This is a genomic window from Pseudomonas sp. PA-6-3C (assembly GCF_021605825.1).
Classification (GTDB): Bacteria; Pseudomonadota; Gammaproteobacteria; order Pseudomonadales; family Pseudomonadaceae; genus Aquipseudomonas; species Aquipseudomonas edaphica.
Genome location: NZ_WKDV01000040.1, coordinates 1 through 55880, shown reverse-complemented (window position 1 = coordinate 55880; position 55880 = coordinate 1). Strand labels below are relative to the sequence as shown.

General features: G+C 61.8%; 54 protein-coding genes and 1 pseudogene (1 of these 55 running past the window's edge). 22 read left to right on the top strand and 33 right to left on the bottom strand.

Annotation, left to right across the window (positions count from 1 at the left end):
* From GIW48_RS23235 to GIW48_RS23215, 5 genes are all read left to right on the top strand, one after another.
* Window positions 1–991: the 3' portion of a rhodanese-related sulfurtransferase gene (locus GIW48_RS23235; RefSeq protein ID WP_236461738.1), read on the top strand. Its footprint begins 593 nt before the window's first position; only the last 991 of its 1584 coding nucleotides appear in the window; its start codon lies off the left edge, out of view; its stop codon occupies window positions 989–991.
* A 99-nt stretch (window positions 992–1090) separates the two neighbouring features.
* Entirely contained in the window at window positions 1091–2065 is a 975-nt protein-coding gene (locus tag GIW48_RS23230) for an ABC transporter substrate-binding protein (protein WP_236461735.1), read from the top strand.
* A gap of 14 nt (window positions 2066–2079) precedes the next feature.
* Window positions 2080–3420: an LLM class flavin-dependent oxidoreductase gene (locus tag GIW48_RS23225; protein ID WP_236461732.1), complete on the top strand. Its 1341-nt coding sequence runs from the start codon at window positions 2080–2082 to the stop codon at window positions 3418–3420.
* Window positions 3417–4673: an acyl-CoA dehydrogenase family protein gene (locus tag GIW48_RS23220; RefSeq protein ID WP_236461728.1), complete on the top strand. Its 1257-nt coding sequence runs from the start codon at window positions 3417–3419 to the stop codon at window positions 4671–4673. The genes GIW48_RS23225 and GIW48_RS23220 overlap by 4 nt, the downstream gene beginning before the upstream one ends.
* A gap of 13 nt (window positions 4674–4686) precedes the next feature.
* Window positions 4687–5634 (top strand): D-isomer specific 2-hydroxyacid dehydrogenase family protein, encoded by a 948-nt coding sequence (locus GIW48_RS23215; RefSeq protein ID WP_138454135.1) that lies wholly within the window; start codon window positions 4687–4689, stop codon window positions 5632–5634.
* 56 nt (window positions 5635–5690) lie between these two features.
* Here the strand turns inward: GIW48_RS23215 and GIW48_RS23210 are convergent, their stop codons facing one another.
* The 5 genes from GIW48_RS23210 to GIW48_RS23190 all read right to left on the bottom strand — a co-directional run bounded on the left by GIW48_RS23210 (window position 5691) and on the right by GIW48_RS23190 (window position 10765).
* On the bottom strand, window positions 5691–6572 hold the full coding sequence (locus GIW48_RS23210) for a LysR family transcriptional regulator (RefSeq protein WP_176991948.1): 882 nt from the start codon (window positions 6570–6572) through the stop codon (window positions 5691–5693).
* A gap of 116 nt (window positions 6573–6688) precedes the next feature.
* Complete coding sequence (gene ycaC, locus GIW48_RS23205) at window positions 6689–7306, bottom strand: isochorismate family cysteine hydrolase YcaC (RefSeq protein WP_017137757.1); 618 nt, start codon at window positions 7304–7306, stop codon at window positions 6689–6691.
* A gap of 28 nt (window positions 7307–7334) precedes the next feature.
* Window positions 7335–9173, bottom strand: coding sequence for an amidohydrolase (locus GIW48_RS23200; protein WP_056857894.1), 1839 nt, complete (start codon window positions 9171–9173; stop codon window positions 7335–7337).
* The gene (locus tag GIW48_RS23195) at window positions 9170–9760 is read right to left on the bottom strand and encodes an antibiotic biosynthesis monooxygenase (RefSeq protein WP_236461726.1); all 591 of its coding nucleotides are present in this window, start codon (window positions 9758–9760) and stop codon (window positions 9170–9172) included. The genes GIW48_RS23200 and GIW48_RS23195 overlap by 4 nt, the downstream gene beginning before the upstream one ends.
* Before the next feature lie 96 nt (window positions 9761–9856).
* Entirely contained in the window at window positions 9857–10765 is a 909-nt protein-coding gene (locus tag GIW48_RS23190) for a LysR substrate-binding domain-containing protein (RefSeq protein WP_017137754.1), read from the bottom strand.
* A 204-nt stretch (window positions 10766–10969) separates the two neighbouring features.
* Between GIW48_RS23190 and GIW48_RS23185 the strand changes: the two genes are divergently transcribed.
* A complete protein-coding gene (locus GIW48_RS23185) occupies window positions 10970–11368 on the top strand; it encodes a helix-turn-helix domain-containing protein (protein ID WP_017137753.1) in 399 nt (132 codons plus the stop codon).
* A 57-nt stretch (window positions 11369–11425) separates the two neighbouring features.
* Window positions 11426–14188: an ATP-binding protein gene (locus GIW48_RS23180; RefSeq protein ID WP_236461723.1), complete on the top strand. Its 2763-nt coding sequence runs from the start codon at window positions 11426–11428 to the stop codon at window positions 14186–14188.
* Here the strand turns inward: GIW48_RS23180 and GIW48_RS23175 are convergent.
* Both GIW48_RS23175 and GIW48_RS23170 read right to left on the bottom strand, forming a co-directional pair.
* Window positions 14135–15580, bottom strand: a complete 1446-nt coding sequence (locus tag GIW48_RS23175; RefSeq protein ID WP_236461720.1) for a winged helix-turn-helix domain-containing protein — start codon at window positions 15578–15580, stop codon at window positions 14135–14137. The genes GIW48_RS23180 and GIW48_RS23175 overlap by 54 nt on opposite strands.
* A 147-nt stretch (window positions 15581–15727) precedes the next feature.
* Complete coding sequence (locus GIW48_RS23170) at window positions 15728–16678, bottom strand: GlxA family transcriptional regulator (protein WP_017137750.1); 951 nt, start codon at window positions 16676–16678, stop codon at window positions 15728–15730.
* Window positions 16679–16858: 180 nt separating this feature from the next.
* On the opposite strand from GIW48_RS23170, the gene GIW48_RS23165 reads away from it, so the two are divergent.
* Together GIW48_RS23165 and GIW48_RS23160 are read left to right on the top strand one after the other, a co-directional pair.
* Window positions 16859–17581, top strand: a complete 723-nt coding sequence (locus GIW48_RS23165) for a pirin family protein (protein ID WP_177032249.1) — start codon at window positions 16859–16861, stop codon at window positions 17579–17581.
* Window positions 17582–17726: 145 nt separating this feature from the next.
* The gene (locus tag GIW48_RS23160) at window positions 17727–18074 is read left to right on the top strand and encodes a hypothetical protein (protein WP_099547763.1); all 348 of its coding nucleotides are present in this window, start codon (window positions 17727–17729) and stop codon (window positions 18072–18074) included.
* Window positions 18075–18368: 294 nt separating this feature from the next.
* Here GIW48_RS23160 and GIW48_RS23155 read toward each other — a convergent pair whose 3' ends face one another.
* Entirely contained in the window at window positions 18369–19367 is a 999-nt protein-coding gene (locus tag GIW48_RS23155) for a quinone oxidoreductase family protein (protein ID WP_170038579.1), read from the bottom strand.
* Between the two features lie 102 nt (window positions 19368–19469).
* On the opposite strand from GIW48_RS23155, the gene GIW48_RS23150 reads away from it, so the two are divergent.
* A complete protein-coding gene (locus GIW48_RS23150) occupies window positions 19470–20333 on the top strand; it encodes a LysR family transcriptional regulator (protein ID WP_236462465.1) in 864 nt (287 codons plus the stop codon).
* A gap of 1 nt (window position 20334) precedes the next feature.
* Here GIW48_RS23150 and GIW48_RS23145 read toward each other — a convergent pair whose 3' ends face one another.
* On the bottom strand, window positions 20335–21291 hold the full coding sequence (locus GIW48_RS23145) for a GlxA family transcriptional regulator (protein WP_176991951.1): 957 nt from the start codon (window positions 21289–21291) through the stop codon (window positions 20335–20337).
* A gap of 106 nt (window positions 21292–21397) precedes the next feature.
* On the opposite strand from GIW48_RS23145, the gene GIW48_RS23140 reads away from it, so the two are divergent.
* Window positions 21398–21940 (top strand): acyl-CoA thioesterase, encoded by a 543-nt coding sequence (locus GIW48_RS23140; RefSeq protein WP_099547759.1) that lies wholly within the window; start codon window positions 21398–21400, stop codon window positions 21938–21940.
* Between the two features lie 352 nt (window positions 21941–22292).
* Here GIW48_RS23140 and GIW48_RS23135 read toward each other — a convergent pair whose 3' ends face one another.
* The 4 genes from GIW48_RS23135 to GIW48_RS23120 form a co-directional block, all read right to left on the bottom strand.
* Window positions 22293–23081, bottom strand: a complete 789-nt coding sequence (locus tag GIW48_RS23135; RefSeq protein ID WP_236462462.1) for an ABC transporter ATP-binding protein — start codon at window positions 23079–23081, stop codon at window positions 22293–22295.
* On the bottom strand, window positions 23075–24064 hold the full coding sequence (locus GIW48_RS23130) for an ABC transporter permease (protein WP_236462459.1): 990 nt from the start codon (window positions 24062–24064) through the stop codon (window positions 23075–23077). Before GIW48_RS23130 ends, GIW48_RS23135 begins: the two co-directional genes overlap by 7 nt.
* Window positions 24051–25109 (bottom strand): ABC transporter substrate-binding protein, encoded by a 1059-nt coding sequence (locus GIW48_RS23125; RefSeq protein WP_170038589.1) that lies wholly within the window; start codon window positions 25107–25109, stop codon window positions 24051–24053. Before GIW48_RS23125 ends, GIW48_RS23130 begins: the two co-directional genes overlap by 14 nt.
* Window positions 25110–25260: 151 nt before the next feature.
* The gene (locus GIW48_RS23120; RefSeq protein ID WP_236462456.1) at window positions 25261–26580 is read right to left on the bottom strand and encodes an LLM class flavin-dependent oxidoreductase; all 1320 of its coding nucleotides are present in this window, start codon (window positions 26578–26580) and stop codon (window positions 25261–25263) included.
* A 345-nt stretch (window positions 26581–26925) separates the two neighbouring features.
* On the opposite strand from GIW48_RS23120, the gene tal reads away from it, so the two are divergent.
* Both tal and GIW48_RS23110 read left to right on the top strand, forming a co-directional pair.
* Window positions 26926–27849 (top strand): transaldolase, encoded by a 924-nt coding sequence (gene tal, locus GIW48_RS23115; RefSeq protein ID WP_236462453.1) that lies wholly within the window; start codon window positions 26926–26928, stop codon window positions 27847–27849.
* A gap of 528 nt (window positions 27850–28377) precedes the next feature.
* Window positions 28378–28626 (top strand): hypothetical protein, encoded by a 249-nt coding sequence (locus GIW48_RS23110; RefSeq protein ID WP_138454274.1) that lies wholly within the window; start codon window positions 28378–28380, stop codon window positions 28624–28626.
* Window positions 28627–28686: 60 nt separating this feature from the next.
* Here GIW48_RS23110 and GIW48_RS23105 read toward each other — a convergent pair whose 3' ends face one another.
* From GIW48_RS23105 to GIW48_RS23080, 6 genes are all read right to left on the bottom strand, one after another.
* Window positions 28687–29055 (bottom strand): lysozyme inhibitor LprI family protein, encoded by a 369-nt coding sequence (locus GIW48_RS23105; RefSeq protein ID WP_236462450.1) that lies wholly within the window; start codon window positions 29053–29055, stop codon window positions 28687–28689.
* A gap of 99 nt (window positions 29056–29154) precedes the next feature.
* Window positions 29155–29715, bottom strand: a complete 561-nt coding sequence (locus GIW48_RS23100; protein ID WP_236462446.1) for a hypothetical protein — start codon at window positions 29713–29715, stop codon at window positions 29155–29157.
* The gene (locus GIW48_RS23095) at window positions 29712–30158 is read right to left on the bottom strand and encodes a hypothetical protein (RefSeq protein ID WP_138453531.1); all 447 of its coding nucleotides are present in this window, start codon (window positions 30156–30158) and stop codon (window positions 29712–29714) included. Before GIW48_RS23095 ends, GIW48_RS23100 begins: the two co-directional genes overlap by 4 nt.
* A 42-nt stretch (window positions 30159–30200) precedes the next feature.
* Complete coding sequence (locus GIW48_RS23090; RefSeq protein ID WP_138453532.1) at window positions 30201–31388, bottom strand: sugar transporter; 1188 nt, start codon at window positions 31386–31388, stop codon at window positions 30201–30203.
* Between the two features lie 111 nt (window positions 31389–31499).
* Window positions 31500–31862: a hypothetical protein gene (locus GIW48_RS23085; protein WP_017137735.1), complete on the bottom strand. Its 363-nt coding sequence runs from the start codon at window positions 31860–31862 to the stop codon at window positions 31500–31502.
* 86 nt (window positions 31863–31948) lie between these two features.
* On the bottom strand, window positions 31949–32947 hold the full coding sequence (locus GIW48_RS23080) for a bile acid:sodium symporter family protein (protein WP_099547751.1): 999 nt from the start codon (window positions 32945–32947) through the stop codon (window positions 31949–31951).
* A gap of 85 nt (window positions 32948–33032) precedes the next feature.
* Between GIW48_RS23080 and GIW48_RS23075 the strand changes: the two genes are divergently transcribed.
* On the top strand, window positions 33033–33821 hold the full coding sequence (locus GIW48_RS23075; RefSeq protein WP_017137733.1) for an AraC family transcriptional regulator: 789 nt from the start codon (window positions 33033–33035) through the stop codon (window positions 33819–33821).
* Between the two features lie 127 nt (window positions 33822–33948).
* Here the strand turns inward: GIW48_RS23075 and GIW48_RS23070 are convergent, their stop codons facing one another.
* A complete protein-coding gene (locus GIW48_RS23070; protein WP_236462443.1) occupies window positions 33949–34962 on the bottom strand; it encodes an ABC transporter substrate-binding protein in 1014 nt (337 codons plus the stop codon).
* Between the two features lie 165 nt (window positions 34963–35127).
* Between GIW48_RS23070 and GIW48_RS23065 the strand changes: the two genes are divergently transcribed.
* On the top strand, window positions 35128–35556 hold the full coding sequence (locus GIW48_RS23065) for a hypothetical protein (protein WP_017137731.1): 429 nt from the start codon (window positions 35128–35130) through the stop codon (window positions 35554–35556).
* Between the two features lie 134 nt (window positions 35557–35690).
* Here the strand turns inward: GIW48_RS23065 and GIW48_RS23060 are convergent, their stop codons facing one another.
* Genes GIW48_RS23060 through GIW48_RS23035 form a run of 6 tightly spaced genes read right to left on the bottom strand, consistent with a single transcriptional unit; the run spans window position 35691 to window position 41631 of the window.
* A complete protein-coding gene (locus tag GIW48_RS23060) occupies window positions 35691–37433 on the bottom strand; it encodes an ABC transporter substrate-binding protein (RefSeq protein WP_017137730.1) in 1743 nt (580 codons plus the stop codon).
* Between the two features lie 48 nt (window positions 37434–37481).
* Entirely contained in the window at window positions 37482–37754 is a 273-nt protein-coding gene (locus GIW48_RS23055) for a DUF2160 domain-containing protein (RefSeq protein WP_026013758.1), read from the bottom strand.
* An 11-nt stretch (window positions 37755–37765) separates the two neighbouring features.
* Window positions 37766–38566: a carbohydrate ABC transporter permease gene (locus GIW48_RS23050; RefSeq protein ID WP_003174634.1), complete on the bottom strand. Its 801-nt coding sequence runs from the start codon at window positions 38564–38566 to the stop codon at window positions 37766–37768.
* A gap of 10 nt (window positions 38567–38576) precedes the next feature.
* Window positions 38577–39443 (bottom strand): carbohydrate ABC transporter permease, encoded by an 867-nt coding sequence (locus tag GIW48_RS23045; RefSeq protein WP_017137728.1) that lies wholly within the window; start codon window positions 39441–39443, stop codon window positions 38577–38579.
* Window positions 39440–40537, bottom strand: a complete 1098-nt coding sequence (locus tag GIW48_RS23040; protein ID WP_138451761.1) for an ABC transporter ATP-binding protein — start codon at window positions 40535–40537, stop codon at window positions 39440–39442. Before GIW48_RS23040 ends, GIW48_RS23045 begins: the two co-directional genes overlap by 4 nt.
* Complete coding sequence (locus tag GIW48_RS23035; RefSeq protein ID WP_017137726.1) at window positions 40537–41631, bottom strand: ABC transporter ATP-binding protein; 1095 nt, start codon at window positions 41629–41631, stop codon at window positions 40537–40539. Before GIW48_RS23035 ends, GIW48_RS23040 begins: the two co-directional genes overlap by 1 nt.
* Before the next feature lie 289 nt (window positions 41632–41920).
* Here GIW48_RS23035 and GIW48_RS23030 point away from each other — a divergent pair, with 289 nt between their 5' ends.
* Window positions 41921–43738 (top strand): sigma-54-dependent Fis family transcriptional regulator, encoded by a 1818-nt coding sequence (locus GIW48_RS23030; RefSeq protein ID WP_236462910.1) that lies wholly within the window; start codon window positions 41921–41923, stop codon window positions 43736–43738.
* A gap of 1 nt (window position 43739) precedes the next feature.
* On the opposite strand, the gene GIW48_RS23025 is transcribed toward GIW48_RS23030, so the two are convergent.
* The 3 genes from GIW48_RS23025 to GIW48_RS23015 all read right to left on the bottom strand — a co-directional run bounded on the left by GIW48_RS23025 (window position 43740) and on the right by GIW48_RS23015 (window position 47647).
* Window positions 43740–44672 carry a FecR family protein gene (locus tag GIW48_RS23025; RefSeq protein ID WP_236462908.1) on the bottom strand — a complete coding sequence of 311 codons (933 nt, stop codon included), beginning with the start codon at window positions 44670–44672 and terminating at the stop codon, window positions 43740–43742.
* Window positions 44669–45211: a sigma-70 family RNA polymerase sigma factor gene (locus GIW48_RS23020; protein ID WP_017137723.1), complete on the bottom strand. Its 543-nt coding sequence runs from the start codon at window positions 45209–45211 to the stop codon at window positions 44669–44671. The genes GIW48_RS23025 and GIW48_RS23020 overlap by 4 nt, the downstream gene beginning before the upstream one ends.
* Window positions 45212–45532: 321 nt before the next feature.
* Window positions 45533–47647 (bottom strand): TonB-dependent receptor family protein, encoded by a 2115-nt coding sequence (locus GIW48_RS23015; protein WP_099547745.1) that lies wholly within the window; start codon window positions 47645–47647, stop codon window positions 45533–45535.
* Between the two features lie 242 nt (window positions 47648–47889).
* Here GIW48_RS23015 and GIW48_RS23010 point away from each other — a divergent pair, with 242 nt between their 5' ends.
* From GIW48_RS23010 to GIW48_RS23000, 3 genes are all read left to right on the top strand, one after another.
* The gene (locus GIW48_RS23010; RefSeq protein WP_177032274.1) at window positions 47890–48048 is read left to right on the top strand and encodes a hypothetical protein; all 159 of its coding nucleotides are present in this window, start codon (window positions 47890–47892) and stop codon (window positions 48046–48048) included.
* Between the two features lie 5 nt (window positions 48049–48053).
* The gene (locus GIW48_RS23005; protein ID WP_138454368.1) at window positions 48054–48680 is read left to right on the top strand and encodes a helix-turn-helix domain-containing protein; all 627 of its coding nucleotides are present in this window, start codon (window positions 48054–48056) and stop codon (window positions 48678–48680) included.
* Between the two features lie 62 nt (window positions 48681–48742).
* A complete protein-coding gene (locus GIW48_RS23000) occupies window positions 48743–49252 on the top strand; it encodes a hypothetical protein (RefSeq protein WP_236461285.1) in 510 nt (169 codons plus the stop codon).
* A gap of 240 nt (window positions 49253–49492) precedes the next feature.
* On the opposite strand, the gene GIW48_RS22995 is transcribed toward GIW48_RS23000, so the two are convergent.
* Window positions 49493–49792, bottom strand: a complete 300-nt coding sequence (locus tag GIW48_RS22995; RefSeq protein ID WP_169987194.1) for a hypothetical protein — start codon at window positions 49790–49792, stop codon at window positions 49493–49495.
* A gap of 117 nt (window positions 49793–49909) precedes the next feature.
* On the bottom strand, window positions 49910–50650 hold the full coding sequence (locus tag GIW48_RS22990) for a hypothetical protein (protein WP_138453772.1): 741 nt from the start codon (window positions 50648–50650) through the stop codon (window positions 49910–49912).
* 427 nt (window positions 50651–51077) lie between these two features.
* Here GIW48_RS22990 and GIW48_RS22985 point away from each other — a divergent pair, with 427 nt between their 5' ends.
* The 3 genes from GIW48_RS22985 to GIW48_RS22975 are packed head-to-tail and all read left to right on the top strand — an operon-like array spanning window position 51078 to window position 55127.
* Window positions 51078–51536: a (2Fe-2S)-binding protein gene (locus tag GIW48_RS22985; RefSeq protein WP_017137716.1), complete on the top strand. Its 459-nt coding sequence runs from the start codon at window positions 51078–51080 to the stop codon at window positions 51534–51536.
* On the top strand, window positions 51536–53773 hold the full coding sequence (locus tag GIW48_RS22980; RefSeq protein WP_017137715.1) for a xanthine dehydrogenase family protein molybdopterin-binding subunit: 2238 nt from the start codon (window positions 51536–51538) through the stop codon (window positions 53771–53773). Before GIW48_RS22985 ends, GIW48_RS22980 begins: the two co-directional genes overlap by 1 nt.
* A 16-nt stretch (window positions 53774–53789) precedes the next feature.
* Entirely contained in the window at window positions 53790–55127 is a 1338-nt protein-coding gene (locus tag GIW48_RS22975) for a c-type cytochrome (protein ID WP_236461286.1), read from the top strand.
* Window positions 55128–55273: 146 nt separating this feature from the next.
* Here GIW48_RS22975 and GIW48_RS22970 read toward each other — a convergent pair whose 3' ends face one another.
* Window positions 55274–55636 carry a hypothetical protein gene (locus tag GIW48_RS22970; protein ID WP_236461288.1) on the bottom strand — a complete coding sequence of 121 codons (363 nt, stop codon included), beginning with the start codon at window positions 55634–55636 and terminating at the stop codon, window positions 55274–55276.
* Between the two features lie 2 nt (window positions 55637–55638).
* Window positions 55639–55880, bottom strand: a pseudogene (locus GIW48_RS22965) (hypothetical protein); the annotation flags it as partial.

Below are 55880 nucleotides of genomic sequence, written 5' to 3'. Positions count from 1 at the left end.
TATCGGCACGCAGTCGCTGATCAACTCAGGCATCGCCAACCCGGTGTCGGCACTGCGTAACGGCACTATCGGCTGGACCCTGGCCGGGCAGAAACTCGCCCATGGCCAAGCGCGCCGCTTTGCGCCGACATCGGAAGAACACCGTCAAATCGCCGCCGCAGACGCACGCCGCGTCGCCGACAAAGCACGCGTCGGCCGCGCCACACTTAACGACCTGCAACGCTGGCAGCAGGAGCCGACCCGCACCACCTACCTGTTCGATGTGCGCACGCCGGAGGAATTCGAAGCCGGCCATCTGCCGGGCGCGCGCTCCACACCCGGCGGCCAGCTGGTGCAGGAAACCGACCATGTGGCCAGCGTGCGCGGAGCGCGCCTGGTGCTGGCCGATGACGACGGCGTGCGGGCGAACATGTCCGCCTCATGGCTCGCGCAATTGGGCTGGGAGGTGTACGTGCTGGACGACCTGCAAGCGGCGAACTTCAGCGAACAAGGCGCCTGGGTAGCGCCGGTCCCGGCACCCTTGCAGGCCGAACTGATCAGCCCCCACACCCTTGCCGAGTGGCTGCCCCATGGCGACACGGCGGTGCTGGATTTCACCCCCAGCGCCAACTACGTCAAACGCCATATCCCCGGTGCCTTCTGGGTCTTGCGTGCGCAATTGGCCAACGCCCTGGCCAAGGTGACGCCTGCCGAACGTTATGTGCTGACCTGCGGCACCAGCCAACTGGCGCGCCTGGCGGTCGCCGAAGTCGAAGCCATCACCGGCAAGCCGGTATTCCTGCTGCAAGGGGGCACGCTTAACTGGATCGCCGAGAAGCTACCGCTGGAAGAAGGCGAAACCCATCTCGCGTCACCGCGTATCGACCGCTATCGCCGCCCGTACGAAGGCACCGACAGCCCGAAGGAAGCCATGCAGGCGTATCTGGACTGGGAATTCGGCCTGGTCGACCAGCTGGCGCGCGATGGCACCCACGGTTTCTACGTGATCTGAACCACCTTCACGCCTGCCCCACACCGGGGCAGGCCGCACCGACCCCTTGCCAGGCGGAGGTAACCCACACTTTTTCAATTTGCCTGGGATTTATCCATCATGGTCTTTAGCACGCCCTTCAAACACCTGCTGCTGAGCAGCGCCCTGGCCCTCGGCCTGATCAGCACTGCACACGCCGCCGATCTGCAACCGCTACGCGTGGCCAACCAGAAATCCACGATAAAGGCATTGCTGGAAGCCTCGGGCGAAACCAACAACGTGCCCTATCAAATCCAGTGGTCGGAGTTCCCTTCCGCCTCGCCGCTGGGCGAAGCCCTGAACGCGGGCGCCGTCGATATTGGCGCCCTCGGCGACGCGCCGTATGTGTTCGCCTTGGGCGCCGGTGCCGCGCTCAAGGTGGTCAGCATCATCCACGCCGAAGGGCGCAACACCACCGCCCTGGTGGTGCCCAAGGACTCGCCGATCAAGACGGCCGCCGACCTCAGGGGCAAAAAAATTGTCACCGGACGCGGCTCCATCGGGCACTACCTGGCGATCCGGGCCTTGGCCAGCGCAGGCCTGACGAGCAAGGATGTGCAATTCATTTTCCTGCTGCCCGCTGAATCCCGGCTGGTACTCGATAACGGCACCGTTGATGCCTGGGCCACTTGGGATCCCTACACCACGGTGGTCACCTCACAAAGCCACGCCCGCGTCCTGGTCAGCGGCAAACAGTTGTTGAGCAACCACCTGTATTTCGCCGCCACCAGCCAGGCCATCGCCAACAAACGCCCGCAACTGGATGACTTCGTGGCCCGCGTCGACCGTGCCTACGCCTGGGCCAACACACACCCGGATGAATACGCCGCTGCCCAAGCCAAAATTACCGGCCTGCCCTTGGCGGTGCACCTGGAGGTGGCCAAAGACACGCAACTGAACCCCGTGGTGATTGACGACAGCGTGATCAAGGGCTTGCAAGCCACCGCCGACACCTATCAGCAAGAAGGCCTGTTGCCCAAGCGCATCGACGTATCCCTGGGTTTCGACACCAGCTTTAACGCCGAACGTTTTCCCACTTCCCAAGCATCGCGCTAAGCAAGGAGCCGCACATGAGCACGCCACGTCATCTGAAACTGGGCGCTATGGTCCACGGTGTCGGTCACGGCTGGGGCGAATGGCGCCATCCGCAGGCGCAACCGAATGCCAGTACCAACTTTGGCTTCTACAAACAGCAGGCCGAGTTGGCCGAAAGCGCCAAGTTCGACTTCGTGTTTATCGCCGACAGCCTGCACATTCACGCCAAATCCAGCCCGCACTACCTCAACCGTTTCGAGCCGCTGACCCTTCTCTCGGCCCTTGCCGCGTTGACCACCCACATCGGCCTGGTCGCCACCGTGACCGTCAGCTACACCGAGCCCTACCAGGTGGCGCGCCAGTTCGCCTCTTTGGACCATATCAGCGGCGGCCGCGCCGGCTGGAACGTGGTCACCTCCTGGCTGAGCGGCACCGCCGACAACTTCGGCAAAGCCGAGCACCCGCCCCACGCCGTGCGCTACCGCATCGCCAAGGAACACTTGAACGTGGTCAAGGGCCTGTGGGATTCCTGGGAAGACGACGCCTTTGCCTACAACAAGCAGAGCGGCGAATTTTTCACCCCCGACAAGCTGCACGCGCTGAACCACAAGGGCGAGTTTTTCTCGGTCAAAGGCCCGCTGAACATCGCCCGCTCGCGTCAGGGCCAGCCGGTGATTTTCCAGGCGGGCACCTCTGAAGATGGGCGCAACTTTGCCGCTGAGCATTCCGATGCGATTTTTGTGCATGTTGAGACGCTCGAAGAAGCCAAGGCTTACTCGGCTGATTTGAAACGCCGCGCCAAGGGTTTTGGCCGTGATGCGGGCAGCCTGTCGATTTTGCCGGGCATTCGTCCGATTGTCGGGCGCGATGCCGCCGAGGTGGAAAGCCGCTATCAGCAGGCCGTGGATCTGGTCACCGTCGAAGATGCGATTGTGGCGCTGGGCCGCCCCTTCAACGACCACAACTTCAGCCAATACCCATTGGACGAACCCTTCCCGGAGCTTGGCGACCTGGGCAGCAACAGCCAGAAAGGCGGTTCTGACCGTATCAAGCAACTGGCCAGGGACGAAGGCCTGACCCTGCGCGAAGTGGCCTTGCGTTTTTCGCGGCCCAAGCGCGAGTTTGTCGGTACTCCGGAGCAGGTTGCCGATTCCATCCAAAACTGGTTCGAGTCCGGCGCCAGCGACGGCTTCATCATCAACTCGGTACTGCCCGATGGCTTGCAGTACTTCACCGAACTGGTGGTGCCGGTGCTGCAACAACGCGGGCTGTTTCGCAGCGAATACAGCGGCCAGACCTTGCGCGACAACCTGGGGCTGGAGGTGCCGACCAATCGGTACAGCGAAGTTGAAGTGCAACAGGAAGCGCTGGCATGAGTGAACCTCTCAACCGACTAGCCAAGGTGGGAGCTGGCTTGTCTGCGATAGCGGTCTGCGGGCCTGCATTGCGGGTGGCTGATACACCGCCTTCGCAGGCAAGCCAGCTCCCACACGGGCCGGCGCAATTCGACGCCCTGCTCGAACACCTCAGCGCCGAGCTGGCCAGCAGCGCGCACCTGTATGACGAAAGCGGCGCCTTCCCCCACGCCAACTTCACGCGGCTGCATGAACATGGCCTGGTCGCCCTCACCGTGCCCAAGGCCCTGGGTGGGGGTGGCGCAAGCTTGGCGCAGGCGCGCAAGGCCATCAGCGCGATTGCCAGGGGCGAGCCGTCTACCGCGCTGATTCTGGTGATGCAGTACCTGCAACACACACGCCTGCAAGACAGCAAAACCTGGCCGCAGCACCTGCGCGTGCAGGTCGCCGAAGACGCCGTGCGCAACGGTGCATTGATCAATGCGCTGCGCGTCGAACCTGACCTGGGCACCCCGGCCCGTGGCGGGCTGCCGGCGACCACGGCGGTGCGCACCGCCGACGGCTGGCGCATCAGCGGCCGCAAGATTTACTCCACCGGCAGCCACGGCCTGAGCTGGTTCAGCGTGTGGGCGCGCAGTGATGATGCCGACCCGCTGGTGGGCGCCTGGCTGGTGCCGAAAAACAGCCCCGGCGTGAGCATCATCGACACCTGGGACCATCTGGGCATGCGCGCCACCTGCAGCCACGAAGTGGTGCTCGATAATGTCCTGGTGCCGCTGGACCATGCCGTCAGCGTCAGCCCCTGGAGCGCACCGCAACCTGAGCTGGATGGCGAGGGGTTCCTGTGGATGTCGGTGCTGCTGTCGTCGGTGTACGACGCCGTGGCCCAGGCGGCGCGGGACTGGCTGGTGAACTGGCTGGAGCAGCGCAAGCCGTCCAACCTCGGCGCCGCGCTGTCGAGCCTGCCGCGTTTTCAGGAAACCGTCGGCCATATCGACACCCTGCTGTTTGCCAACCGCAGCCTGCTCGAGGCCGCCGCCCAGGGCCACACGCCAGCCGCCAATGCGGCGCAGCTTAAATACCTGGTGACCGGCAATGCGATCCGCGCCGTGGAGCTGGCCATCGAAGCCTCGGGCAACCCTGGCCTGTCGCGCCATAGCCCGCTGCAACGGCATTACCGCGACGTGCTGTGCAGCCGCGTGCATACGCCGCAGAACGACGCGGTGCTGCAAGGTGTGGGTAAAGCGGTGTTCGCTCAACGTGCGCAACAATGAATAAGGAACGCTCATGAGTCAGGTGATTATCGCCAGCCAGCTGGACGAAGATTACAACCAGGTATTGCGCGAACGCCTTGCCTCGATCCACCCCCATGCCCAGGTGATCGGCGTGCCGGCCGGTGTACCCAGCGACCTGCCGCCCCAGGCCAATATCCTGCTGCTGCGCCCTATCAATGTGCGCGGCTACACCGCGCCCGATACTCCGCCGCCGGGCTGGCCGTATGGCGCGCAGTGGGTACACCTGGTGTCGTCGGGCATCGATTTCTACCCGCAGTGGCTGTTCAACGGCCCGCCGGTGACCACCTCACGGGGCAGTGCGGCCGATAACCTTGCCGAGTTCGCCCTGGCGGCGATCTTTGCGGCGGCCAAGCATTTGCCGGCTATCTGGGTGAAGGATGCCCAGTGGACATTCACCGCGCTGCGCCCGCTCAAGGGCAGCACATTGGGCATTCTCGGCTTTGGTGCGATCGGCAAGAGCCTGGCGCAAAAAGCCCAGGCCTTGGGGATCAACGTGGTTGCGCTGCGCCAGAGCCAGGCACCCTTTGAGGTGGACCATGTTGAGGCCGCCAAGGACATCCACGACCTGTTTGCCCGCGCCGACCACCTGGTGCTGGCGGCGCCGCTCACCGAGGCCACGCGGCATATTGTCGACCGTGATGTGCTCGGCAGCGCCAAGCCGGGATTGCACCTGATCAATATTGCGCGCGGTGGTTTGCTGGATCAGGAGGCCCTGCTGGAAGCCCTGGATAACGGTCAGATCGGCCTGGCCTCGCTGGATGTGACCGAGCCTGAGCCACTGCCGCAGGGCCACCCGTTGTACAGCCATGCGCGGGTGCGGTTGTCGCCGCATACCTCGGCGATTTCGACCAACAGCCAGCAGGAGATTGCCGACACGTTCCTGGCGAATCTGCAGCGGTATGTGCAAGGTTCAACGTTGGCCAATCTTGTCGCCCCTTGAATATGTGTGGGAGCCAGCTCCCACATAAGCCAGTCTTCACAATAGATGCGTGTGGGTCAGCAACCGCTGGCCAGGCGTTCGCGCAAAAACTCCACCAGCGCCTGCACTGGCCGCGAACTTTGCCGGTGCTGCGGGTACACCGCCGACAGGGTCAGGGCTTCGGGGGCGAAGTCGTCCAGCAGGGTTACCAAGCGCCCGTCTTTCAACGCCTCGGCAACAATAAAAGTCGGCAGGTAGGTCACGCCCAACCCGGCGATCGCAGTGTCGCGCAGCAACTCGCCATTGTTTACGCGCATGCGTCCACTGACGCTGAGCGCCTGCAACTTGCCTTTGAAGCGCCATTGCACTTGGCGGCCATGGCCGTAGGGCAGGCAGTCGTGGTCGGCCAGGTCTTCAGGCCTGAGCGGCGTACCCTTGGCGGCGAGGTAGTCAGGGCTGGCGCAATACACTCGCTGCACACTGGCGATGCGCCGGGCAATCAGGGTTGAGTCTTCCAGCGTGCCGATGCGCAAGACCAGGTCGTAGCCCTCGCCGATCAGGTCCACCGGGCGATCACTCAAGTCAACTTCCACCGACACCTGCGGGTGGCGTTGCAGGAACTGCGGCAACAGGCAGCCCAGATGGGCCATGGCAAACGACAACGGCGCGCTGAGCCGAATCGTGCCCCGCGGTTCGCTGTTCTGGCCGGCGATGCCCTGCTCCACTTGCTCGACTTCACCGAGCAGGCGCAAAGCGGATTCGTAATAACTCTGGCCCAGTGGCGTGACGTCCAGCCGACGCGTGGAGCGGTTGAGCAGGCGCACGCCGAGGCGGTCTTCCAACTGGATAAGGCGGCGGCTGACGAACTGCTTGGACAGGCCGAGTTGCTCGGCGGCGGCGGTGAAGCTGCCGGACTCCATGACCTGGCAAAACAGGCGCATGTCTTCGAAGGGGTTCATTGTCGCTTCTCGGTGGACATTTGGCTGGTTTATAGCCTGTCAGCCGCTACGACACAATCAAATGCAGGAGGGGCTTGCCCCCTCCTACAGGGTTAATCTACCCCTTCAAACGCAGCTTACTTGGCCGTAAACGCCGAGTAGCTGTTCATCAGGTTACGGTAGTTCGGAATGCGCGGCGACAGCAGGTTGGCCAGGCCTTCCATGTCGTTGCGCCAGTCAACTTGCAGTTCACAGGCGACAGAGAACCAGTTCACCAATTGTGCGCCGGCGGCCGTCATGCGTGCCCAAGCGGCTTGTTGCACGGTTTCGTTGAAGGTACCCGAGGCGTCGGTCACCACGAACACCTCAAAGCCTTCAGCGAGGGCGCACAGGGTCGGGAACGCGACGCACACATCCGTTACCACGCCGGCAATGATGATCTGCTTGCGGCCGGTGGCCTTGACGGCCTTGACGAAATCTTCGTTGTCCCACGCGTTGATCTGGCCAGGGCGGGCGATGTAAGGCGCGTCCGGGAACAGCGCCTTGAGTTCCGGAACCAACGGACCGTTAGGGCCACTTTCAAAACTGGTGGTGAGGATGGTCGGCAGGTTGAAGAACTTGGCCACGTCGGCCAGGGCCAACACGTTGTTCTTGAACTCGTTCGGAGAGAAGTCTTGCACCAGGGAAATCAGGCCGGTCTGGTGATCGACCAGCAATACAACGGCGTCATCTTTGTTCAAGCGCTTGTAAGTCATGGGTGAACTCCTTTGGGTGTTTTTAAAATCAGAAGGCAAAGCACGAGCAACCAAACGCGCCCCAGAAACCCTGGAAATCGCTGACCGGTACGCTGGAGAGCCGCGCTTTTTCATGGCCGTGGGCATGCACGCCGCACGGTCCGCTGCAGTGGTGTACTTGCGCTTGCACCGGTGAACCTGGGCGCCAGTGCCCCGGCACCTTGACCACCGGCGACCAGTCCGGCAGCACCGGTACTTGGGGCGGGGCGAAATCTTCGAAGTCGCCGGCGCCGTACACCACCTTGCCGCCGACCACGGTCAGTACCGACTCGATCCATTTGATGGCTTCTTCATCGACGCTGAAGAAGTCCGCCGAGAGTGCCGCCACATCCGCCAACTGGCCGACCTTGATCTGGCCCTTCTTGCCCTGCTCCGAGGAGAACCAGGCGCTGCCGTGGGTGAACAACTCCAGCGCGGTGAGGCGCGGCAGGCCTTCGGCGTGCAGCTCCAGGCCGCCGACGGTGCGGCCGCTGACCATCCAGTACAGCGAAGTCCAGGGGTTGTAGCTCGAGACCCGCGTGGCGTCGGTGCCCGCCCCTACCGGCACGCCTTCGGCCAGCATGCGCTTGATCGGTGGCGTGGCTTCGGCGGCCTTGGCGCCGTAGCGCTCGACAAAATATTCGCCCTGGAACGCCATGCGGTCCTGGATCGCGATACCACCGCCCAAGGCCCGGACGCGCTCGATGTTTTTCGGCGTAATGGTTTCGGCGTGGTCGAAGAACCACGGCAGACCATTGAACGGAATGTCGCGGTTGACCTTCTCGAACACATCGAGCATGCGCGAGATGGATTCGTCGTACGTGGCGTGCAACCGGAACGGCCAGCGCTGCTCAACCAAATGGCGCACCACCGGTTCCAGTTCCTGCTCCATGGTCAACGGCAGGTCGGGGCGTGGCTCAAGGAAATCTTCGAAGTCCGCCGCCGAAAACACCAGCATCTCGCCTGCGCCGTTGTGGCGCAGGTAATCGTCGCCCTGGTGCAGGGTGACGCTGCCGGTCCAGTGCTTGAAGTCGCTGAGTTCTTCCTTGGGCTTTTGGGTGAACAGGTTGTAGGCGATGCGCACCGTCAGCTGTTGGTCCTTGGCCAGTTGTTCAATGACCGCGTAGTCATCGGGGTAGTTCTGGAAACCACCGCCGGCGTCGATGGCGCTGGTGAGGCCCAGGCGATTGAGTTCACGCATGAACTGGCGGGTCGAATTGACCTGGTATTCGAGCGGCAGTTTCGGGCCCTTGGCCAGGGTTGCATACAAGATCATCGCGTTGGGACGCGCCACCAGCATGCCGGTGGGGTTGCCGTTGCTGTCGCGCACAATCTCGCCGCCCGGCGGGTTCGGCGTGTCCTTGGTGTAACCGGCTACGCGCAGGGCGGCGCGGTTGAGCAAGGCACGGTCATACAGGTGCAGCACGAACACCGGCGTATCTGGCGCGGCCTGGTTCAACTCTTCCAGGGTCGGCATGCGTTTTTCGGCGAACTGGAATTCGTTCCAGCCCCCCACCACACGCACCCATTGCGGCGTCGGCGTGCGATCGGCTTGATCCTTGAGCATGCGCAACGCATCGGCCAGTGACGGCACGCCTTCCCAGCGCAGTTCAAGGTTGTAGTTCAGCCCGCCACGGATCAGGTGCAAGTGCGAGTCGTTAAGGCCGGGGATCACGGTGCGGCCCTTGAGGTCGATGACCTGGGTGCCGCTGCCGCGCAGGGCCATGGCCTCGCCGTCGGTGCCGACCGCGACAAAGCGGCCCTGGTGGATTGCGACCGCAGTGGCCCGTGGGTTTTCGCGGTCCACGGTGTGGAACTGGCCATTGAACAGAATCAGATCGGCGTTCATAGGGTGTCCTTTACAGAGGCTTCAAGCCAGGGAGCGAACAGGCGGGTGGCGGCCGGCATCAGCAGGTAAACCACCAGCAACACAATGGTCAGGGTCACCAAAAAAGTGGAAACCACATAGTTGGACAGGAACGGGTGCAGACGCAGGATCGGCCCCCAGATAAACGGCAGCAGCAGGGTTTGCGGCAGAATCACGCACAGGCTGACCACCGCCTGCTTCCAGCGCGGCGGTTTGGCGGCGCTGTCGGCCAGTGGCGCGAACCAGAACTCATTAGCCGCACCAATTTCGGTCTTGTCGCCGTCGGCCAGCATCGGCGCCGCTTCAACGATCAGCGCCAGGCGTTCGGGGGAGTCGAGCCAGCGTTGCAGCGCGTCGGTGGAGCGATAGCGCAAGACGCAGGTAAACAGTGCTTGCCCACCCTGCTTGCCGCGCACCACATCCACACCGAGGTGGCCGGGGCGCTCGCCGGCGATGCGTACGATGCGCCGCAACCAGGCCTCGTAATCGGCTTCACGGCCGGCCTTGATCAGGTGTTTGACGACCAGGGTGACGACTTCGTCGGGGCTGGTTTCAGGTGTCGGGTCCATACGGTGTGATTCCCCCTGGAGAGCTAAGCGATGGGGGGAGTCTGGCGGGGAACGGGGGGCAGGAATTGGATGTTTGTGCTGTTTCGCCTGGCGCGCTCACGCCACACGCGCCATATGCTCACTGATGCGCGAGCGCAACCAGCGCTCCGCCGGGTCGTTGTCATGCACGCCGCTCCAGACCATCGAGAGCTCCGAGGCTTCAATCGCGAACGGCGGGTCCTCGGCGCGCAGCACCGTGCCTTCGGTCAAGGCACAGGCGGCGTAGTCGGGCACTGTCGCGATGATTTGCGTGCCCGCCAACAGTGCGCGCAAGCCGCTGAACTGGGGTACCGCCAGCACCACCCTGCGCGCCCGGCCGATGCGCGCCAGGTCAAGGTCGATATTGCCGCTCAAGTCCCCCGAGAACGACACCATCGCGTGGGGCCGCGTGCAGTAGTCATCCAGTGTCAACGGCGCCGCGCCGTCGTCGCCGCGCAGCACCTTGCAGGGAATGTCCCGCAGCTTCTTGCGCTTGGCATTGGCCGGCAGTTCGGTGGTGTAGCTGACGCCCACGGAAATCTCGCCACTGGCCAGCAACGAAGACATCAACAGGTAATTGGCGCGGCGTACCACCACGATGATCCCCGGTGCCTCTTCGCGCAGCTGGCTGAGCAACGGCGGGAACAGACCGAACTCGGCATCATCGGACAGGCCGATTCGAAACACCGCGCAGCTGGTGGAAGGGTCGAAATCCTTGGCGCGGCTGACCGCGCCTGAAATGGTGTCCATCGCAGGTTGCAGCTCCTTGAGTATCGCCACCGCCCGTGGCGTGGGCTCCATGCCGCGCCCGTTGCGCAGCAGCAATGGGTCGTCGAACAAGTCGCGCAGGCGCCCGAGCGCGGCACTCACGGCCGGCTGGCCCATGAAAAGCTTTTCGGCGACCCGGGTCAGGTTCTTCTCGAACATCAGCGCCTCGAAAATCACCAACAGGTTCATGTCGACGCGGCGCAGGTCGTTGCGGTTCATGGCGGTATCCAAACGGTTATCAGGCCGTCAGGTAAGCATGCCGGACAGATCGCAGATTGCATGCCTGTGCTGTCTTTTCCGGGCGCGCACCTGGCGAAATTAACAACGATTAACTCGCCAGCCAGACGGCCCGGCGCCAAAAATACAGCGGTCTACACTGCATCCATTCACCGGGAACGCTCCCATCGACTACGGATATTTGTCATGGCCCGACTTGATGACTGTGCCCCTCGCCTTGGCGTCACCGGTGGCTTGTGCCCCCGGCGCGAGCGAGTTGCCAAGCAACTGATCCTCGCCAACCTCGGCGAAAGCCTGGCAATTGCCGACTTGGCCCAGGCCTGTGCGCTGTCGCGCAGCCATTTTTCCCGTGCGTTCAAGTGCACCACCGGGCTGTCGCCCCAGGAGTGGATTCGCCAACAACGCATTCAGCGGGCCAAGGAACTGATCACCGGATCGTCCCTGAGCCTGACCCAGATCAGCGTCGAATGCGGCTTCTGCGACCAGGCGCACTTCTGCCATATGTTCACGCGCAGCGAGGGCGTGAACCCGATGACCTGGCGAAGTCACCACATCCGTCAAAAATCACAGGTGATTGCAGCCTAGTGGTCTGCACCGGCCTGGAATATGCTGGCCAAACTCTTTTCCTGAACAGGGGCCACTATGCGTGACCTCAACGACCAGGCCGTGCATTTCGGTCCCTACCGTGTCCACCCGCGCCAGCGCCTGGTGCTGGAGGCTGGCCGCCCCTTGCGCCTGAGCCGACGCGCGCTAGAAATCTTGCTGATTTTGCTGGAGCACGCCGGCAATGTGGTGAGCAAGCAGGAACTGATCACGCGGGTATGGCCCAAAACGGTGGTCGAAGACGGCAACCTGCGTGTGCATATGGCCGCGTTGCGCAAGGCCCTGGGCGATGGCCAGGCCGGGCAGCGCTATATCGTCACCGTCGCCCAGCGCGGCTACAGCTTTGTCGCCCCCCTGAGCATTGAACCGATGACGACAGCCATCGACGGTATTCCCCACAACCAGGGCCATAACCTGCCGCTGCGCCGTACGCGGATGATTGGCCGCCAAGTGTTGATCGACGCACTGGTGCAGCAACTGCCGCAGCAACGTTTCATCACCCTGACCGGCGCGGGCGGTATCGGCAAGACCACCGTGGCGCTGCGTGTGGCGGAATTATTGATCGGCCATTACCGCGACGGCATTCACCTGCTGGATTTGGCGCCGCTCAGCGCGCCGTCAATGATCCTGCCCAACCTGGCCGCCCTGCTCCATCTCGCACCCACCGAACATGACCCGCTGCTGACCTTGGCCCGAAGCCTGCACGCGCGGCAGTTGCTGCTGGTGATCGACAACTGCGAACACCTGCTGGACGACATCGCGCTGATCAGCGAAACCTTACTGCGTCACCTGCCACACCTGCACATTTTGGCCACCAGCCGCGAAGCCCTGCGCGCCGAGGGCGAGTACGTGCAACGCCTGGAGCCGCTGGCCTGCCCACCCGCCACCGGGAACCGTGCCCAGGCCCTCGGCTACCCGGCCTTGCAACTGCTGATCGAGCGTGCCATGTCGCACCAGGACAGTTTTGAGCTCAGCGAGGCGCAACTGCCCCTGGCGATCGAGATCTGCAAGCGCCTGGACGGCATTCCCCTGGCAATCGAATTGGTCGCCACGCAGATCGAGCGCTTCGGCTTGCCGGGTTTGCTGGTGCAGATGGAGGACAATCTGCGCCTGCTCAACCGTGGCCTGCGCAGCGACCTGCCCCGCCAGCAAACCTTGCGCGCCACGCTGGATTGGAGTTTTAACCTGCTCACCGCGTGCGAACAGATCTGCCTGCGCCGCCTCGCGGTGTTTCGCGGCGGGTTCAGCCTGGCAAGCGCGGCGGCGGTGATCGCCGGGGAGCAGATCGCACCGGCCGAAGTGCTGGGTTCGATCACCCAACTGGTGGCCAAGTCGCTGCTTAACGTCGAGGCCGGCGATGATGACATGGTCTATCGTCTGCTGGATGTCACCCGCAGCTATGCCCTGGAAAAGCTCGACCACGCAGCTGAACTCGACAGCACACGCGAACGCCATGCGGCGCGCTGTCTGGCGCTGATGGACCAGGCGCGGGAAGACTGGGAATTCACTGCCACCGAGCTGTGGATCAACCGTTATGCGCCGTTGCGCGAGGACATTCGCGCCGCCCTCGACTGGGGCTTGGGCGAACACGGCGCGCACCTGCTGGGCATTCGCCTGACGGTCAGCGCCATGCCCTTGTGGCAGGAGTTGTCGCTGCTGCGCGAACATGGGCTGTACGTAGACCAGGCCCTGGCGCTGATGCCGCAATCGGGCGCGCCCTGCACGCAGTTGACCATGCAACTGCAACTGGCCCTGGGCAGCCTGTCCTATCACGCCTTGGGCGGCGCACCGCAGACCATCGCCGCGTTTGTGGCGGCCCGGCGCCTGGCGCAAGCGCTCCAAGACAATGGGGGCCAGTTGCGAGCCGTCTCCGGGCACATGGCGGTCAACCTGTGTGCCGGCCGCTACCGTGAGGCGCTGGAGCAGAGCATGCAGTTCGACCGCCTCGACCCACGCACCGATCCGCTGCTGGATTTGAGTGCCCAGCGCTTACGGGTACTGGCCCAGCATTTCGCGGGCAACCAGGTCCTGGCCCTGCACAATGCCGAACAAGTACTACAGCGCATGGCCCACAGCGGCCATCTCAACCGTTTCACCCATGGCTTTGGCGTGCAATACGACCAAAGTGTGGCGTCGCTGACGGTGCTCGCGCGCATCCTGTGGCTGCGCGGGTTTCCAGAGCGGGCCGCACGAATGGCAAACCAGGCGCTGGAGCTGGCGTTGCAGATCAACCACGGCACCTCTATCTGCTACACCCTGGCCCTGGCCAGCGTACCGATTGCCCACTACAACGGTGGCAGCGGCGCGGCGCACGCGCTGCTGGCGCTGTTGCTGGAGCACTCACAGAAACATTCGGTGCAGTTGTTTCATACCTGGGTGCGGCATTACGAGGGCACCGCACCCCATGCGACATTGCAAGGCCTGGGCCTGGTTCAGGACATACTGGTGACCTTCAATGCCGCGCAGGTAGATGACACGGTATTTGAGCGCGCCAGAAACGGCGCGGCCGGTTGGTGCACGGCCGAGATTCTCAGGGTGCGCGCCGAGGCCCTGCCCGACCTGCGCGCGCGCGAATCGCTGCTGCTGGAGGCATTGGGCTTGGCGCACGAGCAAGGCGCACTGGCCTGGCAGTTGCGCTGCGCGACCTCACTGGCTTGCCTGTGGCAAAGCCAGGGCCGTGTGCGGGCAGCACGTGAGCTGTTGAATTCGGTCTACGGGCAATTTACCGAAGGCTATGCCACCCAGGATCTAGTCCGCGTGCGCAGCCTGCTCGACCAGTTGCAGGACAAACGGCCGGCCTGAAAATGGCCCCAGATAATGCCCATAGCCCTGCTGCAAACGCGCCACCTGCAACGGGTCACGCAGCTGCGCCAGGGCGTAGCTGCGCACACTGTTGAGCAGCCGATAGCGCCGCGGGCCGGGGCCGGGCTCGACCACCAGGGAAGACATCGCGACCAGGCGTGCCAGCAGGTAAGCCAGGTCGGCGTGCGCAAGTTCAGTGCCGGCCACCAGTTCGGTCAAGGCCGGCAACGTCACCGCGCTTTTGAACAGCGCCAATTGCAGGAACAGCCAACGCTGCGGCAGGCTCAGGCGTTGATACGTCCAATCCAGCGCCGCCGTCAGCGACTGATGGCGCTCGACCGCCGTGCGTCGGCCACGCCTTAACACTTGCACGCCGTTGTGTAACTGCTTTTGCAACCCGCGTATTCCCAGGGCTTCAACCTGGGCCGCCGCCAGTTCCAGCGCCAGCGGGATGCCGTCCAGACGCCGGCAGATATCGCACAACGGCGCCAGGTCCTCAGACCGCAGTACAAATCCCTGCTGACCGGCACGCACCCGCGCCACAAACAATTGCAGGGCCGGATACAGCATGGCCTGCTCGACACCACCCCGGTCAGCCGATGTCGGCAGCGCCAGCCGTGGCACGTGGTGCACCCATTCGCCGGGCACCTGCAAGGTTTCGCGGCTGGTCAGCAGCACGCTCACCTGAGGCGCCCTGGCTTGCAGTGTATGCACCAGATGACGGCAGGCGCCCAGCAACAAATCGGCATTATCGAGCACCAGCAACAGTTGCCGGGCGGCCAATTGCTCGCACAGTGCATGGGCGCCGACACAGGGTTGGAGGTGCAGGGTTTCGCTCAGGTAGTCCAGCAACCGGTTCGGCGCCTGCACAGTTGCCAGGTCCAGCCACCACACGCCATCGCGATAACGCGGCAACACCCGTTCGGCCAGCGCCAGTGCCAGGGTGCTCTTGCCGATGCCGGCGCAGCCGGTGAGCATCATCAGCCGTTGGCCGCCCAGGCGTCTCACCAGGCTGCCCAGCAGTTCGTCGCGGCCGATCACTGGGCTGAGCCGTGCGGCCAGATTGTGCCGAAGCCGCGGTGACGGCACCGGTGACGGCGCCACGAAGCAGTAGCCGCGTTGCGGTTCATTGAGGATATAGCGTTGTCCGTCCAGCGCACGACGCAGGGCGGCGATGTGCACGCGCAAATTATTGTCTTCCACCACGCTGTTCGGCCAGACCCGGCCGATCAAGGTGTCCTTGCTGACAAATTGCCCCGGCGTCTCCAACAGTATCGCGAGGATATCCAGCGCACGCCCACCCAATGGCACCGGCTGGCCGGTCTTGCTGACCAGACGTTGATCACGATGAAAGGTATAGGGGCCGAAGCTCACCGAGTGTGCATTGTTCATCTGCTGACAGCGCTGGAACACCCGGCCTTGGGCGCCTGCGCCTCCTTTCAAGGGGCCTGGGGCTATCTTGCCAGCTATGCGTGACAGGACAATGCTGGCACAGGGAGCGACACGGACAATCAGGGCAGCCAGACGGACATTCCGGCGTCAACTGAACTGTTGGCGGTACTGCGTGGGGTTAAGGCCGAGTTTTTCACTGAACAGAAAGCGCATATGCCGCACGCTGCCGAAGCCTGCGCGGAAAGCCACGGTCTTGAGCGGCAGGTCTGTGCTTTCCAGCAGGTGCCGGGCACGGTCGATACGCGCGCCTTGCACAAAGGCCATGGGCGTCATGCCCACCTCTTTGGCGAACAGCCGCGCAAAATGGCGCGCGCTCATGCCCGCCAGCGCGGCCATGGACACGATGCTCAATGGCTGATCCAACTGCGCCAGCACCTGGTTCTGCACGCGGGTGATCGGGGTTTCCAGCGGCGCGACGGCGGCGGTCATCGGGCTGAACTGAGCCTGCCCGCCCTGGCGTTTCATCACCACCAGCAGCACCTTGGCGACGTCGACCGCCACCTGCCGGCCATGGTCCTGGGCGATGATCGACAGCGCCAGGTCGATGCCGGCAGTGACCCCGCCGGAGGTAATCAAGCGGCCATCCTGCAAGTAAATGCGATCGGTCTCGACGGTGGCCTTGGGAAAGCCTTTGATCAGGCGGTCGGTGTAGTGCCAGTGCGTGGTGACGCGGTGGCCGTCGAGCAGCCCGGCGTGCCCCAGCACAAAGGCGCCGGTGCAGATCGAACCGAAGCGCCGTGCCCGAGGCGCTGCGGCCCGCAGCCAAGGCAGCAGAGCCGGATGGCATTCGTTATAAGCGCCAGGCCCGCCGGGCACCAGCAGAAGGTCGTAGGCCTCATCGGCATGCGCCAGTTGCAGGTCGGCATGCACGTGCACGCCATTGGAGGCGCGCAGCGGACCGGGCTCGGTACCGATCGTCAGGATCCGATAATGCTCCGACGCCGGCAAGTAGCGATTGGCTATGGAAAACACCTCCAGCGGCCCGGCCATATCGAGCAGCAGGAAGTCTGGAAACAGCGCCATGGCCACGGTTTTCATCAAGAGCAAGTCCATCGTAACGGGAGTCGGGACGGCATTATGGCACGCTTGAAACTGTCAACTAAAATGAGACATTAATTCAATTTTCAGCTTATTAATGAATCACTGGAAAACCATTAACCTTCTTCTCAACGCAAGCGCCCTGCATTTCGCAGCCAGCGCTCACTTGAGGACAAGACCATGCTGACCCTTCGCAAAGCCTCGGAACGCGGCGCCGCCAATCACGGTTGGTTGAAGTCGTTCCACACCTTCTCGTTTGCCAACTACTGGGATCCCAAGGAGCAGGGTTTTTCCGACCTGCTGGTGATCAACGATGACCGCGTCGCCGCCGGCAAAGGCTTCGGCCAGCACCCGCATCGGGACATGGAGATTTTCTCCTATGTGCTCGAAGGCGCCCTGGAACACAAGGACACCCTGGGCACCGGTTCGGTGATCCGCCCTGGCGACGTGCAATTGATGAGCGCCGGCAGCGGCGTGGCCCACAGCGAGTTCAACCACAGCCAGAGCCATGGCGTGCACTTCCTGCAGATCTGGATTGTGCCGAATATGGTCGGCGCCGAACCGCGCTACCAGCAGGAGCACTTCAGCGCAGCGCAAAAACGTGGGCGCTTGCAGTTGATCATCTCGCCGGAAGGCACGGATGGCTCGCTCAACGTTCGCCAGGATGCACGGGTGTATGCCGGGCTGTTCAACGGCGACGAAACCACGACCCTGGACGTGCCGGCGGACCGCCATGTGTACGTGCACGTGGCCCGCGGCAGCGTCGAACTCAATGGCCAACGCATGCAGGAAGGCGACGGCGCACGGCTGCGCAATGAGCGGCAGATCCGCCTGAGCCAGGGCGAAGACGCCGAGGTGCTGGTGTTTGACCTGCGCCCTCAGGAACTGCCGCAGATGCCTTGAGCGCCTGCACGATGGCCCGCCACAACGGGCCATCGCTGGCGTCGATAGTCACCATCAGCGCAATGAAGTTCTCTTAAAAAATCCAACGCGTACCATCAAACCCATACCCGGCAACACCCAACTACAACTCTCGGAGCACACCACCATGAAACGCCAACTCTTGCTTAGCCTCGCTTTCTCGGTACTGGCTGCCAACGCTTTTGCCCACCCGGTTGTCGCTGAAGGCGGCGCGGATCGCCTGCAAGGCAACCACGTAGCCGAAAATGGTTCTGACCGTCTGCAGGAACGCCGTATAGCCGAAGGTGGCGCTGATCGCTTGCAGGAACGCGGCCTGGCTGAAGGCGGTGCTGACCGCCTGCAGGAACGTGGCCTGGCCGAAGGCGGTGCTGATCGCCTGCAGGAACGCGGCCTGGCTGAAGGCGGTGCTGACCGCCTGCAGGAACGTGGCCTGGCTGAAGGTGGTTCGGATCGTCTGCAGAGCAACCACGTATAACCCTCGCTGTTGGCGAGGCACCCCAAACCGGCCTGATCAGCCGGTTTTTTTTCGCCTGCGATCTGGCCATGTACCCACCCAACTTCTGGTTAACGCAGTGCCTGTGGCAAACAGGCTTGTTGTGGCGAGCAGGCTTGCCCTGCGTTGGGGCGCGCAGCGGCCCTGAAACCTGAGCATGCGGTTTAACTGAAAAATCGGATTAGCCGCACTGGGGCCGCTTCGCAGCCCAACGCAGGGCAAGCCTGCTCGCCACAACAAGCCTGCTCGCCACAACAAGCCTACTCACCCCACCAATCAGCGCAGGTCGCGGTCCACCCACAACACCGCCTTGCCGATCTGCTGGCGCGCCTCGATGCGCGCGTGTACCTGTTGCACCGTCTCCAGGCTGTAATGGCCCTCGATCTCCACGCTCAACGACCCTTCCAGCATCGCCGCGAACACCGCATTGGCACGCCGCTGCACGGTCGCCCCGTCGGCCATGTGGTCCGCCAGGCGTGGTCGGGTCAAAAACAGCGAGCCCGCCTCGCCCAATTCAATCGGGTCCAAATCGCTCAGTGAGCCCGACACGTTGCCATAATTGACGATCAAACCCCGCGTGCGGCAAGCACGGAAACTCTCGCGCAAGGTGTTTTTGCCGACTGAATCAAACACCACATCCACCCCGCGGCCATCCGTGGCTTGCAGCACCTGATCGGCAAAGCCGTCATAGGTCCAGGCCTGGTGGGCGCCACGTTGCCGGGCAATCGCGCATTTTTCGGCGCTGCTGCCGGTGGTCAACACGGTCGCGCCCAACCGCCGCGCCATCTGCACCAACAACTGGCCGATGCTGCCGGACGCCGCGTGAATCAGGCAACTGCTGCCTGCCTGCAAGCGCGCCACGTCCTCAACCAGGTAGTGCGCGGTGCAGCCCTGAAACATCGCCGCAGCCGCTTGATCGAAGGGGATGGCGCTGGGAATCTGCGCGACTTTGTCGGCAGGCACGTTGGCGTATTCGGCATAGGCGCCCCAGGCAATGCACCAGGCCACCCGGTCGCCCACGGCCAGGTGGCTCACGCCCGGGCCAACCTCAACCACCACGCCGGCGCCCTCCATGCCCAGGGTGCAAGGCAACCGCACCGGGTAAGTCACCGACGCCGCGTATTTGCCCTGGCGGGTATGAATATCCATGAAATTAATCCCGGCGCAGGCCACCTTGACCAGCACATGCCCGGCCGTGACCTGGGGTTTGGCCACATCATGGCGCAGTTGGGCGACATCGGGACCGCCGTAGGCTTGCAGGGTAATGGCTTTCATCAGGGAACAACTCCGTTTGCACTGGGAAGCGGCCATGGTAAAAGGGATTATTCGGTTGCAATATTCCCCAATCCCTCCCAGCCTCTGTGCGGAAATAACCCGATGTTCGATTGGCAGGACCTCTACTACTTCACTGTGCTGGCCCGCACCCAGTCATTGTCGGCCGCCGCCCGCGAGCTGCAGGTGGAGCACGCCACCGTCGGGCGCCGGGTCGATGCACTGGAAAAAGCCCTGGGCGTAAAGCTGGTGGACCGCCTGCCCCGCAGCCGCCCGCTCACGGCGCAAGGCCTGGCCTTGGCGCAAGTGGCGGCGGGCATGGGCGATATGGCCACGCAGGTGATGCGCTTGTCGCGCGTGGCCTCCATTGAACTGGCCGGCACTGTGCGCGTCAGTTGCCCGCCCTCCATCGCCAACCACTGCATTGCACCTCAGCTTGCGCGTTTACGCGCCCGCTACCCGCAGCTGAATCTGGTGCTGATGCCCTCCACTCAACTGGCCGCGCTGGACAAGGGCGAAGCCGACATCGCCTTGCGCACCGTGCGCCCCGACGAAGCAGCCCTGGTGCGGCGCAAAGTCGGCGTGGTGCGCTTCGGCTTGTACGCCGCACCTGCGCTCGAACACTTGCCGGCAGCGCAATGGACCTTCATCGCCTACGACGCCAGCCGCGACCACCTGCCCCAGCAAGCCTGGCTGCACCAACTGCGCGGCCCTCGCCCTATCGTATTTGCCGCCAGCGAGTTGATCACCCAGCAGATGGCCGCGCGCGCGCAGGTCGGCGCGGTAGTGCTGCCGACCCTGGTGGGCGACCACGACCCGCTGTTGACCCGGTTGCCCACGCCCAGCGACGGCCCGGTGCGTGATATCTGGCTGACGGTCTACCCGGATATGCGCCGCTCACCGTCGGTGAAAGTGGTGATGGAGTTTCTGGTGGAATGTATTGAAGCGCAGGCGCAGCTACGTCGCTGATTCAGGCCGTGGCGAGGAATTTCTTGCGATACGCCGCCGGCAGCATCCCCACGCGCTGCTGGAACAGGCGGCGAAACGAATTACTGTCTTCATACCCCACCGCGTAGGTGATGCTTTCGAGGGTCATGCGCGTGGACTCCAGCATCTGCTTGGCCCGCTCCAGGCGCAGGGTTTGCACATAACCCACGGGCGTATAGCCGGTCGCCTCCTTGAAACGCCGCTTGAAATTGCGCACACCAAAACCAAAGCGCCGCGCCACGTCGTCAATTACCAACGCCTGGGCAAAGTGCTGCTCCAGCCAATGCTGCACCCGCAGGATCTCGCCGTCGCCGTGGTTCTTGGGCAACGACCACAGGGCGTACACCGACTGCTCGGTACGCACGCCGTCGATCAACAGGTATTTGCCACAGGTATGCGCAAGCTCTGGTGAACCGAAGCGGCGGATCAGGTGCAGCATCAGGTCCATCGCCGCGCTGGCGCCACCGCTGGTGATTACACGGTTTTCTTCACACAGGATCTGCGCGTCCTCCAGGCTCACGTCGGGGTAACGGCGCCGGAACAGCTCGGCAAACGCCCAGTGGGTGGTAGCGCGCAAGCCTTGCAAAAGGCCGCTTTCAGCGAGCAAAAAAGCTGCGGTGCACATCGATGCCAGCACCGCGCCCTGGGCATATTGCTCACGCAGCCACGGGCCGTAGGCAGGAAAAGTGGGCAAGGCCTGCTTGAGGGTAAACAGGAAACCGGGGATCAGGATCAGGTCGGTGCGGCGCACCTGCGCCGCCGCGCACGCCACCTGCATGCACTGCCCGCTCCACGTGGTGACGGGCTGGCCGTCCAGGGAGACAACCACGACCTCAAAGGGTGGGCTGTCGGCAAACAGATTGGCGGCGCTGAGCATTTCCAGGACCAGGGTGGCGTTGGCGGCAGAACAATCATCAGCCAGGAGCAAGGTAATGTGCATAAAAAGCCTGTTTGCGTTTTTCGCATGTAATAAGTCATTTGCGCACCTACCTTAGCCGATTCCGGCTGCGTACAGTGCGGCTTCTGATCAACTGCCTGGCACGTTTATGAATCTCTGGTTTCGATTGCTGTTCATGTTGTTCCGTCGTCCCTGGCGCAAGCCCGTGCAGGGTTTGGACACCACTGTAGTGCGCATGCGTGTGTGGCCGCTGGACCTGGATATCAACCGGCACGTCACCAATGGCCGGTATTTCACCCTGGCAGATGTTGCGCGGATGGATTTTGTGCTGCGTACCGGCGCTTTTCGCGTGGCCCTGCGCAACAAGGCGTTGCCGATTGTGGGCGACACCTGGGGCAAGTTCCGCCGCGAGCTGAAGCTCTTTGAAGTGTTCGAGGTACACACGCGCATGCTCGGCTGGGACCACAAATGGAGCCTGATGGAGCATCGTTTTATCAGCAAGGGCCGAGTGGTGGGCGTGGTGGTGATGCGCGGCCTGTTCCGCTCCGCCAAGGGCACCCTGCCCCCGGCCGACTTTGTGCGCGAACTCGGCTTGGCCGAAGCTTCACCGCCCATGCCGCAGTGGCTGAGTGACTGGGCAAACAGTTGTGATGAGATGAGCGTGCAGTTGCGGGCGCAGGAGCAGGTTTGAGCGCACCTAGGCCTTGGATACGAGTTTCTTCAGGTTGGCTTCGGCGTCATCCCTGGCCAGGTGGAGTATCGACGAAATTCATCCCAGTGCAAGTACCGACTTTTGCCGTCGACCGCTTTGCAGAGGCCCGCCAGCTCGATAACTTCCAAGCCGTATTGCTTTAGCAAATCTGCGAAATCGGTTGACTTATGGGTTCTCGCCATCGCTGAAACTCAATTTTCGAAAACTGAGTTGTTCCTTGCGCATGGGGTTGGCGGTGTCAAGGACTATGCAGTCAGACTGTGGGGTTGCGGGACGCGGAGCGTCCCAAGCGGCATTCCCACGCAGAGCGTGGGAACGATCAGACCAACAACTACCAGCTCTCCCCCAACCCCAACAACCCCAGAATCTGCCGGCGTAAATCCACCAGATAGGCATCATCGCGATGCCGAGGATAGGGCCGGTCGATGGTCAACTGCGCCTGGATCTTCGCCGGGCGGTCACTGAATACGATCACGCGGTTGGCCAGCAGCAAGGCTTCTTCCACGTCGTGGGTCACCAGCAACGCCGTGTAGCCCTGGCGCTGCCACAGGTCGATAAGCTCCTTTTGCAGGGTGATGCGCGTCAGCGAGTCCAGCTTGCCCAGGGGTTCATCCAGAATCAGCAGCCGTGGCTGGTTGACCAGCGCACGGGCCAACGCCACGCGCTGGGCCATGCCGCCGGAAAGTTGTCGAGGGTAGGCGTGCGCGAAGGCGCTGAGGCCGACTTTTTCCAGGGCTTGATCGACCTTGGCCGAATGGGTCTTGAGCAAGCCTTGAGCCTCCAGGCCCAGCGCGACGTTGTCCCACACGCGGCGCCACGGGTACAGGGTCGGGTCCTGGAACACCACCACGCGGCTCGGGTCGGGGCCGGTGATGGCGTGCCCATCGGCCAGCAAACGCCCGGAGTCAGCCGGTTCCAACCCGGCCACCAGGCGCAGCAAAGTGGATTTGCCGCACCCCGAAGGCCCAAGCAACGCCACGAATTCTCCGGGCGCCACCTCCAGGGAAACCCGCTCCAATACCGGCAAACGCTGCCCGTCCAGTGCAAAGCCATGGCTGAGGTTCTCAATCCGCAGCGCCAGCCCGGGCGCGGGTTGAACTGCCTGTGCCAGCGCTACCATTTCATCGCTCCTTTCTGCCAGGCCAACAAGCGGTCACGCACCAGGAACAACCCGGTGATCAACCCCGAACAGGCCAGTGCCATGATCAATAATGCCGCGTACATGTTCGCGTAGGCGGCCCAGCCTTGAGCCCATTGCAAGTACCAGCCGATGCCGGATTTAACCCCCATCATTTCCGCCACCACCAAGGTCGAAAACGAGGCCCCCAGGCCCATGAACAAGCCGACAAACACGTGGGGCAACGCAGCGGGAATCGCCACTTTGAAAATCAGGAAGCCCGGTTTGGCACCCGAGGTGCGCGCCACGTCGTAATAGGCTTTATCGACACTCGCCACGCCGGACCAGGTCAGCACCGTGACCGGAAACCAGGTGGCCAGGGCGATCAGGAAAACACTTGCGCTCCAACTGCTGGGAAAAAGGAAAAAACACAGCGGCAGCAACGCCGTCGACGGCACCGGCCCGAGGATACGCAGCACCGGGTGCAACCAGTAGCCGATGCGCGTGGACCAGCCGATGGAGACGCCCGCGACAAAACCAGTCGCCGCGCCCAGCGCCACGCCCGAACCCAGCAGCAAGGCCGAATGCAGCAGGCTGTCGGCCAGGCGCGCATAGTCTTCGACATACACCGCAAGCAAGGCCTGGGGCGGCGCGAAAAACGGCACCGGCAACAGCGCCAGTTTGGCGGTGAGCAGTTCCCAGATACCCAGCAACACGGGCAAGGCAATCAGCCACGGCCCGGCCTTTTGCAAGCGCTGGCCGAGCCGCGAAAAACGCAGGCCCAGCAGGCTCAACAGAATGAACAGCGCAGCCACCGCCACGCACACATTGGCCAGCCCTTGGGTCATCGGCCAATTGCGCACGGCATTGGGCCAATAGCTGATCAACAGTGCCACGGCCACCCAGGCCGCCACCACCGTGGCGCCCTGCCAGCCGGCCTTGAATGTCAGGGTTGGGTTCAGAGTTGTAGCGTCAACTGAAGACATCAGCGGTGATCTCCTTGGCAAACTCCACCGGGTCGGTGCCTTTGCTGATCACCTCGACGGTTTTCAGGTCGGTGACATAGGTGGTGATTTCCTGCGTCAGCGCCGCGCCGACCGCATGGTGGCCGTGGGTATGATCGTGCAGGATCGCCTGCACTTCCTCAGTGGTGGTATTCAGCGCATAAGCCTGGAAGCCCTTGGCGACTTCTTCGGGGTGCTGCACGGAATAATCGTGGGCCTCCAGAATCGCCTGGGTCAGCGCCGCGACCACGCGCTTGTCTTCACGTACCAGCTTGCCGGTGACGCCGACCACGCAGCAGCTGAGGTTGGCGTATTCCTCCACCAGGTTGGTGGACAACTCCCGCGCCACGCCGGACTTGATCAGGCGGTACATGAACGGGTCACTGCCGCTGACCGCCTGCACTTCGCCACGCTCCAGCGCGGTGCCCAGCAGGTCGGCAGGGTACAGGCGCCATTCGACGTCGCGCACCGGGTCGACGCCGTGCTTTTTCAGCAGGATCGAGAAGAAATTGCGGTCGGGGCTGGCCATGTCGGTGACGCCGATGGCCTTGCCCTTGAGGTCCTCCAGCCTGTTCACGCCGCCGTTCGCCGCACTCAGCAAGCGCAGGCAACCGCCGTGGGTACCGGCGGTGAGCTTGACGTCAAAGCCTTGTTCCAGCGCCTTGAGCCAACGCAGCGCCATGCCTATGCCGGCATCCGCCTTGCCGGTGGCGATGGCTTCGAGCAGCACTTCGGTGGAGTTGCCGAAGTTGACCAGCTCCACATCGAGGTTGTGCTTGGTGAAGAAGCCCTGGCCGTGGGCGATCACCACTGGCGCCAGGCACACAGCGTTGAGGTTGACCGCCAGTTTGAGCTTGCGCGGCGCGTCGAAGCGGATGAACTCGCCGGTACCTGCAGGTTCCGCAGGCGTGCCGTGCCCGGCGTGCTCGTCGGCCGCCAAGCCCAGGCTGGGCAGCGCCAGGCCGGCCATGGAAATGCCTGCCATGCCGAGCAAGCGGCGACGGGTCAAGAGATCAAAAGCAGCCATGCGCACTATTCCTTTAAATTGATGTACCCAATAAAAAACACCGCCGCCCAAATGTGGGAGCTGGCTTGCCTGCGATAGCGCAGTGTCAGTCAACAACGGTGCAAACTGACCCACCGCTATCGCAGGCAAGCCAGCTCCCACATAGAGCGCATCAGTCCAGACCGAGGTGCTCACGCAACGTCGAACCTTCGTACGCCGTGCGGAACAGGCCCTTGCGCTGCAAATGCGGAATCACGCTTTCGACAAATTCGGTGAACGAGCCCGGCAAGTACCCCGGCGAAATCACAAAGCCGTCGCAACCGCCTTGCTCGAACAGCTCAGCCAATTGGTCGGCGATCTGCGCGCCGGTGCCCACCAGTTGCGGCACGCGCACGCTGCTGGCGAAGATCCGGCCGAGTTGTTCCAGGGTCAGCTCAGAGCCTTGCATCAGCAGCTTTTCAGCGGCCGCCGCGTGGATCAGCGGCGATTGCGCCACCTCGGCCAGGGTGGCCGACAACGGGAACGGCGACAGGTCCACATTCAGCTGCGAAGCCAGCGTCACCAGCCCCAACTCCGGCCGCGCCAGGGCGTTGTGCTGGTCGCGTTTGGCGCGGGCTTCGGCTTCGCTGCCGCCAATAAACGGCATCACCGCGGTGAGTATTTTGCAGCTGTCGGCGGCGCGGCCTTGTTGCACCACCTGGGCGCGCACGTCATCGCGAAAGGCCTGCATCGCCGCCAGGTGCGGGTTAATGGTAAAAATCGCCTCGGCCCACCGTGCGCCAAAGCGCCGACCCCGCCCGGAAGACCCGGCCTGGATCAGCACCGGCCGGCCCTGGGGCGAACGCGGGATGTTCAGCGGGCCTTCAACCCGGAACCACTCGCCCTGGTGTTGCACCGAGGTAATCAATGCCGGGTCGGCGAGCACGCCGCTTTCGCGGTCGAGCTTGAGCGCGTCCTTGCCCCAGCTGTTCCAGAGTTTCAGCGCGACCTCGACAAACTCATCGGCGCGGTCGTAGCGCAGGTCATGCTCCAGGTGCTTGGCCTTGCCGAACAGGCGCCCTTCGCTGTCATTCATCGAGGTGACGATATTCCACGCCGCGCGGCCCTTGGACAGGTGGTCCAAGGTGGCGAATTCGCGGGCAATATGCGCCGGTTCGTAATAGGTGGTGGAACGGGTCGCGCCCAGGCCGAGTTTGGTGGTCTGGCCCACCAGGTACGACAGGATCGGCAACGGGTCGAGGCGCGTGGCGTCCTGGGCGCCGTAGCGCAAGGCAAACTCACGGGAGCCGCCCATCTGGTCGCCCACGGCCAGGCGATCGGCGAAAAACAGGAAGTCGAACAGGCCTTCCTCCACGACTTTGGCGATACGCGTGTAGTACTCGGGGTCGAGGTAATTGCCGACGGTTTCGGGGTGGCGCCATACCGCGTGGCTGTGCACCACCGGGCCGCTCAACAGGAAGGCTGACAAATGGATCTGGCGGCGTGAGGTCATAAAGCGTCTTCGCGGGAAAGTTCGCTTTTGATTATATTAATCACGCACGATTATGAAAGAATCATATAACTCTATGGTTATGCCCGATTCGTCGGACGCTGCAAAAAGCGCCCTAAGCTCAGATCGAAAGAGTATTTATCGAATGCTTGTCATAACTTTAAGCTTGGCGCTATTTCGCAAGAAAATCGCGGTGATGACGGGCACGCCTTACGCCAAGGCGGTGGATGCGCAGGATGTGCAGACCTGGAAGCCTTAAGGCCGCGACAGGTTTGCACGCGCGGTAAACAGGGCGCCCCGGAAATGGTACAACAGCTACCTTCACTCTTTTCCTGGGGACCGCCGCTCATGACGTCCAAGCTCGAACAACTCAAGCAATTCACCACCGTGGTCTGCGACACTGGCGACCTGGAAGCCATCAGCCGCCTGCGCCCGGTGGATGCCACCACCAACCCGTCGCTGCTGCTCAAGGCCGCCGCCATCCCGGAATACGCCGAGCTGCTGCGCAATGCCGTGAGCCTGTCCAAAGGCAATGTGGGCCTGGCCTGCGACCACTTCGCGGTGTCGGTGGGCGCGGGCATTCTCAAGGTGATTCCGGGGCGTATTTCCACTGAAGTCGACGCGCGTTTGTCGTTCGACGAAGACGCGCTGTGGGCCAAGGCCAACCAGCTGATCGCCCTGTATGACCAGGCCGGTGTCGGCCGCGACCGCGTGCTGATCAAACTGGCCTCCACCTGGGAAGGCATCCGCACCGCCGAGCGCCTGGAAAAAGCCGGCATCCAGACCAACCTCACCCTGCTGTTTTCCTTCGCCCAGGCCCAGGCCTGCGCGGATGCCGGGGTATTTTTGATCTCGCCGTTCGTGGGCCGCATCTACGACTGGTATCGCAAAAACACCGGCCTGGACTACACCGGTGCCGAAGACCCGGGCGTGCAGTCGGTGACGCGTATCTACAACTACTACAAGACCAATAAAATCGACACCGTGGTGATGGGCGCCAGCTTCCGCACCTTGAGCCAGATCGAAGAACTGGCTGGTTGCGACCGCCTGACCATCAGCCCTGACCTGCTGCAAAAACTGGCTGACGATAACGGCGTGCTGCAACGCAAATTGGCGCCGGGTGCAGAAGGCGAAGCGCGTCAGCAATTGACCGAAGCGCAATTCCGTTGGGCGTCGAATGAAGATGCGATGGCGACTGAAAAACTCGCCGAAGGCATTCGCCAGTTTGCGCGGGATCAGGAGAAGCTCGAGGCGGTGCTGGCTGCGCTGTAAGGTACTAAAACCGCATGCGGTCAAATGTGGGAGCTGACGTGTGGCGAGCAGGCTTGTCCTGCGTTGGGCTGCGAAGCGGCCCCGGCTTTTTCTAGCCACCGCGTAGACTGAACGGGGCGGCTTCGCCACCCAACGCAGGACAAGCCTGCTCGCCACAACAAGCCCGCTCCCACAGGAAAGCAGATTACCGCACAGGCGAATGATCCAAATTTTAGATCCCGCCCATTTGCCTGTTGCCCCTGATAACCTCGCACGTTAACCTTTCAACTCGCAGCAAACGCTGCGATTGGACTTGGCGGTCCGACCAGATATAGGCGCAACAGCGCCCCCAACACGATTGCAGGCGCTTTTTTGTGCCCGTGATTTCGTGCAATGGCGGGTTGCGCAGGGACTTCTTCGGAAGTGCCGGGTCCTATATCCCCGGTCCGCCAACCTTGCGTAATCCGCCACCCTAATTCTGCTTGGCGGCAGAAGGTGACGGCTCATTCAGATATAGGAGCAAGATCCATGACTGCACAAGATCGGTATATGCCCATCACAGGCCCCGATTGCATTATCCCTACCCTGCTTATCGACACTCAGGCACCACTGGACGCACTGCATGATGCAGCGGTGTTTCGCATACGGGCAGTCACTCAATTTCTGGAGAACCTGGCGCTTCGCGATGGGCTTAGCAGCGACACTGTTGTGCTGCAGGACTTCGCGTTGCTGTTAAGTATTCCACTGCGTGACGGTTGCGACTTACTCGATGTGATGGGGCGAAGATTGCGAGCGTAGGGCTGTAAAGAAAAATGGGCGACCTCTTGGTCGCCCTCTAACTGCCGCGTCTGGAATGACTCAGAACGGCCCTTTCGTCATCACCCGCTCATCAATGAACCCGCGCAACAGGCCAATCCGCTGCGTATAAGCAGTGCTCAGGCAACTCACTTTCGCCCCGCAGGCATGCCGCTGTTTGAGCCATTCGGCCTGCCCGTCCATCAATGAACCGCGCGCGCCCATGGCCATGAAGTGCTTGTTCAAGTCGTAGAGCAACGCCATGGTCACGTCCTGGTCGTTTAGGCTGACGTTTTTGCAAATCGCAATTTCGTCAGGCGCTTTGGCCTTGCCACAGTCGAAGCTGGCGGCTGAGCTCGCAGGGCTGATCAGCAGCATGGACATGCCGATGACGAAAGCGAATACGGCGGGTTTGATCACGGCGTTCAACATCGGTACTGGGCTCCAGGAAAAATAGGCAACGGGTGCTCTAGGCCCTTAACATGCCTGAAAGTTCTGACCGACGATGCCAGCCCGATAGCCGGTCCTAAATCAGTGCGCGCTTTTTGACTTGTCCAGCGCATCAATGTAAGCCGCCTTCAATGCAAGACCGACTGTGCTCAACACCTCGCCGTTGAGAGACGCACGCTCCTGGCTGATCAGACGCTGCCCTGGCTCTTTCAACTTCAGGCGTGACCAGCCGGCATATCGTGTGCCGCCGATGTCCACCGTAAGGCTCACTTCACATGCGTAGTACTCTGGTGAATTCCAGGTTTTAACGAAGACTCTGTCGATTTCAACGGTAGTTTTCAGAGGCGCCTCAGAGGAAGAACCCACTGATAGCCTGGCGAATTCGAGCCAGTCATCCACAGGCACAGCGGCAAAGCCTTCATATAGACCGACGTTGTAATTAGCCGCATGCCAGACCACTTTGCTTGACTCAGAGCAACGCGTGCAGCTTTCTGCCCCGACGACATTCACGATATCAGCCTGAATAACCCTGCTCTTGATCGCTTCCAACTGAGCCGGCGTAGAGTACGAGGCAAAATGCAGTTGATTCGTCACGCAGCCGCTGAGCAAACCGAGGAAAAGTAAAACGATCAGATGCCTCACAGTCCGTAACCGCCCTTGGAATCAGCCACCGACAGGTCAAGGTAAAGGCATTTAACAATGGCGTTATCGCCCTCGTCATATATATCCGGGATGTAGAAGCTCATTCCCAGTGCCTTCGCGTCAATACCGGCGTTATCTGATAAAAATGCGACTTCGTGAAGGCGCAGCGTCTTTTTAAGATCGTCGCAAGTCATTCCGACCAGGATTTCCCCTTTCCATGAAAATTGGCTGCCTTGGAAAAACTCCACGCCCTTGAGCTGATCAGTTTCATCGTAGTAAAGATGAAGACGCTGTACGTCATAGGCGTCTGTGGTATTCATCGACTCAGCTGTCTTTTTGAACGTTTCGAATGCCTTTCCCAAGATTGCGCGGGCCTGTTCCCGAGGCATACCAAAACGCAGTGAGCCAACCGAGCCCGGTGTTAAAAACTCAAAAGCAGACATCATTCAATCCTTCGAAAACTCAAATTCATCATTGAACAAGTATTACTGGGTACGCGCCACACCCGTCCCAAACCGCCGAATCGCCAGGCAATACCCGATCAACGCCACCGCTGCCAACGCCCCGCCCGCCACGCCGATCCAGGCGAAGCCGAAGTGGCTGCCGACCCAGCTGCCCATCAGGGCGCCGCCGCCGATGCCGATGTTGTAGATGCCGGAGAACATTGCCATGGCCACGTCGGTGGCGTCGGGGGCCAGCACCAGCACCTTCGATTGCATGGCGAGGCCGAAGCCCATGATGGCCATGCCCCAGAAAATGCTCAGTATCACCAGGTACGACTCGGCGCCGCTCAAGGGCAGCATCAGGGTCAAGCAGGCCGCGAGCAGGAACACTGCGCTGACCACGAAAATATGCGGGTTGAAACGGTGCACCAGGCTGAACAGCAGCGAGCCGATGATGCCCGCGCCGCCGAACACCAGCAAAATCAGGGTTACGGCGCCACCGCCCAAACCGGCCACGCCTTCGACGAAGGGTTCGATGTAGCTGTAGGCGGTGAATTGCGCGGTGACGGTCATGGCGGTGAGCACGTACAGCGCCACCAGTGCCGGGCGTTTGAACAGCAACGGCAGGCTGCGCAGCGAGCCGGAGTTCTGGCTCGGCAGCGGCGGCAAGGTGCGCGCCAGCCAGAACACCAGGGCGCCAGCGAACGCGGCGATCACCAGGAAGGTGGTGCGCCAGCCCATGGCTTCACCGAGCAGACGGCCCAGGGGAATGCCCAACACCATCGCCAAAGAGGTGCCAGTAGCCAACAACCCAAGGGCTTGCACCTGCTTGCCTTCCGGCGCCAGGCGCACGGCCAGGGACGCGGTAATCGACCAGAACAGCGCGTGGGACAACGCAATGCCAATGCGACTGACCATCAGCAGGCCAAAACTGTTGGCGACGCTGGAGAGGATATGGCTGGCGATAAACAGGCCGAACAGCACGATCAGCAACTTGCGCCGCTCGACGTTGCGCGTCAGCAGCATCACCGGCAACGAGGTCAGCGAAACGATCCAGGCATAGATGGTGAGCATCAAGCCGACGCTGGCGATGGGCATGTCGAAGCTCGCACCGATGGCGCTGAGCAGCCCCACGGGCACGAATTCGGTGGTATTGAACACAAAGGCGGCCAGCGCCAAGGCGATGACCGGTTGCCAATTGGCTTGGGGCGTTGCGGCTGAAATGCTCATTGGCGGGCGAGATACTCTGGCGATGATCCAACGGCCGCGCAGAACAGCGCCGCCGCCGGGCATTCTATAGGTTTCTTGGCCCGCTGTTGACGCGGATCGTCGCCCGAAGGCTTAGGGCGAGGTCATGGTAATCACGTAGTTGCCCGACTGGATCGCCTTGCCGGCGGCATCCACCAGCAAGTAACTCTGGTTGTAATAACGCCCATCGCCGCTGTCTGCCACCAGCTTTACATGGGCGGCGTTGACGCTGGCCACTGGCGCAATATTGCGCACCTCGAAGCGACTGCCGCGATTGGAACTGGCGCACCCGGTCAACTCCATCACCGCGCCACTGCGCGCATTTGTCGCACAGCCGGGTTCGACGATGGCGCCGCGAAATTGAATGGTGCCCTGCCCTATGGTCTGCGCGGCACCACAGGCTCCCGCCCATAGGCAAAACAGGCCGGTTAATACCGAAATACCTTTAACGTTCATGCCGACACTCCTTATTGGGCTCTCAATAAGGAAGTCGTCTGCTCGGGCGTTAACTTGAGGTCAATCTTCCCAAGGTGTGCGCTGGATCACGGATCGACCTGGCCCATCATCTCGGGGATGCTTTCCGGGCGTTTGGCATAACGCTGCGCCAACGCCGCACAGACCATCAACTGGATCTGGTGAAACAGCATCAATGGCAAAATCAGCACGCCCATGGTCGCCCCGGCGAACAGCACCTGGGCCATCGGTACACCGGTGGCCAGGCTTTTCTTCGAGCCACAGAACAAGATGGTGATGCGGTCTTCCTGGTTAAACCCAAATGCCTTGCCCAGCACGGCGGAGGCCACTAGCACCAAGCCCAGCAACACGCAGCAGGCGACGACCAGACCGCCCAGCTCCCACAACGGGATCTGGTGCCAGATGCCTTCGTTGACCGCTTCGCTGAAAGCGCCATACACCACCAGCAGAATCGAGCCTTGGTCGACGAACTTCAGCCAGGATTTATTACGCCCCACCCACTCGCCAATCCAGCGCCGGGCGATCTGCCCGGCCACAAAAGGCAGCAACAGCTGCACGCTGATTTTCAGGATGGCATCGACCGTCGAGCCGCCATCGCCGTGTACGTTAAGCAGCAAGGTCACCAGCAACGGCGTCAGGAAGATGCCGAACAGGCTGGAAGCCGCCGCGCTGCAGATGGCTGCCGGGATGTTGCCGCGGGCCAGTGAGGTGAAGGCAATCGCCGACTGCACCGTGGCCGGCAGCGCACACAGATACAGCATGCCCATGTACAGGTCGTTGCCGATCAGCGGCGACAGCAGCGGCTTGAGCGCCAGGCCCAACAATGGGAACAGCACAAAAGTCAGGCTGAACACCAGCAAATGCAGGCGCCAGTGCCCGGCGCCAGCGACGATGGCCTGGCGCGACAGCTTGGCGCCGTGCAGGAAAAACAGCAGCGCGATGGCCAGGTTAGTCACCCAGCCGAAGGCCACGGCGGTCTGGCCGCTGGCCGGCAGCAGTGACGCAAGGATCACCGTGGCGATCAGGGTCAGGGTGAAGTTGTCAGGTAGAAAACGCGGGCGGGTCATAAGCAAATCTTCCAGGGGTTGCCAAGAGCATCGCTGCGACTCTAACTTAACGGCCTGTTACCGACTAACGCCAATGAGCCAGTAAATGCCGCCTAAAGGACATGACAAGACGGTCCGACGCAGTGTGCCCGGGCTTTCCAGCCTGCCACGCCCGGTGTATGGCCGCACCGAATCGCTGCCCAACCGCGCACTGACCCGCCGGCACAGCCACCCGTGGGTGCAGTTGTCGTATGCGATTTCGGGGGTGCTGGAGATCCAGACCAGTGTCGGCCGTTTCGTCGCCCCGCCCCAGCGCGCCGTGTGGATTCCTGCGGGCGTACCGCACCGGGTGTTCAGCTCACCGCACACGGAAATGCGCAGCCTGTACCTCGATTGCAGCGTCACCGCCTGGGCGGCCGAGCGTTGCCAGGTGCTGGAGGTGAGCAGTTTGTTGCGCGAGTTGATCCGCAGTTTCAGCGAGTTGCCGGTGGAGTATGCCGAGGACGGCCCGGACGGGCGGCTGGCCCAGGTGGTGCTCGACCAACTGGCGGCCGCGCCCCAGGTGGATTTGATGCTGCCGTTGCCCCATGACCCACGGCTGCGGCAGATTTACCGCAGCCTGAACCTGCACCCGGAGCAGCAGACCACCCTGGGTGACTGGAGCCACAAGCTTGGGGTCAGTGAAAAGACCCTGAGCCGGTTGTTTTTGAGTGATACAGGCCTGACCTTTCGCGCCTGGCGTCAGCGCCTGCGCTTGCTCAGCGCCCTGCCCGCGCTGGAGCAAGGCGAGCGGGTGACGGATGTGGCGCTGGGGTGTGGGTATGAGTCGACGTCGGCGTTTATCAATGCGTTTCGGCAGCAGTTTGAGTCTACGCCGGGCGAATTCTTCCGCTGACACATAGACAACAACGATCCACTGCGGGAGCTGGCTTGCCTGCGATGCAGGCACCTCGGTGTGTCAGGTACACCGAGTTGATGCTATCGCAGGCAAGCCAGCTCCCACATTGGCTCCCAATTACAAATCAGCTGCCATCACCACCATGGGCTTCCTCAAAGAAGTAATCCTTCCAGCTCGCCGCCTTGTTCTTCAACACGCCCAATTCCTGCAACTTCTGCGCATAGATAAACGTCCGCTGCGGCACGATGGTGAAGTCGATTTCCGGGTCCTGGACGATTTTCTCCAGCAGGTCCAGCGGCAGCTTGGATTCCTCTACGCGAATATACGTCTTGGCGGCCGCAGGTTTATCGGCCTTGATGATCTTCTCGGCCTCCGCCAGCGCGTCATAAAACGCCTTGTAGGTCTTGGGGTTGTCATCGTGAAATTTCTGCGTGGTGTAGAGCACGTTGAACGACGCCTGCCCGCCAAGAATGTCGTAGGAACTGAGCACCTTGTGCACGTTAGGGTTCAACAACTCCTGATATTGAAACGGCGGGCTGGAGAAGTGTGAATTGATCTCCGAACCACCGGCAATCAACGCCGCCGTGGCATCCGGGTGGGCCAGGCTGATGGAGATGTCGTCGAACTTCTTGAAATTGGCATCGCCGAACAGCTTGGCCGTCTCTATCTGCAAGGTGCGCGACTGGAAACCCACGCCGGCGGCCGGCACAGCGATGCGGTCTTTCTCGGTGAAGTCCTGCAGGGTCTTCACGTTGGGGTTATTGGTCAGCAGGTAATTGGGCATCGAACCCAGGGAGGCGATGGCCTTGACGTTCTGCTTGCCCTTGGTGCGGTCCCACAGGGTGAGCATCGGCGGCACACCCGCCGAGACCACATCCAGGGCGCCGGCCAGCAGCGATTCATTCATGGCGGTGGCGCCGGAAATGCTGTTCCATTCCACCTTGATATCCAGGCCCTGCTCCTTGCCATGTTTTTCGATCAGGTGCTGGTCGCGCACCACGTCGAGGATCAGGTAGCCGATACCGAATTGCTGGGCAATGCTGATCTTGCCTTCGGCCTGGGCGCCGGGGCTGAGCAAGGCGCTCGCGGCCGCCAGGGACGCGGCCAACAGGGTCAGGGAGGAACGCTTGAAAGTCATGGGAATCTGCCGCGTTTTCGAGAAGGTGATAGAGCCTAGCGACGAATTTTAAGACTGGAAAAGAATATCGGGATCTATTGTTATGCTAATCATCCCCAAAATGCCGTGTGGCTGTTATTGTGCCGCGCTTTGAAATACACCTGCCAACCTGCGAGGAAATGGACGTTGAACACTGACGATAAAATGACTGGGGATCTGTTCGAGGTCGATAAGCGCCTGTCACTCAAGCCCGTGGTGGACTTCAACGCTTACCTGCGCAGCGCATTCGGCGATGGCCCATGCACCTGCGTGCGCTGCAGCGCCGCCAACGGTGACGAAACCGGCTACGCGTTCCAGCACACCTTCAACTTCGACGGCAAACCCACGCACCGCCGCTTTGCCTCTACGGCGGGCAGCGATGTGTTGATGGTGTTGAAGAAGGCGTGGCTGTCATACACCAAGGCCGAGCTGCCGCTCAGTGGCGTATTGGTGCTGGAGACGGTGAAGGAGTTTGTCGAGCCGCAACTTCACAAGCGCTTGGCGCCGCTGTTTTTGGCCAGTGAGCTGGTCAAGGATGTGGATGGGCAGTTGCAGGTTCAGCCGCAGGCCGCCTAACCTAGTGTTTACCTGCCCTTGTGGCGAGGGAGCTTGCTCCCGCTGGGCTGCGCAGCGGCCCCAAAAATGGGCCTGCTACGCAGGCCAGCGGGAGCAAGCTCCCTCGCCACAGGTACAGTGTTTCGGCCTCTGGGTTACTTACGCGCCGCCTCCCACTGCTTCAACAGATCACCATAAGCCACGGTCTCCCCTTTGGGCTTCTCATTCGCCAGCTTGGGCTTCGGCGCGCCCGGCTGGTCAAACCAGTACTGCGCATCCCGCTCCGGGTTCATTTTCGGGCCGCACACCGGCTGCACCTTGGAACGCTCCAGGCGCGTCATGATCGCGTCCTGTTCCTTGGCCAGGTTATCCAGCGCCTGTTGCGGGGTTTTCTCGCCGCTGGCCGCTGCGGCGATGTTGCTCCACCACAACTGCGCCAGGCGTGGGTAGTCGGGCACGTTGGTGCCGGTCGGCGTCCACTCCACCCGCGCCGGGCTGCGGTAGAACTCCACCAGCCCGCCGAGTTTCGGCGCCATGTCGGTCATGGCCTGGGAGTTGATGTCGGACTCACGAATCGGCGTCAGGCCAACGATGGTTTTCTTCAGTGACACGGTTTTCGAGGTCACGAACTGCGCGTACAGCCACGCCGCGAGTTTTTGCTTCTCGGGCGTGGACTTCAGGAAGGTCCAGGAACCCACGTCCTGATAGCCCTTTTTCATGCCCTTTTCCCAATACGGCCCGACCGGCGACGGCGCCATGCGCCATTTCGGCGTGCCGTCGGCGTTCACCACCGGCAGGCCCGGCTTGGTCATGTCGGCCGTAAACGCGGTGTACCAGAAGATCTGCTGGGCGATGTTGCCCTGGGACGGCACCGGCCCGGATTCGGAGAAGGTCATGCCCGCCGCTTCCGGAGGCGCGTAGGCTTTCATCCAGTCCACGTACTTTTGCGTGGCAAACACCGCGGCCGGGCCGTTGGTGTCGCCGCCACGGGTCACGCTGGAGCCTACCGGGTGGCAGTCCTCCACGCGAATGCCCCACTCGTCCACCGGCAAGCCGTTGGGCAGGCCCTTGTCGCCGCCGCCGGCCATGGAGAACCAGGCATCGGTGAAGCGCCAGCCCAGCGATGGGTCTTTTTTGCCATAGTCCATGTGCCCATAGATACGTTTGCCGTCGATTTCCTTGACGTCTTCGCTGAAGAACTTGGCGATGTCTTCATAGGCCGACCAGTTCACCGGCACACCCAGCTCGTAGCCGTATTTTTCCTTGAACTTGGCTTTAAGGTCCGCGCGCTCAAACCAATCGGCGCGGAACCAGTAGAGGTTGGCGAACTGCTGGTCGGGCAGTTGGTAGATCTTGCCGTCCGGCGCGGTGGTGAACGAGATGCCGATAAAGTCCTTGATATCCAGGGTCGGCGAGGTGAAGGCCTTGCCTTCGTTGGCCATCAGGTCGGTGATGGATTCGGTCTTGCCATAGCGAAAGTGCGTACCGATCAAGTCGGAATCGTTCACCCAGCCGTCATAGATATTCTTGTCGGACTGCATCTGGGTTTGCAGCTTCTCCACCACGTCGCCTTCCTGCAGCAGGTCGTGGGTCAGCTTGATGCCGGTGATTTCGCTGAAGGCCTTGGCCAGTACCTTGGATTCGTACTCGTGGGTGGTAAGGGTTTCCGACACCACGTTAATCTTCATCCCACGGAACGGTTCCGACGCCTTGATAAACCACTTCAACTCTTCGAGCTGCTGGGCTTCGGTAAGCGTGGACGGTTTGAACTCGCTGCCGATCCATTTTTTCGCGGCATCTTCGTACGCATCGGCCCAGGCCGTGGCGCTCAAACCGCTCAAGGCCAGTACGGCGGCCAATGAAATGCTATGTCGCAGCTTATTGTTTTTATTCAACATAGAGACCTCCTGGTGGTTTATTCATAAGGGCACTAGTTCATAAGGGCACTAGCCCCAACGCATCACACTCAACAGCCATACCAGGGATAGCGCAGACGCCACCCAGATGCTCCAGTCGGTAACGCCGATCACCAGCAAATGCAGGTAGGCGCTGCCGAGAAGACCGATAAACAAACGATCACCACGGGTGGTGCTGATCGGCAACAAACCGCGCCGAGGAATACTCGGCGAACGCAGTTCCCAGGTGGTCATGCCTGCCAGCAGCAGGCCAATCGTCACAAAGAACAGTGCGGTGGGGGTGGTCCAGGCCATCCATTCCATCATCGAATCCTCTAGACCCGGCCCAGGGCAAAGCCCTTGGCCACGTGGTTGCGAACAAACCAGATCACCAGCATGCCCGGCAGAATGGTCAACACCCCCGCCGCTGCCAGCACGCCCCAATCAATGCCCGAGGCCGAGACCGTGCGCGTCATCACCGCCGCAATCGGCTTGGCGTTAACCGAGGTCAAGGTGCGCGCCAGCAGCAGTTCGACCCAGGAAAACATGAAGCAGAAAAATGCCGTCACACCGATACCGGAGCCAATCAACGGGATAAAAATCTTCACGAAAAACTTGGGAAAACTGTAGCCGTCGATGTAGGCGGTTTCGTCGATTTCCTTGGGCACGCCGGACATGAAGCCTTCCAGGATCCACACCGCCAACGGCACGTTGAACAGGCAATGCGCCAGCGCCACGGCGATGTGCGTATCGAACAGCCCGATGGACGAATACAGCTGGAAAAACGGCAGCAAAAACACCGCCGGCGGCGCCATACGGTTGGTCAGCAGCCAGAAGAACAGGTGCTTGTCGCCCAAGAACCGATAGCGCGAAAACGCATAGGCCGCCGGCAGCGCCACGCTCAGGGAGATCACCGTGTTCAGGCTCACGTAGTACAGCGAGTTGAGGTAACCGGTGTACCAGCTCGGGTCAGTGAAGATCACCTTGTAGTTGGCCAGGGTAAAGTCCTGCGGAAACAGCGTCAGCCCGCCGAGGATTTCGGTGTTGCTCTTGAATGACATGTTCAGCAGCCAGTAGATCGGCACCAGCAGAAACAGGATGTAGATCAGCAGCGGAATAACCTTGCGCTTGCTCATGTTGGCGGCCTCAGCGGTTGGCGTCGGAGTGGGTCATGGCGGTGTAGAACAGCCAGGACACCAACAGGATGATCAGGAAATACACCAGGGAAAACGCCGCCGCCGGGCCCAGGTCGAATTGGCCTACAGCCATTTGGGTCAAGGTCTGACTGAGGAACGTGGTGGCGTTACCCGGCCCGCCGCCCGTCAGCACGAAAGGCTCGGTGTAAATCATGAAGCTGTCCATAAAGCGCAACATCACCGCGATCAGCAGCACGCTTTTCATCTTTGGCAATTGGATATGTCGGAACACCGCCCAAGCGGATGCGCGATCAATCCGCGCTGCCTGGTAGTACACGTCCGGAATCGCACGCAGCCCCGAGTAACACAGCAGCGCCACCAGCGAAGTCCAGTGCCACACGTCCATCACCAGCACCGTCACCCAGGCGTCCATGGTGTTGGCCGCATAGTTGTAGTTGATGCCCATGGCGTTGAGCGTCGAACCCAACAGGCCAATGTCGGCGCGGCCAAAAATCTGCCAGATGGTGCCGACCACGTTCCACGGGATCAGCAGCGGAATCGCCAGGATGATCAACACCAGTGACGACCAGCGGCCCTTGGTCGGCATGGTCAGGGCGATGGCGATGCCCAGCGGGATTTCGATCAACAGCACGCAGGCCGAGTAGATGAACTGGCGCAGCAAGGAATCATGCAGGCGCGGGTCGAGCAGCACCTGTTTGTACCAGTCGGCACCGACAAAATAGCGGCTGGACTGGTCGAAAATGTCCTGCACCGAATAGTTGACCACGGTCATCATCGGGATCACCGCGCTGAACGCCACCAGCAGGAACACCGGTAACACCAGCCACCAGGCCTTGTTGTTCTGCACCTTGTTCATGGCTGCACCTCCAGCAGGTAATCGTCGGCGTACACCATCAACCACTGCGCGGGAAAACTGATCGAGGCTTTGCCTTCCGGCACCGGTTTGTCTTCGGCCAGGCGTACTTTCAACGGCGCGCCGTCGAGGTTGAGGGTCATGATCTTGTAGGTGCCGAGGTCTTCCACATGCACGACGTCGGCCTGCAGCGCGTCAGGGTTGTACTCGTCCCACACGTGGATAAATTCCGGGCGGATACCCACCTGCAGCTTTTTGTAGCCCGTCTCGCGCAGGCGCTGTTGCAACGCCTCGGATAACGGCAGCAACGTACTGGCAAAGCGCACGCCACCGGCTTCGGCCTGCACCTCGATCAGATTCATCCCGGGGCTGCCGATGAAATAGCCGACAAAGGTGTGGCTGGGGCGCTCGAACAGCTCACGCGGCGTGCCGAACTGCACGATCTGCCCGCCGTACATCACCGCGATTTTGTCAGCGAAGGTCGACGCCTCAAGCTGGTCGTGGGTGACGTAGACCATGGTGATATTGAACTGCTCATGAATCTGCTTGAGCTTGCGGCGCAATTTCCATTTGAGGTGCGGGTCGATCACCGTCAGCGGTTCGTCGAACAGGATCGCCGACACGTCATCGCGCACCAGGCCACGGCCCATGGAAACTTTTTGTTTTTCATCGGCGGTGAGGTTGCGGGCTTTTTTGCTCAGCAGGGCTTGCAGGTCGAGGACTTCGGCAATTTCCTGCACCTTGCTGTGAATTTTCGCTTCGGCCATGCCCTGGTTTCGCAGGGGAAACGCCAGGTTGTCGAACACCGTCATGGTGTCGTACACCACCGGGAACTGGAACACCTGGGCAATATTGCGTTTCTCCGGGGTCAGCTCGTTGACCACTTTAGCGTCAAACAGCACCTGGCCTTCGGACGGGCTGAGCAAGCCGGAGATGATATTGAGCAATGTCGACTTGCCGCAGCCCGATGGCCCGAGCAAGGCGTAGGCACCGCCCTGCTCCCACACATGGTTCATGGCCCGAATGGCGTAGTCCTCGGGGCCATTGGGTGTAGGGCTGTAACTGTGCGCGAGGTTCTGCAAATGGATCTCGGCCATCAGGCAACCCTCGCGACGCGGCGCCCGGGGGCCTGGACCAAACGCCCCTGGCCATCGAACACAAAGAGTTTATGGGTGGGGATGTACACACGAATCGGCGCGTCGACGTCGTACTCATGCACCCCCGGTAAATGCAGCACCAACAGGAAATGCTCGCTGCGCACGTGCAGGAAGGTTTCCGAACCGCTGATCTCGGCCACCTCCACGGTCACCGCCAGTTCCAGGTCATCGTCGTTGCTCGGCACCAGGCTGATATGGCTGGGGCGCACGCCAAACCGGAACTCGCCTTCGCCGATGGGACGCAGATCCACGTTCAACGGGAAGTGCACGACATTGGCAAAACTCACTTCATTGCCACTGATACGCCCCGGCATCAGGTTGATCGGCGGCTCGGAAAACAGCTCGGCGGCCAGCACCGTCTGGGGCTGGTGATACACCTCGGCGGCCCTGCCGCTCTGGATCACCCGGCCTTCGTGCAGGATGGTGGTGGTGCCACCCAGGGCCAGGGCTTCATTGGGTTCGGTGGTGGCGTAGATGGCAATGGTGTGGCGCGCCTTGAACAGTTCGCGCATTTCCTGACGCAGCTCTTCGCGCAGTTTGTAGTCCAGGTTTACCAACGGCTCATCGAAAAGGATCAGCTCGGCGTCTTTGACCAAGGCGCGGGCCATGGCCGTGCGTTGCTGCTGGCCGCCGGAAAGCTCCAGCGGGTGGCGCTGCAGGAACTTCTCGATGCGCAGCATCTGCGCGGTTTCCAGCACTTTGCTGTGGATCAGTTCGTTGGACACACCGGCCTGGCGCAACGGCGAGGCGATGTTTTCGAACACGGTCATGGTCGGGTAATTGATGAACTGCTGGTAGACCATCGACACGTTGCGCAGGCGCACCGGCTTGTGGGTGACGTCTACGCCGTTCATCAGGATGCGGCCGCTGTCGGGCTTGTCCAGCCCGGCCATCAGGCGCATCAGGCTGGTCTTGCCGGACAGCGTGCGGCCGAGCAATACGTTGAAAGAACCGGCTTCGAAACGCAGGTTGGCGTCGTCGATCCAGGTCTGGCCTTCGACAACGCGGGAGACATGTTCCAGGGTCAATGACATGACACGCCCTTTTTATTATTGGAATGATTCTGGCCATTCGTAAGAGCGAGTTTCGTGCCAGAAGTGGCAGGTGGTTGATCTGTAAGGAAATGGGTTGAACAGGATGTTCAGGCATGAACACAAATGAACAACCAGCGCTGAACAACTGAACATTAAGCGGGTTGACATTGAACAGTTCTGAACAACAATCGATGGGCGCCACAGATTTAATGTGGGAGCTGGCTTGCCTGCTCCCACAGTTGGACGGCGTAAGGCTTGATAACAATAAAAATAAAAGAAGGTCGCCCCCATGGCCGAACCCCTCGCACACGACGCCCTTATCCAGGAATCCTGGCGCCGTTGCCGCGCCTTTGGCCTGGACCACCAGAGCACCCCCAGCTTCGATCAACTGCCCGCCGAAGGCATCAGCCAGTTGCTCGAAAGCCAGCATTCCCTGGTGCAGACCACCCATCAGGAAGTGCTGCCCTACTACGAAAACATCCTCAGCAACTCCAACTGCCTGATCATGCTGGCCGACAACCAGGGCCAGGTGCTGACCTCGTGGGGCACCCAGCGTTTTATCGAGCCGAAGCTGGCGCGCGGCTTCAGTGCCGGTGCCAGTTGGAGGGAGCGCTCAAGCGGCACCAATGCCATCGGCACCGCGCTGGCCTGTGCCCAGGCGGTGCATATCGAGCACGATGAACACTTTCTCAAGGCCAACCGCTTCATGACCGGCTCCGCGGCGCCGATTTTCGATGCCCAGCGTGAAATCATCGCGGTGCTGGATGTGTCCAGCGACAGCTACCTGCCGCCCTCCCACACCTTGGGCATGGTCAAGATGATGAGCCAGACCGTCGAGAACCGGCTGATCCTCAACCTGTTTCGCGGCGAGCATTTCCAACTGACCTTCAACACCGGCCTGAACAACCTCGACAGCCAGTGGGCGGGCCTGATCATCTTTGATGACAGCGGCCAGGTGCTGTCGGCCAACCGCCGCGCCGACAACTTGCTGGGCATCAGTTTGTCGCGGGTGCTGATCGACAGTTTGTTTAAAGTCTCGCTGCTGGAATTGTTGAATCAACCCGAGGGCTTGCCGTTCTCGTTGCAGGCGGCGGGCCGCAATCGGTTCCAGTGTTTATTGAAGCGGCCGCAGAAGATGCCGGTGCAGGCGAGGGTCTTTGCTGAGCCCAAGCCCACAAAACCTGCGCCGATGGGCATCCAGACCCTGCATTTTGGCGATGTGCGCGTAGAAAAGGCCGTGCGCCAGGCTGAGCGTTTGTTGGAAAAAGACATTCCGTTGTTGATACACGGCGAGACCGGCGTTGGCAAAGAGGTGTTCGTCAAAGCCCTGCACCAGGCCAGTTCGCGCAGCAAACAGGCGTTCATTGCGGTGAACTGTGCAGCGATCCCCGCCGAACTGGTGGAGTCCGAGCTGTTTGGCTATGAAAAGGGCGCCTTTACCGGTGCCAACCAGAAAGGCAGCATCGGCCTGATCCGCAAGGCGGACAAGGGCACGCTGTTTCTGGATGAAATTGGCGACATGCCCTTGCCGACCCAGGCCCGTTTGCTGCGGGTGCTACAGGAGCGCTGCGTGCAGCCGGTGGGCAGCAGCGAGCTGTTCCCGGTGGACTTGCGCATCATCTCGGCCACCAACCGCGTGCTGCGCGACTGGGTGCAGGCCGGGCGCTTTCGTGAGGATTTGTACTACCGCATCGGCGGCCTGACCCTGGAACTGCCGCCCTTGCGCGAGCGTACCGACAAACAGGCGCTGTTCCAGCAGTTGTGGCAACAGCACCGTGAGCCGACCCAATGGGCCGGGCTGAGTGCCGAAGTGCTGGCCTTGTTCGAGCAGCACCCGTGGCCGGGCAACCTGCGCCAGGTCAGCAGCGTGTTGCAGGTGGCGCTGGCGATGGCCGAGGAGCAGCCGGTGCGACCGGAGCATCTGCCGGATGATTTCTTTGTCGACCTGAACGTGACCGCGCCCTTGCCCACCCAGCCAAGCCTGGAAGACAACAGCGACCTGAGCCAACGCTTGAAAGCAGCGGGCGGCAACATCTCCCACCTGGCGCGGGAACTGGGCGTAAGCCGCAACACCCTGTACAAGCGCCTGCGCCAGCACGAAGGTTGATCTAGCGCGGTTTGACCACCACCATCAGGTCGGTGAAGTACTCCACCCGAATCGGCAGGTTATCGGCCAGCGCCGAGAGCGCCGCGGCCGTGTCGTCGAGTTTGAACACCCCGGACACACGCAGGTTTTTCAACGCCTGGGCATCGAAGCGCACCAAGCCGTGGCGGTAGCTGGCCAGGGTTTGCAGCACCTCACTCAGCGGTTGGTCGTTGACCTTGAGCAGGCCACGCGTCCAGGCATCCGGGTCGGCGCTGCCGGTCGCCTGTACAGGCCCCGCGTGGCCATGATCAAGAATCGCGCGCTGCCCGGCCGTGACCTTGACGCCCTCGCCCGTGTCACCTTGGACCGCCACAGTGGACTCGATCACCGTGACCACGGTGCTGCCGTCCGCCGCGCGCTTAACCAGATAGCGCGTGCCCAAGGCCGTGGCCGTGCCTTGATCGGTGCGTACCACGAACGGCCGTTGCGCGTCCTTGGCCACGTCAACCCACAGCTCGCCTTGCAGCAGTTCGATCACGCGCTGGTGGCCGTCGAATTTCACGTCCACCGCCGAGTTGCTGTTGAGCTGCAACTGGCTGCCGTCCTCAAGAGCAACCTGGCGGCGCTCGCCGATGCCGGTGCGCTGGTCGGCCGTCCACACCGGCATGTGCTGCACACCGAACCAGCCGCACAGCACTACGCCGAGCACCCCCAAGGCCTGCACCCTGCGCGAACGTTGGGGCGCAAAGGCGCGATTCAGGGCGATGCGTGCCGGTTGCGCGGGCAACGTATCGAAGCCACCCCAGAGCGAGCGCATACGCTCAATGGCTACTGCATGGCGCGGGTCGGCCTGACACCAGGTATTGAAGGCGTGGCGCTCGGCATCGCTGACGTCTTCGTCGTGCAGCCGCGTCAGCCAATTCGCCGCTTGTTGAATGATCTGTTCGGCGTTCACGGCAACGGGTCCGCCCCGTACAGGCTGTGGTAGCAATGCACCAGCGCGGTGGACAGGTAGTTTTTGACCGTGCTGGGTGACACCTCAAGACGCGTGGCGATCTCACTGTAGGTGAGCCCGTCCAGGCGGCTTAACAGGAAGGCTTCACGGGTTTTCGCCGGCAGGCCGGCGAGCATCTCGGCGATGCGCTCCAGGGCTTGCAGCGCCACATGGATCGCGGCCGGGTCGGGCATGCCGGCGTCTTCACACTGCACCAGCAGGGCTTGCAGGTAGGCCTTTTCGATCCGGCGGCGCCGCGCCCCATCGATCAACAGGCGCCCGGCGGTGGTGGCGAGAAAGGCGCGAGGCTCCTTGATGGTGTGCGGATCGGCCAGCATCAACACGCGGATAAACGCATCGTGGGCCAGGTCGGCAGCGTACTGGGAACACCCGAGTTTTTTGCGCAGCCAGCCGTGCAACCAGCCATGGTGCTCGCTGTACATCGCCGTAAGGGTCTGCTGACGGGCGCAATCGCCCGGCGCGGCCGGAATGTCATGCATGCGCAAAAACTTCTCAAATGGGAAAGATTACCAATTGAGCGAACAATGCCAGTAAAACTGTGGCGGGGCAAGGGCCACTCGGGTGGGCTGGATGCCGTGGGCGGGCTTGTGTGGGAATTGGTCTGAGTGGATGCTGGTCTGTGTGGGAGCTGGCTTTTGTGGGAGCTGGTCTGTGTGGGAGCTGGCTTGCCTGCGATGGCATCGCCTCAGTTCAACTGAATGACCGAGGCGCCTGCATCGCAGGCAAGCCAGCTCCCACACAAGCCAGCCCCCCACACAAGCTCGCTCCCACAGTTAGACCTCGGTGACAGTTAAATTGGCTTAGCGCCAGCTCCACGACACACCGGTATAGATACCGCGCCCATCGGCCGGCGTGGAGCGGGCCACATCCAACCCCTTGTCGTCATACCCCGGCGTGACGGTATTGGCATAACGCCGGTTGGTGAGGTTGCGCAGATCAACCCAGGCTTGCCAGTCCTGTTTCGGCGCGTCATAGCCGAAAGTGGCGCCCAGCGTTGTGTACGCCGCCGCGTAGTAAGAGTTGGCGTAATCCACCGCCACCCGTGAAGCGTGCTCGGTGTTGAGGCTGGTGTAGAAACCAGTCGGGTGGCTGTAGCGCACTTGCGCCTGGTAGTAATGCTTGGGGATGCCCGGCAAGGTGTTGGCGCCGAAGCGGTCGTCGTCACGGTAGTGAAAATCGCTGTAGGTGTAGGCCTGGCGCAAGGCCAACTGGCCATTACCACCGCCGTCCCAGAGTGGGCTGAGCAGGCTCAACTCCACGCCCTGGTGCACGGTGGGGCTGGCGTTGGCTTCGGCGACGACGGCGCTGCTGGTCTGTGTCTGCGCCTGGGTCTCCACTGTGAGCAGTTCGTGACGCACTTCGGAGCGATACAACGCCAAATCCCACTGGCCGAACCATTGCTCACCACGCCCGCCTATCTCCAGGGTAGTGGCGGTCTGATTGCGCAAGCTCACGCCTTCGCGGGCCAGCCCCTTGGCCGGGCCGCCGGTGAAATACTTGTTGGATCCCCAAATCATCGACCACGCGTGCGGCGGTTCGACCGAGCGACTCAGGTTGCCGTACACCTGCAACTGCGGGGTGAAGTCATAGCGCAGGCCAATGCGCGGCGCGTAGTCCCAATCATGCTGGCTGAGCGGCGCCTGCCCTTGCGGGTAGCTGACCTGGGTTTCGCGGCGGGTGTAGATCGCAGCCAGGCCGGTGGTCAGCCACAGGTCTTGCACCAGTTCCAGCTCGTTGCCGATATGCAACACCGTGTCGGAACCCAGGTAGCTGTAGTCGCGGGTCTTGGTGCCGGGGGCGTAATAGGTGGCGGGGTTGCTCGACGGTACGCGCACATATTCCGAGGCACCGTTGTTGGGCATCGCCTGGGTGGTGCGCAGGCCAATGGTGGTTTTGCTGTCGTGGCCGAACCAACTGTCCTGGCGAATGTAGTTCAGGGTGCCGCTGACATCCGTGTAGGCGACTTTCAGGCGGTTGAGCCCTTCGCGCAAATCCATCGGGTAGTCGTGATAGGCCAGCCCCACCTCGACGCGGGAAGTGTCATCGAGCTGCAAGGTGGTCTTGTTGGCGATCCAGGTCGAGCCCGGCTGCAGGCGTTTCGAGTCGCGGGCGGCGTTGAGGCTGTTGGCGGCGGTTGGATCGTGGCTGATCTGGTAGCGCGTCAGCTTGCCGGGGCTGTCGTTGGTGGTTTCGCGGTAGCGAAAATAGAAGCGCGTCTCCAGGTCCGGGTTGAACCGGTAGCCAAAGTTGGCCGCAATGCCCTTGCCGGTGCCGGCGCTCTGGTGCTGGTAGCCGTCGGATTCGGAGTCGGTGAGGCTGATGTAGTAGTCGGCGTCGCCCAGCACCTGGCCGGAGCTGATTTCGCGCTGGGCATAACCGCGACTGCCCACTTCATAGCGCACCTGCAACTTCGGCGCGTCATAGCCGGTGTGCGTGACATAGTTGACCGAGCCACCCAGGGCCAGGGCGCCCTGGTCAAAACCGTTGGCGCCGCGCAGTACCTCGACGCGGCTTTGCCACAGCGGGTCCTTGAGTTCATAGGGCGTGCCGCCGGGGCCGGTGAGCGGCAAACCGTCGAGCATTTCATACAGGCCCGAGGCGTGGGAGCCGGGGCTGCGGTTCAGGCCGGAACCGCGGATCGACAACTTCACGCCTTCATTATTCGCCGCCTTGGCGTAGACGCCGGCCTGGTACTTGAACACGTCTTCGTTGGTGCTGACGCGCCCCTGTTGCACGCTGCTCATATCGATGAAGTTGGTGCCACCGGGCACGCTCTTGAGCTGCGCCTGGGCCACTTCGGCGGCGCTGGCTTCGCTGCTGGAGACCTCGACCGGGGCCAGTTGCAGGGTATCGGCGTGCGCCAGTGAACTGAGGGTCAGGGCGGCAAACAGCAGTGGGGGTTGGCGCAACAGCATGGGGTAAATCCTTGGCATTCGGGGGCGTGACAAAGCCTGGGCCATCACGCGAACAGTGATGGGAAGCCAGGCAGGCTCACCAGGTCACGCTTAATTAACGGACCAGACCCTTCCCACAACAGCCTCGGACCGAGATTATTTTCTAAGTCCAAAATCGCATTAACACATGCAAACTCAGTATTTAAAGAAATAACCAGCACGCATTACTGTGGAGGCATTGAGTCGCCCACGAGATTTCCCCCATGCAAACATCCGCCAGCGTTATTAACTTCACCCTCCACCGTAAACGCCGCCAGGCGCGTGCCGCGGCCGAGCTGATGTGGGCCATGTACGCGGCACGCGCGGGGCTTGCGGTGTTCTCCGCCCACACCGCAACCGCCAGTGATACGCGCCGGGCGTAACGCCGATGAATTTTTTACAGGTACTGCCCGAATCAGCCCAAGCACTGCCAAAACCTGCGATTGAGGATGACGACACCAGCCTGTGCGTGGCGCAGAACCTGCAACGTTTGCGCAGTAAGCGCCACCTCTCGCTGGACGGGTTGGCACGCGCGTGTGGCGTGAGCCGGGCGATGCTGGCGCAGATCGAGTCGGGCCGCAGCGTGCCGTCGATCAAGGTGCTGTGCAAAATCGCCAAAGGCTTGAAGGTGTCGGTCGCGGCCTTTCTGGAGGACCGTGCCTTTGAAGGCGTCGAGGTGTTGCCGGCGCAACAAAGCAAACGCCTGGTGAGTGCCGACGGGGCATTCGTCAGCCGTGCGTTGTTTCCCTTTGATACCGCCCGCCAATCGGAATTTTACGAAATCCGCTTGCGTGCGCTCGGCGAGGAAATTTCTGCCGGTCACGGCCCCGGCATTCAGGAAAACCTGGTGGTGGCCCAGGGCGTACTGGAAGTCAGCGTCAACGAAGAGCGCTATTTGCTCTCCACCGGCGACTCGATCCTGTTCTACGCCGACCAGCCCCACCGCTACCGCAACCCGGCGGACAGCGAGGCGGTGGCATTTTTGGTGATAACCTACCCGGAACGCCTGGACTGAATGCAAAAAGCCCCGACAAGTCGGGGCTTTTTTTTTGCGTTTCAGGCAGCAGCGGTCAGCAGGTGCAGCACATCATCGGCATGCCGTTGCAGCTCATCATCATCGGCATGGCGCAGTCATTCATCAGTTTGTTCATCAGCATGCAGCAGTTTTCCATCATGGCCATGCTCATGCCTGGCATTGGCATCATTTTGCACATCATGCTGTCGCCCATCACGCTGCATTCCATCATGCATTTCATCATCGGCATCGACATGCCCATGGTCATCATCGGCATGTTCATGTCAGCCATCATCTTCATGGCATCGGCCGACATGCACAGCATCGACATATTTGCGCACTGCATCATCATCGGCATGCCGCAGTTCATCATCATCGCCATCATGTCGGCATTGGTCTTGAACTGCGCCATGTCCATACCGGCCGCCGGCTTCATGGTGCACATCATGGCGTCGCCCGCCATTTCGCACTTCATGGTCGCCATCATCATCGGCATGCCCATCATCGGCATCATTGGCATGGACGTGTTCATCGGCATCTGCATTGCGTTCATCATGTTCGAAACTCCGTAATCGACAGGAAATGGCTAAGTTCTGGCGCCGATTCTAGAGACACCGGGCGACGGCGCAAGACGACGGCAGAGCAGCACAAATGGCTGTTCGGGAGCGTGCTTGGGTGAACAGGACAGCGACACCGGGCGTGATAACAGATAAATCGCCGTAAAGACGTTTGAAGCCGCTACTGGCACCGCATAAACGTCAGGATGGATATGCGATTAAAGCCTTGCGACCTCACTTAAGGAAATAAACGATCTAACCCGAGAGCAAAACCTGGTGATCAGTCGCGTCCGTGAGCGGTTCGATCGTGCGCATAAAATCATCCGCCTCAGACCCCCTGAGGAAACTGAACCCCGCCATTTCATCGCAGGCCAGGATGTCAGCCAGGGCTTTACGTAACTGAGACTCCGCCGGCGAATCGCGCAGCAGTTTATGTGCGGTCAATAACACCTCGGCAGGAACACCCTGGGCGCTTGCCACGTCGATCACCGCAAAGAGAATGAATCGCAGACGAACTTCGCGATCCGTAGGCCAAACCGTTTTTCGCTTACCCAAAGTAGGCACTCATCCGTTGAGAAAAGTCCGAGGCTATTGCCCACCGAGGGGTGTTTCAAGCGTGGGGACTTAAGATAGGCCACTTCCTACACCTGAAAGGGAAATACCGTACCTACATTACTGCACCGGCAAGAAATTCATCAGCAGCAAACTCTGCGCGTAGTTGAGCGCCACACGTCGGTAGCGTTCATCGAGCATCTGCGCGAGCAAGTCCAGGCGCGCAACCACTTTGCCGAACTCGACCGCAAAGCTCAGGTTACTGCCCTCCTCCGATATCTCGTTGGAAAACAGCAGCAACACGCCATTGGCATCCTGGCGCTGACTGAGCAGCCAGGTGGCTTTTTCGATATTGCGTGCAGCGTTGCTGACAAACTGCGGGTTGATCGAGTCAGTCATATAGAACTGGGTGCGGCCGCCGTGGGCGGTCACCAGCATGCTGCCGATCGCGTAGATAAACGCACCGACCCGGTCGCCTTTGAAGTCGGGGCTTAACGAGTAACTCAAGGCCGCGAGATCGCGCCGCTCGCCGAGGGCCGGCAGCGGTTGCTGATGCTCGATGGCCTGGCGGATTTCCCGCGCGGCACTCACCGCATCCGGGTAACCGGATAGGCGCCACTGGCTGGGGTTGCGCAGGTAGAGCTTGCTCATCAACAGATACAGGCTTTGCAAGTTGTCGCGCATGCTCAGGGTTGCCATGCGGTCAACGCTGGTCTGAAAGAACTCATCGGGCCTGCCATTGCTGAACTGGCTGGCGATGTCGCGGCCCTGCTGCTGGCTGCAACCACTGGTAAACAGTGCCAAAAGAACAACCAAAAACAACGGCCAGCGGGAGATACAAGTATGTGACGTTCGATCCATCGGCACCGGGTCTGATTCTGCTGCCCACACTCTGAATGAGTGGGGTCGTGACAGGGATAGATCAGGAGAATCAAAAAAAGTGCGGCGAGCCGGGTCGGATCAGAGGTTGCCTACACACAAAGGAGTGCCTATAGGATCGTTCCCACGCGCCGCAAAGGAATGCCGCCCTGGACGCTCCGCGTCCCGCTTCTGACGCCGTGACGCAGAGCGTCACAGGATGCGTTACCACGCGGAGCGTGGGAACGATCAAGCTGCCGGTAGTGCATTCCTGCGAAATACTTGCCTGATCCTCCGACTTATCGACTGGCGGATAGATAGCCCTTGCGCCGTGGTCTAGAGTGCAACGATGGGCCACAAGTCCCACTCTTCTTATAAGGGCTCAAAAGAGCTCAGCACCACCAACCGATGATCAGCAGGTGAACCCGCCATGGAATTACGTATCAACCAAAAGACCTACCAGGTCGATGCCGACGCCGACACGCCGCTGCTGTGGGTGATCCGCGACGACCTCGGCATGACCGGCACCAAGTACGGTTGCGGCCTGGCCCAGTGCGGCGCCTGTTCGGTGCTGGTGGACGGTAATGTGGTGCGCTCCTGCGTTACCCCGGTGGCGGGTGTGGTCGGCCGCGAGGTCACGACCATCGAGGCCATTGAGGACGATGCGGTGGGCAAGCACGTGGTCGCCGCCTGGGTCGAGCATCAGGTGGCGCAATGCGGTTATTGCCAGTCCGGGCAGGTGATGGCGGCCACGGCGCTGCTCAAGCACACCCCCGCGCCGACGGTCGCGCAAATCGATGCCGCCATGGTCAACCTGTGCCGCTGCGGCACCTATAACGCCATCCACACCGCGATGCAGGATTTGGCCCAGCAGAAGGAGCGCGCATGATGAATACGCGCAACGAACTGCTTGATGTGGCCCTGGGCGACCCGGTCAACCTGTCACGCCGGCGCTTTCTGGCCAGCACCGCCGTGGGCGCGCTGGTGATTGGTTTCGGCCTGCCGCTGGGTGGCGGCCGCGCCTTCGCGGCCACCGCCAACCCTGCGGAGCGCGGCACGCAGGTGCCGGCGTTTCTGGAGATTCGCCCGGACGGCACGGTGCGCCTGCTCAGCCCCTTTATGGAAGGCGGCCAAGGCACCCACACCGCCATGGCGCAGATTGTCGGTGAAGAACTGGACGCCGACCCTGCCACCTTTGTCGTCGAAGCCGCGCCACCGGGCGATGCCTATGTGGTGATGGAAAACGGCATGCGCATCACCGGCGGCAGCATGTCGGTGCGCATGAGTTACCCGGTAATGCGCCGCCTGGGCGCCCTCGCCCGCGCCATGCTGTTGCAGGCCGGCGCCGAGCAACTGGGCGTGCCGGTCGCACAACTGACCACCACCCCCGGCCGCGTGGTACACGCCGCCTCGGGCCGCTCGCTGGGCTACGGTGAACTCGCCAGCCGCGCCCTCGACATGCCGGTGCCTGACCCGTCCACCATCACCCTGCGCGATCCGAGCCAGTTCCGCTGGATCGGCAAGCCGGTCAAACGCCTGGATGCCTACGACAAATCCACCGGCAAGGCGCAATACAGCATCGACCTCAAGGTCGACGGCATGCTCCACGCCGCCGTGCAGCATGCGCCGCGCCTGGGCATGACCGTGGGCAGCCTGCGCAATCAGGCGCAAGTTGAGGCCATGAAAGGTGTGCACTCGGTGCATCAACTGCCTGGCGCCGTGGCAGTGGTGGCCGAGCGCTGGTGGCACGCCAAGCGTGCAGTAGAAGCTATTCAGGTCGAATGGCTGGAAGCCGCCGCTGACTCTACAGTGCGCGCCATGCCGGCAGACTTTTCCAGCGACAAATACCGTGACTTCCTCGCCGCCCAGCAAGGCCCGGCCCGCGACGAAGAAAACGAAGGCGACGTCAACGCCACGCTGGCAAACGCCAAGACCAAGGTCGAAGCCACCTACCACAACCAGTACGTCAACCATGCCCAACTGGAGCCGCCATCGGCCCTGGCGCGCTATAACCCGGACGGCACGCTGGAAGTCTGGCTGCCCAACCAGGCGCCAGACATGTTCCGCGCCGACATCGCCAAGCGCACCGGGCTGGATGTGTCGAAGATCACCTTGCATTCGCCGTTGCTGGGCGGCTTTTTCGGCCGGCATTTCCTGTACGACTCAGCCAACCCGTACCCGCAGGCCGTCGCATTGGCCAAGGCTGTGGGCCGCCCGGTCAAGCTGATCTGGAGCCGTGAAGAAGAGTTCCTGCGCGATGTGCTGCGCCCGGTCGCGGTGGTCAAGTTCCGCGCGGCGCTGGATGACAAAGGCTTGCCGGTGGCCATCGAAGCCGTGAGCGCCACCGAAGGCCCATCCGAGGCCATCGCCGGCAAACAGGGCGACAAAATCGACCCGACGGCCCTTGAAGGGTTGTCAGGCAAATCCTACGCGATTCCCAACAAACGCATCGCCCAGATCTACGTCAAAGGCCCGGCCATGCTCGGCTACTGGCGCTCGGTGGGCAACTCGCTGAATGACTTTTTCTACGAGGCCTTCCTCGATGAACTGGCTGACAAAGGCGGCCATGACCCGTATGAGTTGCGCCTGCACCTGCTGCGCGACAACAAACGCCTGACCACGTTGCTGCAAGCGGTGGGCGAGTTGTCCGGTGGCTGGAAACGTGGCCCGTATACCGCAGAAGACGGCAGCCGGCGCGCCCGTGGGGTGGCCATGGCCTCGCCCTTTGGCTCGCATGCGGCGGTGGTTGCCGAAGTGTCGATCGAAAACGGCCAGGTCAAGGTGCATAACATCTGGGAAGCCATCGACCCTGGCAGCATCGTCAACCCGGCGATCATCGAGGCCCAGGTCAACGGCGCCGTAGCGTTGGGCTTGTCACAAACGTTGGTGGAAGAAGCGGTGTACGTGGACGGTAAACCACGGGCGCGCAACTACGACCTTTACCCGATCCTGCCACCCTCGCGGATGGCCAAGGTGCACGTGAAGATCGTCGAGAGCGGCGAAAAGATGGGCGGTATCGGCGAGCCGCCGCTACCCGCAGTGGCGCCTGCCGTGGCCAATGCGGTGGCGCACTTGACCGGCCAGCGCATCCGCAGCCTGCCCCTGAGCCGATACACCTTCGCCTGACCGACAAGGAACGCCTATGAACAACCAACGATTGGCTAGAACCGCTGGCTGGCTGGTGCTGGCCGGCGCAGTCGCCGCCGGCCTGCTGGCCTGGTACGTCACCCGTCAACCTGCTTCGCCGTTTGAACAGGCCAACGCCACGGCTGACCCGACACTGGTCAGCCGTGGCGAATACGTCGCCCGCGTCAGTGATTGCGTGGCCTGCCACAGCCTGCCGGGCAAAGCGCCGTTTGCCGGCGGCCTGGAGATGGCCACCCCGCTGGGCGCCATTCATGCCACCAACATCACGCCAGACAAGAACGTCGGCATCGGCACCTACAGCCTGACCGACTTCGACCGCGCAGTACGCCACGGCGTGGCACCGGGCGGGCGACGGCTCTACCCGGCCATGCCCTACCCGTCCTACGTGAAACTCAGCGACGACGACATGCGTGCGCTGTATGCGTTTTTTATGCAAGGCGTGCAACCGGCCAGCGAGCCGAACATTCCCAGCAGCATCCCGTGGCCGCTGAATATGCGCTGGCCCATCGCACTGTGGAACGGCGTGTTCGCGCCGACTAAAACCTATACCGCCAAACCCGAGCAGGACGCGTTGTGGAACCGTGGCGCCTATATCGTCCAAGGCCCCGGCCACTGCGGCAGTTGCCACACGCCGCGTGGGCTGGCGTTTAACGAGAAGGCATTGGACGAGTCCGGCGCGCCGTTCCTCGCCGGTGCCTTGCTCGACGGCTGGTACGCACCCAGCCTGCGCCAGGACCACAACACCGGCCTGGGCCGCTGGAGCGAGCCGGAGATTGTGCAATTCCTCAAGACCGGGCGTAACAAACACGCAGTGGTGTATGGCTCGATGACCGAGGCGTTTAACAACTCCACGCAGTTCATGCAAGACGACGACCTGGCCGCCATTGCGCGTTACCTCAAATCACTGCCGGGCGACCCGCAGCGTGACGGTTCGCCGTGGCAGTACCAGACGGCAGCGCTCGACACGAGCGCACCGGGTGCCCACACCTATGCCACCCGCTGCGCCTCCTGCCATGGCCTGGACGGCAAAGGCCAGCCGGAGTGGATGCCACCGTTGGCCGGAGCCACCTCGGCCTTGGCCAAGGAAAGCGCCTCGGCGATCAACATCACCCTCAATGGCTCGCAACGCATCGTGACCGCCGGAATGCCGGACGCGTACCGCATGCCGGCATTCCGCGAGCAATTGTCCGACCAGGAAATCGCCCAGGTGTTGAGCTACGTGCGCGGTACATGGGGCAACAACGGCGGCGCGGTGGAGGCTGCGGCGGTGAACAAGCTGCGCGGGCATACCGACCCGGCCAGTAGTAGCCCGATTATCCTGCATATGCGCTGACAGATCGTTCCCACGCTCCCGCGTGGGAATGCAGCCCGTGACGCTCCGCGTCACAGCTGCGCAAAACTTGAATGTTGTGAGCGGGACGCAGAGCGTCCCAGGCTGCATTCCCACGCAGAGCGCGGGAACGATCTGATGGCCGCAGGCTACCAGCCATACAAGATGGACCAGAGGATACAGCCAGCAAACCATACCATCCCAAAATGATACGGCCACACCGCCCAACGCTTGAGGGACACGGGGACGGCCGCCACCTCTGCCTCGGTCACCTCGCCTCTTTTGATGTGAAATTTAGGCATGCCCAACAGGTCACTGATCACGAGCATGCGATGAAACCTGTCGATGTGCTTGTTTCTGCCCCAAAACCGTTTGTTGGCGCAGACCACCTCGTTTTCGCTGAAGTAGCTTTCCAGGGCTTCGAGCTTTGTGCACTCGGCGTAGAAAGTGAGTCCGCCAAAAACGAACGTCGCTATGGATAGAATGATTGCAAGGATGAGTTGAAAATCCATGCTTATGCGCCCTCTGGTTGAAAGATCAGATCACCGTCGATCTCTTCGATTTGCCCGCCCAGAAACGCACCGAAATCGCCAACTACATTGCCTACTGCAAACCCTCCCGCAGCGCCGCCGATCACTGCGCAAGCCAGGTCACCGTTTCCTTTAGCCACGACGCCCAAAAAAACCTTGCAGCCGAGGCGGGCGCGAAAATAGCCCGTCTCGGCTGCAAGGTTTTTTTGGGCGTCGTGGCTAAAGG

What these genes read in the sequence shown, in the direction of transcription:
- GIW48_RS23230 (WP_236461735.1), top strand. Translation starts at nt 1,091, where the DNA reads ATGGTCTTTAGCACGCCCTTCAAACACCTGCTGCTGAGCAGCGCCCTG.
- GIW48_RS23225 (WP_236461732.1), top strand. Translation starts at nt 2,080, where the DNA reads ATGAGCACGCCACGTCATCTGAAACTGGGCGCTATGGTCCACGGTGTC.
- GIW48_RS23220 (WP_236461728.1), top strand. Translation starts at nt 3,417, where the DNA reads ATGAGTGAACCTCTCAACCGACTAGCCAAGGTGGGAGCTGGCTTGTCT.
- GIW48_RS23215 (WP_138454135.1), top strand. Translation starts at nt 4,687, where the DNA reads ATGAGTCAGGTGATTATCGCCAGCCAGCTGGACGAAGATTACAACCAG.
- GIW48_RS23210 (WP_176991948.1), bottom strand. Translation starts at nt 6,572, where the DNA reads ATGAACCCCTTCGAAGACATGCGCCTGTTTTGCCAGGTCATGGAGTCC.
- ycaC (WP_017137757.1), bottom strand. Translation starts at nt 7,306, where the DNA reads ATGACTTACAAGCGCTTGAACAAAGATGACGCCGTTGTATTGCTGGTC.
- GIW48_RS23200 (WP_056857894.1), bottom strand. Translation starts at nt 9,173, where the DNA reads ATGAACGCCGATCTGATTCTGTTCAATGGCCAGTTCCACACCGTGGAC.
- GIW48_RS23195 (WP_236461726.1), bottom strand. Translation starts at nt 9,760, where the DNA reads ATGGACCCGACACCTGAAACCAGCCCCGACGAAGTCGTCACCCTGGTC.
- GIW48_RS23190 (WP_017137754.1), bottom strand. Translation starts at nt 10,765, where the DNA reads ATGAACCGCAACGACCTGCGCCGCGTCGACATGAACCTGTTGGTGATT.
- GIW48_RS23185 (WP_017137753.1), top strand. Translation starts at nt 10,970, where the DNA reads ATGGCCCGACTTGATGACTGTGCCCCTCGCCTTGGCGTCACCGGTGGC.
- GIW48_RS23180 (WP_236461723.1), top strand. Translation starts at nt 11,426, where the DNA reads ATGCGTGACCTCAACGACCAGGCCGTGCATTTCGGTCCCTACCGTGTC.
- GIW48_RS23175 (WP_236461720.1), bottom strand. Translation starts at nt 15,580, where the DNA reads ATGAACAATGCACACTCGGTGAGCTTCGGCCCCTATACCTTTCATCGT.
- GIW48_RS23170 (WP_017137750.1), bottom strand. Translation starts at nt 16,678, where the DNA reads ATGAAAACCGTGGCCATGGCGCTGTTTCCAGACTTCCTGCTGCTCGAT.
- GIW48_RS23165 (WP_177032249.1), top strand. Translation starts at nt 16,859, where the DNA reads ATGCTGACCCTTCGCAAAGCCTCGGAACGCGGCGCCGCCAATCACGGT.
- GIW48_RS23160 (WP_099547763.1), top strand. Translation starts at nt 17,727, where the DNA reads ATGAAACGCCAACTCTTGCTTAGCCTCGCTTTCTCGGTACTGGCTGCC.
- GIW48_RS23155 (WP_170038579.1), bottom strand. Translation starts at nt 19,367, where the DNA reads ATGAAAGCCATTACCCTGCAAGCCTACGGCGGTCCCGATGTCGCCCAA.
- GIW48_RS23150 (WP_236462465.1), top strand. Translation starts at nt 19,470, where the DNA reads ATGTTCGATTGGCAGGACCTCTACTACTTCACTGTGCTGGCCCGCACC.
- GIW48_RS23145 (WP_176991951.1), bottom strand. Translation starts at nt 21,291, where the DNA reads ATGCACATTACCTTGCTCCTGGCTGATGATTGTTCTGCCGCCAACGCC.
- GIW48_RS23140 (WP_099547759.1), top strand. Translation starts at nt 21,398, where the DNA reads ATGAATCTCTGGTTTCGATTGCTGTTCATGTTGTTCCGTCGTCCCTGG.
- GIW48_RS23135 (WP_236462462.1), bottom strand. Translation starts at nt 23,081, where the DNA reads ATGGTAGCGCTGGCACAGGCAGTTCAACCCGCGCCCGGGCTGGCGCTG.
- GIW48_RS23130 (WP_236462459.1), bottom strand. Translation starts at nt 24,064, where the DNA reads ATGTCTTCAGTTGACGCTACAACTCTGAACCCAACCCTGACATTCAAG.
- GIW48_RS23125 (WP_170038589.1), bottom strand. Translation starts at nt 25,109, where the DNA reads ATGGCTGCTTTTGATCTCTTGACCCGTCGCCGCTTGCTCGGCATGGCA.
- GIW48_RS23120 (WP_236462456.1), bottom strand. Translation starts at nt 26,580, where the DNA reads ATGACCTCACGCCGCCAGATCCATTTGTCAGCCTTCCTGTTGAGCGGC.
- tal (WP_236462453.1), top strand. Translation starts at nt 26,926, where the DNA reads ATGACGTCCAAGCTCGAACAACTCAAGCAATTCACCACCGTGGTCTGC.
- GIW48_RS23110 (WP_138454274.1), top strand. Translation starts at nt 28,378, where the DNA reads ATGCCCATCACAGGCCCCGATTGCATTATCCCTACCCTGCTTATCGAC.
- GIW48_RS23105 (WP_236462450.1), bottom strand. Translation starts at nt 29,055, where the DNA reads ATGTTGAACGCCGTGATCAAACCCGCCGTATTCGCTTTCGTCATCGGC.
- GIW48_RS23095 (WP_138453531.1), bottom strand. Translation starts at nt 30,158, where the DNA reads ATGTCTGCTTTTGAGTTTTTAACACCGGGCTCGGTTGGCTCACTGCGT.
- GIW48_RS23090 (WP_138453532.1), bottom strand. Translation starts at nt 31,388, where the DNA reads ATGAGCATTTCAGCCGCAACGCCCCAAGCCAATTGGCAACCGGTCATC.
- GIW48_RS23085 (WP_017137735.1), bottom strand. Translation starts at nt 31,862, where the DNA reads ATGAACGTTAAAGGTATTTCGGTATTAACCGGCCTGTTTTGCCTATGG.
- GIW48_RS23080 (WP_099547751.1), bottom strand. Translation starts at nt 32,947, where the DNA reads ATGACCCGCCCGCGTTTTCTACCTGACAACTTCACCCTGACCCTGATC.
- GIW48_RS23075 (WP_017137733.1), top strand. Translation starts at nt 33,033, where the DNA reads ATGCCGCCTAAAGGACATGACAAGACGGTCCGACGCAGTGTGCCCGGG.
- GIW48_RS23070 (WP_236462443.1), bottom strand. Translation starts at nt 34,962, where the DNA reads ATGACTTTCAAGCGTTCCTCCCTGACCCTGTTGGCCGCGTCCCTGGCG.
- GIW48_RS23060 (WP_017137730.1), bottom strand. Translation starts at nt 37,433, where the DNA reads ATGTTGAATAAAAACAATAAGCTGCGACATAGCATTTCATTGGCCGCC.
- GIW48_RS23055 (WP_026013758.1), bottom strand. Translation starts at nt 37,754, where the DNA reads ATGGAATGGATGGCCTGGACCACCCCCACCGCACTGTTCTTTGTGACG.
- GIW48_RS23050 (WP_003174634.1), bottom strand. Translation starts at nt 38,566, where the DNA reads ATGAGCAAGCGCAAGGTTATTCCGCTGCTGATCTACATCCTGTTTCTG.
- GIW48_RS23045 (WP_017137728.1), bottom strand. Translation starts at nt 39,443, where the DNA reads ATGAACAAGGTGCAGAACAACAAGGCCTGGTGGCTGGTGTTACCGGTG.
- GIW48_RS23040 (WP_138451761.1), bottom strand. Translation starts at nt 40,537, where the DNA reads ATGGCCGAGATCCATTTGCAGAACCTCGCGCACAGTTACAGCCCTACA.
- GIW48_RS23035 (WP_017137726.1), bottom strand. Translation starts at nt 41,631, where the DNA reads ATGTCATTGACCCTGGAACATGTCTCCCGCGTTGTCGAAGGCCAGACC.
- GIW48_RS23030 (WP_236462910.1), top strand. Translation starts at nt 41,921, where the DNA reads ATGGCCGAACCCCTCGCACACGACGCCCTTATCCAGGAATCCTGGCGC.
- GIW48_RS23020 (WP_017137723.1), bottom strand. Translation starts at nt 45,211, where the DNA reads ATGCATGACATTCCGGCCGCGCCGGGCGATTGCGCCCGTCAGCAGACC.
- GIW48_RS23015 (WP_099547745.1), bottom strand. Translation starts at nt 47,647, where the DNA reads ATGCTGTTGCGCCAACCCCCACTGCTGTTTGCCGCCCTGACCCTCAGT.
- GIW48_RS23010 (WP_177032274.1), top strand. Translation starts at nt 47,890, where the DNA reads ATGCAAACATCCGCCAGCGTTATTAACTTCACCCTCCACCGTAAACGC.
- GIW48_RS23005 (WP_138454368.1), top strand. Translation starts at nt 48,054, where the DNA reads ATGAATTTTTTACAGGTACTGCCCGAATCAGCCCAAGCACTGCCAAAA.
- GIW48_RS22990 (WP_138453772.1), bottom strand. Translation starts at nt 50,650, where the DNA reads ATGGATCGAACGTCACATACTTGTATCTCCCGCTGGCCGTTGTTTTTG.
- GIW48_RS22985 (WP_017137716.1), top strand. Translation starts at nt 51,078, where the DNA reads ATGGAATTACGTATCAACCAAAAGACCTACCAGGTCGATGCCGACGCC.
- GIW48_RS22980 (WP_017137715.1), top strand. Translation starts at nt 51,536, where the DNA reads ATGAATACGCGCAACGAACTGCTTGATGTGGCCCTGGGCGACCCGGTC.
- GIW48_RS22975 (WP_236461286.1), top strand. Translation starts at nt 53,790, where the DNA reads ATGAACAACCAACGATTGGCTAGAACCGCTGGCTGGCTGGTGCTGGCC.
- GIW48_RS22970 (WP_236461288.1), bottom strand. Translation starts at nt 55,636, where the DNA reads ATGGATTTTCAACTCATCCTTGCAATCATTCTATCCATAGCGACGTTC.